General features: G+C 38.7%; 50 protein-coding genes and 1 pseudogene (1 of these 51 running past the window's edge). 13 read left to right on the forward strand and 38 right to left on the reverse strand.

The window, feature by feature from the left end; all coding sequences use genetic code 11:
• Nucleotides 1-55: 55 nt before the first annotated feature.
• The 7 genes from HT720_RS01710 (at nt 56) to xerS (ending at nt 18,138) form a co-directional block, all read left to right on the forward strand.
• Nucleotides 56-1,234 (forward strand): hypothetical protein, encoded by a 1,179-nt coding sequence (locus HT720_RS01710; protein ID WP_057528753.1) that lies wholly within the window; start codon nt 56-58, stop codon nt 1,232-1,234.
• Nucleotides 1,235-1,436: 202 nt separating this feature from the next.
• Nucleotides 1,437-7,082: a ZmpA/ZmpB/ZmpC family metallo-endopeptidase gene (locus HT720_RS01715; protein ID WP_173274520.1), complete on the forward strand. Its 5,646-nt coding sequence runs from the start codon at nt 1,437-1,439 to the stop codon at nt 7,080-7,082.
• A 41-nt stretch (nt 7,083-7,123) separates the two neighbouring features.
• On the forward strand, nt 7,124-12,694 hold the full coding sequence (locus HT720_RS01720; protein ID WP_173274521.1) for an SIALI-17 repeat-containing surface protein: 5,571 nt from the start codon (nt 7,124-7,126) through the stop codon (nt 12,692-12,694).
• 252 nt (nt 12,695-12,946) lie between these two features.
• Nucleotides 12,947-13,798 (forward strand): ribosome biogenesis GTPase YlqF, encoded by an 852-nt coding sequence (gene ylqF / locus HT720_RS01725; protein WP_173274522.1) that lies wholly within the window; start codon nt 12,947-12,949, stop codon nt 13,796-13,798.
• Nucleotides 13,785-14,564 (forward strand): ribonuclease HII, encoded by a 780-nt coding sequence (locus tag HT720_RS01730; protein WP_173274523.1) that lies wholly within the window; start codon nt 13,785-13,787, stop codon nt 14,562-14,564. The genes ylqF and HT720_RS01730 overlap by 14 nt, the downstream gene beginning before the upstream one ends.
• A gap of 15 nt (nt 14,565-14,579) precedes the next feature.
• Nucleotides 14,580-16,130: a ClC family H(+)/Cl(-) exchange transporter gene (locus HT720_RS01735; RefSeq protein ID WP_173274524.1), complete on the forward strand. Its 1,551-nt coding sequence runs from the start codon at nt 14,580-14,582 to the stop codon at nt 16,128-16,130.
• Nucleotides 16,131-17,067: 937 nt separating this feature from the next.
• A complete protein-coding gene (xerS, locus tag HT720_RS01740) occupies nt 17,068-18,138 on the forward strand; it encodes a tyrosine recombinase XerS (RefSeq protein ID WP_173274525.1) in 1,071 nt (356 codons plus the stop codon).
• Between the two features lie 203 nt (nt 18,139-18,341).
• Here the strand turns inward: xerS and pdrM are convergent, their stop codons facing one another.
• From pdrM to dhaK, 12 genes and pseudogenes are all read right to left on the reverse strand, one after another.
• The gene (gene pdrM, locus HT720_RS01745) at nt 18,342-19,694 is read right to left on the reverse strand and encodes a sodium-coupled multidrug efflux MATE transporter PdrM (protein ID WP_049512421.1); all 1,353 of its coding nucleotides are present in this window, start codon (nt 19,692-19,694) and stop codon (nt 18,342-18,344) included.
• A 10-nt stretch (nt 19,695-19,704) separates the two neighbouring features.
• A pseudogene (locus HT720_RS10390) lies at nt 19,705-19,965 on the reverse strand (hypothetical protein).
• Between the two features lie 13 nt (nt 19,966-19,978).
• Nucleotides 19,979-21,247, reverse strand: a complete 1,269-nt coding sequence (locus tag HT720_RS01750) for a dihydroorotase (protein WP_173274526.1) — start codon at nt 21,245-21,247, stop codon at nt 19,979-19,981.
• 12 nt (nt 21,248-21,259) lie between these two features.
• Nucleotides 21,260-21,724, reverse strand: a complete 465-nt coding sequence (locus tag HT720_RS01755) for an 8-oxo-dGTP diphosphatase (RefSeq protein WP_001135786.1) — start codon at nt 21,722-21,724, stop codon at nt 21,260-21,262.
• 9 nt (nt 21,725-21,733) lie between these two features.
• A complete protein-coding gene (locus tag HT720_RS01760; protein WP_173274527.1) occupies nt 21,734-22,387 on the reverse strand; it encodes a uracil-DNA glycosylase in 654 nt (217 codons plus the stop codon).
• Nucleotides 22,388-22,448: 61 nt separating this feature from the next.
• Nucleotides 22,449-23,141 carry a YjjG family noncanonical pyrimidine nucleotidase gene (locus HT720_RS01765; RefSeq protein WP_173274528.1) on the reverse strand — a complete coding sequence of 231 codons (693 nt, stop codon included), beginning with the start codon at nt 23,139-23,141 and terminating at the stop codon, nt 22,449-22,451.
• A 119-nt stretch (nt 23,142-23,260) separates the two neighbouring features.
• A complete protein-coding gene (locus tag HT720_RS01770) occupies nt 23,261-23,473 on the reverse strand; it encodes a hypothetical protein (RefSeq protein ID WP_173274529.1) in 213 nt (70 codons plus the stop codon).
• Between the two features lie 48 nt (nt 23,474-23,521).
• Nucleotides 23,522-23,734 carry a hypothetical protein gene (locus tag HT720_RS10155; RefSeq protein ID WP_033688775.1) on the reverse strand — a complete coding sequence of 71 codons (213 nt, stop codon included), beginning with the start codon at nt 23,732-23,734 and terminating at the stop codon, nt 23,522-23,524.
• 581 nt (nt 23,735-24,315) lie between these two features.
• A complete protein-coding gene (locus HT720_RS01775) occupies nt 24,316-25,047 on the reverse strand; it encodes a hypothetical protein (RefSeq protein WP_173274530.1) in 732 nt (243 codons plus the stop codon).
• A gap of 558 nt (nt 25,048-25,605) precedes the next feature.
• Nucleotides 25,606-25,980 (reverse strand): dihydroxyacetone kinase phosphoryl donor subunit DhaM, encoded by a 375-nt coding sequence (gene dhaM, locus HT720_RS01780; RefSeq protein ID WP_173274531.1) that lies wholly within the window; start codon nt 25,978-25,980, stop codon nt 25,606-25,608.
• Nucleotides 25,980-26,555 carry a dihydroxyacetone kinase subunit DhaL gene (gene dhaL / locus HT720_RS01785; RefSeq protein ID WP_000990807.1) on the reverse strand — a complete coding sequence of 192 codons (576 nt, stop codon included), beginning with the start codon at nt 26,553-26,555 and terminating at the stop codon, nt 25,980-25,982. Before dhaL ends, dhaM begins: the two co-directional genes overlap by 1 nt.
• 21 nt (nt 26,556-26,576) lie before the next feature.
• Complete coding sequence (gene dhaK / locus HT720_RS01790) at nt 26,577-27,566, reverse strand: dihydroxyacetone kinase subunit DhaK (protein WP_173274532.1); 990 nt, start codon at nt 27,564-27,566, stop codon at nt 26,577-26,579.
• 153 nt (nt 27,567-27,719) lie between these two features.
• On the opposite strand from dhaK, the gene dhaS reads away from it, so the two are divergent.
• Together dhaS and dhaQ are read left to right on the forward strand one after the other, a co-directional pair.
• Nucleotides 27,720-28,250, forward strand: a complete 531-nt coding sequence (gene dhaS / locus HT720_RS01795) for a dihydroxyacetone kinase transcriptional activator DhaS (RefSeq protein WP_112443715.1) — start codon at nt 27,720-27,722, stop codon at nt 28,248-28,250.
• Entirely contained in the window at nt 28,247-29,236 is a 990-nt protein-coding gene (gene dhaQ, locus HT720_RS01800) for a DhaKLM operon coactivator DhaQ (protein ID WP_173274533.1), read from the forward strand. The genes dhaS and dhaQ overlap by 4 nt, the downstream gene beginning before the upstream one ends.
• Nucleotides 29,237-29,334: 98 nt before the next feature.
• Here the strand turns inward: dhaQ and HT720_RS01805 are convergent, their stop codons facing one another.
• The 4 genes from HT720_RS01805 to HT720_RS01820 all read right to left on the reverse strand — a co-directional run bounded on the left by HT720_RS01805 (nt 29,335) and on the right by HT720_RS01820 (nt 32,562).
• The gene (locus HT720_RS01805) at nt 29,335-29,874 is read right to left on the reverse strand and encodes a ClbS/DfsB family four-helix bundle protein (protein ID WP_173274534.1); all 540 of its coding nucleotides are present in this window, start codon (nt 29,872-29,874) and stop codon (nt 29,335-29,337) included.
• 57 nt (nt 29,875-29,931) lie between these two features.
• Nucleotides 29,932-30,426, reverse strand: coding sequence for a YkgJ family cysteine cluster protein (locus HT720_RS01810; RefSeq protein WP_000031476.1), 495 nt, complete (start codon nt 30,424-30,426; stop codon nt 29,932-29,934).
• A gap of 133 nt (nt 30,427-30,559) precedes the next feature.
• A complete protein-coding gene (ptsP, locus tag HT720_RS01815) occupies nt 30,560-32,293 on the reverse strand; it encodes a phosphoenolpyruvate--protein phosphotransferase (protein ID WP_000138123.1) in 1,734 nt (577 codons plus the stop codon).
• Nucleotides 32,294-32,298: 5 nt separating this feature from the next.
• Entirely contained in the window at nt 32,299-32,562 is a 264-nt protein-coding gene (locus tag HT720_RS01820) for a phosphocarrier protein HPr (RefSeq protein ID WP_000146947.1), read from the reverse strand.
• Nucleotides 32,563-32,911: 349 nt separating this feature from the next.
• On the opposite strand from HT720_RS01820, the gene nrdH reads away from it, so the two are divergent.
• The 3 genes from nrdH to nrdF all read left to right on the forward strand — a co-directional run bounded on the left by nrdH (nt 32,912) and on the right by nrdF (nt 36,526).
• Nucleotides 32,912-33,130 carry a glutaredoxin-like protein NrdH gene (nrdH, locus tag HT720_RS01825; protein WP_000259242.1) on the forward strand — a complete coding sequence of 73 codons (219 nt, stop codon included), beginning with the start codon at nt 32,912-32,914 and terminating at the stop codon, nt 33,128-33,130.
• 80 nt (nt 33,131-33,210) lie between these two features.
• On the forward strand, nt 33,211-35,370 hold the full coding sequence (nrdE, locus tag HT720_RS01830; protein WP_173274535.1) for a class 1b ribonucleoside-diphosphate reductase subunit alpha: 2,160 nt from the start codon (nt 33,211-33,213) through the stop codon (nt 35,368-35,370).
• 193 nt (nt 35,371-35,563) lie between these two features.
• Nucleotides 35,564-36,526, forward strand: coding sequence for a class 1b ribonucleoside-diphosphate reductase subunit beta (gene nrdF, locus HT720_RS01835; protein WP_164226196.1), 963 nt, complete (start codon nt 35,564-35,566; stop codon nt 36,524-36,526).
• Here the strand turns inward: nrdF and HT720_RS01840 are convergent.
• Nucleotides 36,523-36,669, reverse strand: coding sequence for a hypothetical protein (locus HT720_RS01840; protein ID WP_173274536.1), 147 nt, complete (start codon nt 36,667-36,669; stop codon nt 36,523-36,525). The genes nrdF and HT720_RS01840 overlap by 4 nt on opposite strands.
• A gap of 188 nt (nt 36,670-36,857) precedes the next feature.
• Here HT720_RS01840 and HT720_RS01845 point away from each other — a divergent pair, with 188 nt between their 5' ends.
• A complete protein-coding gene (locus HT720_RS01845) occupies nt 36,858-37,619 on the forward strand; it encodes a DeoR/GlpR family DNA-binding transcription regulator (RefSeq protein ID WP_173274537.1) in 762 nt (253 codons plus the stop codon).
• A 283-nt stretch (nt 37,620-37,902) separates the two neighbouring features.
• On the opposite strand, the gene HT720_RS01850 is transcribed toward HT720_RS01845, so the two are convergent.
• From HT720_RS01850 to xseA, 21 genes are all read right to left on the reverse strand, one after another.
• Nucleotides 37,903-38,160 (reverse strand): DUF3884 family protein, encoded by a 258-nt coding sequence (locus tag HT720_RS01850; protein ID WP_134990181.1) that lies wholly within the window; start codon nt 38,158-38,160, stop codon nt 37,903-37,905.
• A gap of 42 nt (nt 38,161-38,202) precedes the next feature.
• The gene (gene lacG / locus HT720_RS01855; RefSeq protein WP_173274538.1) at nt 38,203-39,609 is read right to left on the reverse strand and encodes a 6-phospho-beta-galactosidase; all 1,407 of its coding nucleotides are present in this window, start codon (nt 39,607-39,609) and stop codon (nt 38,203-38,205) included.
• 215 nt (nt 39,610-39,824) lie between these two features.
• The gene (locus HT720_RS01860; protein ID WP_173274539.1) at nt 39,825-41,516 is read right to left on the reverse strand and encodes a lactose-specific PTS transporter subunit EIIC; all 1,692 of its coding nucleotides are present in this window, start codon (nt 41,514-41,516) and stop codon (nt 39,825-39,827) included.
• Nucleotides 41,516-41,833 (reverse strand): PTS lactose/cellobiose transporter subunit IIA, encoded by a 318-nt coding sequence (locus HT720_RS01865; protein ID WP_173274540.1) that lies wholly within the window; start codon nt 41,831-41,833, stop codon nt 41,516-41,518. The genes HT720_RS01860 and HT720_RS01865 overlap by 1 nt, the downstream gene beginning before the upstream one ends.
• A gap of 35 nt (nt 41,834-41,868) precedes the next feature.
• Nucleotides 41,869-42,705 carry a transcription antiterminator gene (locus HT720_RS01870; RefSeq protein ID WP_173274541.1) on the reverse strand — a complete coding sequence of 279 codons (837 nt, stop codon included), beginning with the start codon at nt 42,703-42,705 and terminating at the stop codon, nt 41,869-41,871.
• A 233-nt stretch (nt 42,706-42,938) separates the two neighbouring features.
• Complete coding sequence (lacD, locus tag HT720_RS01875) at nt 42,939-43,919, reverse strand: tagatose-bisphosphate aldolase (protein WP_001229114.1); 981 nt, start codon at nt 43,917-43,919, stop codon at nt 42,939-42,941.
• Nucleotide 43,920: 1 nt separating this feature from the next.
• Nucleotides 43,921-44,850: a tagatose-6-phosphate kinase gene (locus tag HT720_RS01880; RefSeq protein ID WP_173274542.1), complete on the reverse strand. Its 930-nt coding sequence runs from the start codon at nt 44,848-44,850 to the stop codon at nt 43,921-43,923.
• 10 nt (nt 44,851-44,860) lie between these two features.
• Nucleotides 44,861-45,376, reverse strand: a complete 516-nt coding sequence (gene lacB, locus HT720_RS01885; RefSeq protein ID WP_001216913.1) for a galactose-6-phosphate isomerase subunit LacB — start codon at nt 45,374-45,376, stop codon at nt 44,861-44,863.
• Nucleotides 45,377-45,406: 30 nt separating this feature from the next.
• Nucleotides 45,407-45,832: a galactose-6-phosphate isomerase subunit LacA gene (gene lacA, locus HT720_RS01890; RefSeq protein WP_000029277.1), complete on the reverse strand. Its 426-nt coding sequence runs from the start codon at nt 45,830-45,832 to the stop codon at nt 45,407-45,409.
• Nucleotides 45,833-45,988: 156 nt separating this feature from the next.
• Nucleotides 45,989-46,885 carry an aldose 1-epimerase family protein gene (locus HT720_RS01895; protein ID WP_173252907.1) on the reverse strand — a complete coding sequence of 299 codons (897 nt, stop codon included), beginning with the start codon at nt 46,883-46,885 and terminating at the stop codon, nt 45,989-45,991.
• Nucleotides 46,886-47,089: 204 nt separating this feature from the next.
• A complete protein-coding gene (locus HT720_RS01900) occupies nt 47,090-48,565 on the reverse strand; it encodes a PTS galactitol transporter subunit IIC (protein ID WP_173254428.1) in 1,476 nt (491 codons plus the stop codon).
• A 47-nt stretch (nt 48,566-48,612) separates the two neighbouring features.
• The gene (locus HT720_RS01905) at nt 48,613-48,918 is read right to left on the reverse strand and encodes a PTS sugar transporter subunit IIB (protein WP_000590550.1); all 306 of its coding nucleotides are present in this window, start codon (nt 48,916-48,918) and stop codon (nt 48,613-48,615) included.
• Between the two features lie 38 nt (nt 48,919-48,956).
• Nucleotides 48,957-49,433 (reverse strand): PTS sugar transporter subunit IIA, encoded by a 477-nt coding sequence (locus tag HT720_RS01910; RefSeq protein WP_000521974.1) that lies wholly within the window; start codon nt 49,431-49,433, stop codon nt 48,957-48,959.
• Nucleotides 49,434-49,822: 389 nt separating this feature from the next.
• Entirely contained in the window at nt 49,823-51,646 is a 1,824-nt protein-coding gene (gene lepA / locus HT720_RS01915) for a translation elongation factor 4 (protein WP_173274543.1), read from the reverse strand.
• A 78-nt stretch (nt 51,647-51,724) separates the two neighbouring features.
• Nucleotides 51,725-52,453: a metallophosphoesterase family protein gene (locus HT720_RS01920; RefSeq protein ID WP_024057651.1), complete on the reverse strand. Its 729-nt coding sequence runs from the start codon at nt 52,451-52,453 to the stop codon at nt 51,725-51,727.
• A gap of 1 nt (nt 52,454) precedes the next feature.
• Nucleotides 52,455-54,122 carry a DNA repair protein RecN gene (gene recN / locus HT720_RS01925; RefSeq protein ID WP_173274544.1) on the reverse strand — a complete coding sequence of 556 codons (1,668 nt, stop codon included), beginning with the start codon at nt 54,120-54,122 and terminating at the stop codon, nt 52,455-52,457.
• A 6-nt stretch (nt 54,123-54,128) separates the two neighbouring features.
• Complete coding sequence (locus tag HT720_RS01930; RefSeq protein ID WP_173274545.1) at nt 54,129-54,560, reverse strand: arginine repressor; 432 nt, start codon at nt 54,558-54,560, stop codon at nt 54,129-54,131.
• On the reverse strand, nt 54,553-55,368 hold the full coding sequence (locus HT720_RS01935; RefSeq protein ID WP_173274546.1) for a TlyA family RNA methyltransferase: 816 nt from the start codon (nt 55,366-55,368) through the stop codon (nt 54,553-54,555). The genes HT720_RS01930 and HT720_RS01935 overlap by 8 nt, the downstream gene beginning before the upstream one ends.
• Nucleotides 55,361-56,236: a polyprenyl synthetase family protein gene (locus HT720_RS01940; protein WP_173274547.1), complete on the reverse strand. Its 876-nt coding sequence runs from the start codon at nt 56,234-56,236 to the stop codon at nt 55,361-55,363. Before HT720_RS01940 ends, HT720_RS01935 begins: the two co-directional genes overlap by 8 nt.
• The gene (locus tag HT720_RS01945; protein ID WP_000043226.1) at nt 56,233-56,445 is read right to left on the reverse strand and encodes an exodeoxyribonuclease VII small subunit; all 213 of its coding nucleotides are present in this window, start codon (nt 56,443-56,445) and stop codon (nt 56,233-56,235) included. The genes HT720_RS01940 and HT720_RS01945 overlap by 4 nt, the downstream gene beginning before the upstream one ends.
• Nucleotides 56,423-57,671, reverse strand: partial view of an exodeoxyribonuclease VII large subunit gene (gene xseA, locus HT720_RS01950; protein ID WP_173274548.1) — the 3' portion only. It continues 92 nt past the right edge of the window; only the last 1,249 of its 1,341 coding nucleotides appear in the window; its start codon lies off the right edge, out of view; it ends in the stop codon at nt 56,423-56,425. The genes HT720_RS01945 and xseA overlap by 23 nt, the downstream gene beginning before the upstream one ends.

A 57,671-nucleotide genomic window follows, 5' to 3' on the forward strand; every position in this document is an offset into this window, starting at 1 on the left:
CTAGCTTCCTAGTTTGCTCGCTTTGATTTTCATGGAGTATTAGAAAGGAGACCTCATGACACTTCCAGTTAGAAAATCCCTACATGATGCGGTTTTACAGGCTTCAAAAGCGGATACTTGGGAACAAGCTACCAAGGAATGGAATGAAGTTTCCTTGATTTTTAACGGTATCGGCCGTAGCAATTGTGTCTGTGGAAATGCTATCAAGTACGCCTACGAACTCTTTAACGGCGTCACAGGACAACGTCTCTTTCCGATTGGTAGCGATTGTGTTCGGCATTTTCATCGATTGGCCCTTGACCAGCAATTGGAAGAGGAAGAAAAATTGCTCAGAAAGATTGAAAATCTGACCAGAAAAGCCCAGAAAAAGGAAAAAATCAAGGTCAATAAAAGTGACTTTGACGAGCGACTTCTAAAGTGGCTCTGGGAAAAAGGTATTTTCAAACCCAATCGTGGCAATCAATTTGCACCTGAGAGAGACTACCAGCTTTTCTTAGAAGTCTTTCAAGGAGGAAGTTGGACCAAGGCAGAGCCCAAGAAAAAGGCTCGGATGGAAGAAGTTCTTGAAAAATGTATCAAACCCTTCTTACTTGGAAAACCAGATGACCAACTCTATCTTGTCAAGCTAGGCAAGGAGAAAATTGACTACGAGCAAGAACTCCGTATCCAGGCAGAGAAGGAGCGCAAGAAGAGGGATAAAATCGCCAAGCAATATGCAGACAATCTGGTTCTAGCTATGGGACCAGCAGAGCGTGCTTATCAAGATTACTTTGGCTTTACAGAAACCCTGACCCAAGAAGAACGCAAGTGGGAGAAAATTCTTTTTGGTAAAAATCGGACAGAACGGGCTATCAAGGCCAAACAATACCAAAAAGAGTTGGAAAAAGACCAACGAATTGCAGCCCAAGATCCAATTGAAAGAAAGCAGAAGCAGACCTGGCTCCTCAATGCCTATTTTCGTGATCTACCTGAAGAAAAATCCAGATTTGCTCGGCTCTTATTAGAATATCGAAAAAGTGGTGAAGTACCCTTTTCAACTGAATACTTATCAGACCATCTGCTAGACTTTTTCTATAAAATGAAAGCCTTTGAGTTTGAAATCGCACCAGAACAAGTTCGAGATTTTTTAAAAGAAAGCCTCCAGACAGAACATCTATCCTCAGCACAAGAAAGCTGGATAGAAGGAATTCTCCTCAACTGCATCAAACCATTTTTAGAACGATTAGTGATATGAGTAACACCTACCGTGGAAATTCCATGGTAGGTGTTATTGTATCCCAAAAATAATATAAAACAAAGTATGAAAACGCTCCTCAATTTTAAGACTTTTCGGTAAATAAATAGTATAATTAAGGTATACTGCCTTTTTTATAGATAATACATTAATATAATAAAAGTCTTTATAACATTTATAAATTTTATTTCAAGGAGGAATCATGGAAAAGTATTTTGGTGAAAAACAGCAGCGTTTTTCATTTAGAAAATTATCAGTAGGACTTGTATCTGCTACGATTTCAAGTTTGTTTTTTATGTCTGTATTAGGTAGTTCATCTGTAGAGGCTCAAGAGACTAAAGGTGTTCACTATAAATATGTGACAGAGTCAGAGCTATCATCAGATGAAAAGAAGCAGCTTGTCTATGATATTCCAACATACGTGGAGAATGATGATGAGACTTATTATCTTGTTTATAAGTTAAATTCTCAAAATCAACTGGCGGAATTGCCAAATACTGGAAGCAAGAATGATATGCAAACCTTGGTTGCTGGTGCTAGCTTAGCTGCTCTGGGAATTTTAATTTTTGCTGTTTCTAAGAAAAAAGTTAAGAACAAAACGGTACTACATTTAGTATTGGTTGCAGGGATAGGAAATGGTGTCCTAATTTCAGCCCATGCTTTAGAAAATAATCTTTTACTGAATTACAATACGGACTATGAATTGACCTCTGGAGAAAAATTACCTCTTCCTAAAGATATTTCAGGTTACAGATATGTTGGATATATCAAAGAGGGAAACATAACTTCTGAGTCTAAAGTAAATAATCAAGAAAAATCAGCAGCCACTCCTACAAAACAACAAAAGGTGGATTATAGTGTTACACCGAATTTTGTAGACCATCCCAAAGTACAAGATATTCAGGAAGAAAAAACAGCTTCTTCAACTAAGCCGACAGAAGTTCAAGTAGTTGAAAAACCTCTTTCTACAGAATTAACGAATCCAAGAAAAGAAGAGAAACAATCTTCAGATTCTCAAGCACAATTAGCAGAACATAAGAATCTAGAAACGAAGAAAGAGGAGAAGAATTCTCCAAAAGAAAAGACTGGGGTAAATACATTAAATCCACAGGATGAAGTTTTATCAGGTCAATTGAACAAACCTGAACTCTTATATCGTGATGAAACTATAGAGAAAAAAATAGATTTTCAAGAAGAAGTTCAGGAGAATCCTGATTTAGCTGAAGGAACTGTAAGAGTAAAACAAGAAGGTACATTAGGTAAAAAAGTTGAAGTCATCAGAATATTCTCTGTAAACAAGGAAGAAGTTTCGCGAGAAATTGTTTCAACTTCAACGACTGCGCCTGTTTCAAGAATAGTCGAAAAAGGTACTAAAAAAACTCAAGTTATAACGGAACAACCTGAGACTGGTGTAGAACATAAGGACGTACAGTCTGGAGCTATTGTTGAACCCGCAATTCAGCCTGAACTACCAGCAGCTGTAGTAACCGACAAAGGTGAACCTGCAATCCAGCCAGCGTTACCAGAAGCTGTTGTAGCCGACAAAGGTGAGCCCGAAGTCCAACCAGAGTTGCCAGAAGCTGTTGTAACAGATAAGGGTGAACCAGAACAGGTAGCCACGCTACCAGAATATACAGGTCTACAAGCTGGAGCTATTGTTGAACCTGAAAAAGTTGAACCGGAATATGCTGGAGTACAAGCTGGGGCTATTGTTGAACCTGAGCAAGTAGCCCCCCTGCCAGAATACACAGGAGTCCAGGCTGGAGCGATAGTCGAACCAGAACAAGTAGCACCCCTACCAGAATACACAGGCCCACAAGCTGGAGCTATTGTTGAACCGGAGCAGGTAACCCCACTGCCAGAATACACAGGAGTACAAGCTGGCGCTATTGTTGAACCAGAGAAGGTAGAAGCACTTCCTGAATACAAGGGGAATATTGAGCAACTAAAACCTGAAACTCCCGTTGAGAAGCCGAAAGAAACAGATCCAGAAAAAACAATAGAACTAAGAAGTGTTTCTGATGTGGAGCTCTATAGTTATGAAGGAGATCGGTCAAGACAGCATACAAGATTGGATAAAGTACCAGATAATAAATCTGCTTATTTCATTAAGGTGAAGTCAACTAAATTTAAAGATGTACTGCTCCCAGTTTCAAATATTGAGGACACTACAAAAGACGGTAACGCAGTCTATAAAATTACAGCTAGATTGGAACACTTGAAGCAATCTGTAGACAATCAATACCAAGATAATTTTACTTATTATCTTCCAAAAGTTGTTCAAAACGATAGCCCTATCTACACATCATTTAAAAAATTAGTAACTGATATGAATAGTAGACCAGATGGAACTTTTACACTGGGTGCGACCATGAATGCTCGCGAGTTTGAGTTAAATGAAAATCAAGAAAGTTATATTACAAATAACTTTACAGGGAAATTGATTGGTAGTCATCAGGGTAAACATTATGCTATCTATAATTTGAAAAAGCCGTTATTCAATAGATTAGAACACGCTACTGTTAAGGATCTCACCTTAAAAGATGTCAATATTTCTGGTAAGAATCATGTCGCATCAGTTGCTAAGGAAGCCACAAATTCTTCAACTTTAGATAACGTTCACGCAAATGGAATCATTGCTGGTGAGCTAGGTATCGGAGGACTTGTCCAAAAAGTTGAAAATTCTACCGTAAGTAATAGTAGCTTCACCGGAAGAATAACAAATACTTTTGTTACAACCTCTCAGTATGCAATTGGTGGTCTAGTCGGTCAATTAACTGGTACGAATGCTAGTGTAGGTCATTCTATAGCATCAGTAACTATTTCAAGTAATGCAGAACGTTCTAACCAAACCATTGGCGGAATTGCAGGTATCGTAGAAAATAATGCAACTGTAGCAAATAGTTATGCTGAAGGTGAAATAAATAATGTTAAACCATTCGCTAGAGTTGGTGGAGTTGCAGGTTCCCTATGGACACAAGACGGCGGAGCAGATGATAATACCGGCCACTTGAATAACGTTCTCAGCGATATGAATATTACAAATGGGAATGCGATTTCTGGATACCATTTTGATGGTATGAAGCAGACAAAGGTATACAGTAATAAAGACAATAAGGTAGTTAATGTTCAAGCAGTTGGAGATGAGGTAATGTCAGTTGATTCCACTGTAGAACGTGGTACTGAGATTGAAAAAGAAGCAGTTCAAGCCAAGAAAGACCAGATTACTACAAAGAAAACTATAACCGTGGAAGATTTCACAAATTCTGCTAAACAGGATGTAGATTATACCAAGGCCACTCATTATCAAGCGGCAAGAGAAGTTGCATATAAAAATATAGAAAAATTATTGCCTTTCTATAATAGAGACACCATTGTGAAGTATGGAAATCAATTGTCAGCTGATAATAATCTATTTAAGAAAGAATTGTTATCTGTTGTCGCTATGAAAAATGAGGAAGTGGTTTCAGATATTACTTCAGACAAGCACTCTATCAATCACTTATTACTACATTACAAAGATGGAACATCTGAGAAAGTAAACGTAACCTACCATAGTGACTTTGCAAATCTGGCTGAGTATACTATTGGAACTACAGGTCTAGTATACACACCAAATACTTTCCTAAAAGATTATACATCTATAATAGATAGAGTTAAAAATGACTTAACTGCAGTACAGTATAATCCAACTGCTCTTAAGAATTTGTTAGGAATTTCGGATAATGTTAAATTAACAGAACTCTATCTAGATGAGCAATTCACTAAGACAAAAGATCACTTAACTGAAACTCTTAAAAAATTACTTTCAGTTGATGCAGCTGTTTCTGGAAATAATAGTGCTATTGACAATTACATTGTTGATAAAATCAAGCGCAACAAAGAAGCCTTGATGCTAGGATTAACCTATCTAGAACGCTGGTATGATTTCCAATTTGATAAGGCTAGCGCAAAAGATTTGCTTATGTTCCATATGGATTTCTTTGGTAAGGGAAATACCTCTCCTCTTGATACGATTATTGAACTAGGCAAATCTGGCTACAACAATCTCTTGGCTAAAAATAATGTGGTTACTTACAATGCCTTGTTGACTAATAACTACAGTACAAAAGATTTGTTTAGTGCTTTAGAAGGTTACCGTAAAGCATTTGCACCACATCAAACTAACAATGAATGGTTTAAATCACAGACAAAAGCCTTAATCGTTGAAGAAAAATCTAATATTCCAGAAGTGAGGGCTAATCAGGAAAAAGTTGGCAGCAAGTACTCTATCGGTGTCTATGATCGAATCACTAGCGACAGCTGGAAATACCGTAACATGGTACTGCCTCTACTTACCTTGCCAGAAAGATCCGTATTTGTCATTTCAACCATATCTAGTCTAGGTTTTGGTTCTTATGATCGCTATCGTAATAAAGAACATCAAGCAAATGGTGATCTAAATAACTTTGTTGAAAAGAGTGCTCACGAAACAGCAGAGCGTCAACGAGATCACTATGATTATTGGTATCGTATTCTAGATAAGGAAGGGCGTGAGAAACTTTACCGAAATATCTTGCTTTATGATGCCTATAAATTTGGAACTGATAATACTGAAGGAAAGGCTACAGAAGTAGCAGATTTTGATAATCCAAATCCTGCAATGAAACATTTCTTTGGACCTGTTGGAAATAAGGTTGGACATAATGGACACGGTGCTTATGCTACAGGGGATGCCGTTTATTATATGGGTTATCGTATGTTGGATAAGGATGGAGCTATCACTTATACACATGAAATGACGCATGATTCAGATCAGGACATCTATCTTGGTGGCTATGGTCGAAGAAGTGGCTTGGGACCAGAGTTTTTTGCTAAAGGCTTATTGCAAGCACCAGACCATCCAGAAGATGCGACAATCACCATTAATTCGATCTTGAAACATTTAAAATCGGATAGTAAAGAAGGAGAACGATTACAAATACTCGATCCAACTACGAGATTTAAAGACGCGACAGATCTTCAAAAATATGTACACAACATGTTTGATGTTGTTTATATGTTGGAATATCTTGAAGGAAATTCAATTCTTAAATTGGATACGAATCAAAAACAACAACTTCTTAGAAAAGTTACAAATGAGTATCATCCAGATCCAGATGGAAATAGTGTCTATGCAACAAATGTAGTTAAAGATTTGGCATATGCAGAAGCTGAAAAATTACATTCATTTAATGATTTGATTGAGAATAATATTATTTCGTCTAGGGAATATGCTTCAGGTAAATACGAAAGAAATGGTTACTATACGATCAAACTATTTGCGCCGATTTATGCAGCATTAAGTAATGATAAAGGAACGCCAGGTGACCTGATGGGCCGTCGTATAGCCTATGAACTATTAGCTGCAAAAGGATTTAAAGATGGTATGGTACCATATATCTCAAATCAATTTGAACCCGATGCTAGGGCAAATAATAAAACGATTACCTCATATGGTAAGACCAAAGGATTAGTAACAGATACATTAGTACTTCAGAAATTATTTAATGGTCAATACCACACTTGGAGTGATTTTAAAAAGGCCATGTATAAAGAGCGCCAAGATAAGTTTGGACAATTAAATACAGTGTCATTTAAAGATCCATCAACCCCTTGGTATAATCGAAAAATAAAGACTATTAAATCGATAAACGAGTTAGAAAATTTAATGAGAAAAGCTGTATTGGAAGATTTAGATACACCTCATTGGGATAACTATAATCCAGAAACAGATAGTGCGGTTCATAAGTTGAAAAAAGCAATCTTTAAAGCTTATCTTGACCAAACCGATGATTTTAGAAGTTCAATTTTTGAGAATAAAAAATAGTTTTTACTGTTAGGAAATAAAATTAAAGAAGGTGATTACGCTTGTCATTATTTAAAAAAGAACGATTTTCGATCCGAAAAATCTGTGGGATTGTTGGTTCGGTATTACTCGGAAGTATCTTGGTTGCGCCGTCAATCATTCATGCTTCTACCTATCATTATGTTGAAAAAAGCGCTCTTATAAAGGAAGAACAAAGCAAGATTCAAGCAGGAATTCCTACTGATAATGAGGTAACTTATGCTCTTATTTATCAGCAGGAAACTCTTCCTGCGACAGGTTCATCGACTTCTGTGCTTACAGCTTTAGGTCTATTAGCTGTTGGTAGTTTAGTCCTTTTGGTTCATAAAAATAAAAAAGTTGCTAGTCTGTTCTTAGTTACTACGATTGGACTGATTAGTCTTTCTAGTATGCAAGCTCTCGATCTAAGCAATCCTTTGAAAGCTCCAAGTAATGAAGGAGTAGTTCAAATTGCTGGGTATCGTTATATTGGATACTTACCCCTTAATGATGATGCAATTTCAGAAATTCAACATAAAGCTGAGGGGACAAAAAATGTTCCAGTATCTGAAACTCAGGAAAGTATCCCTAATGAAGCGCCTAAAGCAGAAAAACCTAAAAATCCAGAGTCTGTAAGCACCGTTCCAAACGAGACAACTAAATCAGAGAAGCCAGAGTACACTGCACCGGTAGGCACAGTCCCTGACGAGGCGCCTAAAGCTGAGAAGCCAGAACATACAGCACCAGTTAGTGGTAATCTGGTAGAATCTGAAGTTCATGAGAAACCAGAATATACAGCTCCAATTGGCGGTAATTTAGTTGAACCAGCAGTTCATGAAAAACCAGCATACACTGAACCTGTAGGTACTGTTCCAGATGAAGCGCCTAAGTCTGAGAAGCCAGAGTACACAGCTCCTGTAGGTACAGTTCCAGATAAAGCGCCTAAAACTGAAAAACCAGAATATACCGAACCTGTAGGTGCAACAGGAGTAGACGAAAACGGAAACTTGATTGCACCACCTGTTAACGACATTCCAGAATACACTGAACCAGTAGGTACAACAGGAGTAGATGAAAACGGAAACTTGATTGCACCACCTGTTAACGACATTCCAGAATACACTGAACCAGTAGGTACAACAGGAGTAGACGAAAACGGAAACTTGATTGCACCACCTGTTAACGACATTCCAGAATACACTGAACCAGTATCTACAGTTTCAGAAGTTGCATCAGAAAGAGAAGAGTTGCCTTCTTTACATACCGATATCCGTACCGAGACTATTTCTAAAACGACTATAGAAGAATCTGATCCTAGCAAATTTATAGGCGAGGATTCTGTTAGACAAGTTGGTGAGGATGGCGAACGTCAAATTGTTACTAGCTATGAAGAGTTACATGGCAAAAAAATCAGTGACCCAGTTGAAACAGTAACTATTTTGAAAGAAATGAAGCCTAAAATTCTTGTAAAAGGTACCAAAGAAAAACCTAAAGAAAAAACGGCTCCTGTTTTGACCTTAGATAGAACAAATACAAATGTATTAAACCGATCCGCAACTCTTTCTTATCATTTAGTTAATACAGATGGAGTCACAATCAATAAAATTACTGCGACAATTAAAGATGGAAATGAAATTGTCAAAACAGTAGATTTGACTTCAGAGCAGTTAAATAAGCAGGTAGAAGATTTAAAATTCTACAAGGACTATAAGATAGAGACCACTATGACCTATGACCGTGGCAAGGGAGAAGAAACTGCAATATTAGAAGAGAAACCACTTCGCTTGGATTTGAAAAAAGTTGAAATTAAAAATATCGCATCTACTAATTTAGTGAAGGTAAATGACGATGGTACTGAAACACCTAGTGATTTCATGACTGAAAAACCTTCAGATGAAGATGTGAAGAAAATGTACTTAAAAATTACTAGTCGTGATAATAAAGTAACACGTTTAGCAGTTGATAAGATTGAGGTAATAACTGAAAAAGAAAAAGAACTTTATAAAATTACAGCAACCGCTCAAGATTTAATTCAACATGTTGATCCATCTAAGACTAGAAATGAATACATTCATTACATTGAAAAACCAGTTCCAAAAGTTGATAACGTTTATTATAACTTTAAAGAATTGGTAGATGCTATGAATGCTGATAAAAACGGTACATTTAAAATCGGTGCAGATTTGAACGCAGAAAATGTACCAACGCTTAATAAAGAATATGTACCTGGGACATTTAGAGGTACATTGACCAGTGTAGAAGGTAACCAGTATTCAATTCATAACATGAAACGTCAATTATTCGGTGGTATCGAAGGTGGTTCAGTTAAAAATATTAACTTAGCAAACGTTAATATCAATATGCCTTGGATTAATGATATTTCAGCACTTGCTAATACTGTTAAAAATGCGACAGTTGAGAATATCAAGGTTACTGGTAGCATTCTTGGAAACAATAGTATTGCTGGTATTGTTAATAAGATTGATCGTGGTGGCCTGTTAAGAAATGTAGCATTTATCGGTAAATTGCAGGCTGTTGGTGATCGTGATTGGAATTTAGCTGGTATTGCTGGTGAAATTTGGAAAGGTAACTTAGATAGAGCATATGCTGATGTAACAATCACAGGTAAACGAGCTAGAGCTGCTGGACTTGTTGCGAAATCTGATAATGGTATGGATAATTTCACTGTAGGAAAAGAGGGCTCTGTTCGTCATTCAGTTGCTAAAGGTACAATTGACATTGATAATCCAGTTGATGTTGGTGGGTTTATCAGTTCTAACTGGGTATTAGGGCAAATTGAAGATAACGTATCAATGGTGAAAGTTTCTAAAGGTGAGATCTTCTATGGTTCAAGAAATATAGATGACGAAGGTGGTTACTTCTCAGGTAATAGACTTGAAAATGATTTCGTTGTTCGTGATATGAGTACAGGAGCCTCTTCATATCAACGTTCTAAACGTGTTAAAGAAATTAGTTTAGAAGAAGCTAATAAGAAAATTAAAGGGTACAATATAACAGCTAGTGGATTTGAAATTAGTACTCTTCCTGAAGATACGCTTAACCTTACAACACCAAAATCAGAGGAATACAAATCAACGCAAGATTACAAATCCGAACGTGATTTAGCTTATCGTAATATTGAGAAACTTCAACCATTTTATAACAAAGAGTGGATTGTCAACCAAGGTAACAAACTTGCAGAAGATTCAAACTTAGCTAAGAAAGAAGTCCTTTCTGTTACGGGTATGAAGGATGCTCAATTCGTGACCGATTTATCAGATATTGATAAAATAATGATTCACTATGCAGATGGCACTAAAGAAGAAATGTTTGTAACTGCTAATGCTGATTCCAAAGTGAAACAAGTTCGTGAGTATGCGATTGCTGGACAAAATGTTGTTTATACACCGAATATGGTTGTTAAAAATCGTGATAAATTGATTGCTGATGTTAAATCTCAATTATCAAGTGTGGAATTGATTTCACAAGAAGTAAGAGATTTAATGAGTAGACGTGATAAACCTGCAGAGAATACGGATGAACGTAAGAATGGTTATATTAAAGATCTATACTTAGAAGAAAGCTTTTCCGAAGTGAAGCAAAATCTAGATAAGTTAGTCAAAGCCTTGGTCGAAAATGAAGACCATCAATTAAATGGTGATGAAGCTGCGATAAAATCACTTCTCAAGAAAGTGGAAACCAATAAAGCTAAAATCATGATGGCTCTGACTTATCTCAATCGTTACTATGATATCAAATACGGTGACATGAGTATAAAAAACATCTTGATGTTCAAACCTGATTTTTATGGTAAAACACCAAGTGTTATTGACAGACTCATCAACATCGGTTCAAGTGAAAAGAACTTGAAAGGGGATCAGACTCAGGATGCTTACCGTGAAATCATCGCAGGTAATACTGGTAAAGGTAATTTGCGTAACTTCTTAGAATACAACATGCGTTTGTTCACTGAGGATAAAGATATTAACGATTGGTTTATCCATTCTGCTAAAAATGTTTATGTTTCAGAACCTAAGACAACAAATACAGAGTTGAAAGATAAACGTCATCGTGTGTTCGATGGTTTAGATAACGGTGTTCATGGACGTATGATTTTGCCTTTATTAACGCTTAAGAATGCTCATATGTTCTTAATTTCAACATACAATACGATGGCTTATAGTTCATTTGAGAAATATGGTAAACATACAGAAGAAACTAGAAATGAATTCAAAAAAGAAATTGATAAGGTTGCACATGCACAACAAACTTACCTTGACTTCTGGTCACGTTTATCATTATCTAATGTTCGTGATAGATTACTTAAGAGTCAAAATATGGTTCCAACACCTGTATGGGATAACCAAAACTATAGCGGTATAAAAGGCATAAATCGTATGGGTTATGATAAGAATAATAAACCAATTGCACCTATTCGTGAATTATATGGACCAACTTGGAAATTCCATGATACCAACTGGTATATGGGAGCTATGGCGTCAATATTCCCTAATCCTAACCCTAATGACCAAGTTTATTTCATGGTAACTGATATGATTAGTCAGTTTGGCATTTCAGCATTTACTCACGAAACAACACACGTAAACGATAGAATGCTTTACTTCGGTGGTCATAAGCATCGTCAAGGTACAGACGTCGAAGCCTATGCGCAAGGTATGTTGCAAACACCTGATAAATCAACAACTAATGGTGAATATGGTGCTTTAGGTTTGAACATGGCTTATCATCGTGAAAATGATGGTGACCAATGGTACAATTATAATCCTGACAAGTTACAAACTCGTGAAGACATCGATCGATATATGAAAAACTATAATGAAGCACTGATGATGCTAGATCATGTAGAAGCAGACGCCGTACTTCCACGATTAAATGGTAACAATAGCAAGTGGTTTAAGAAAATTGACAGAGTCGATAGACATGTTGATGGTTTAAATAAATTAACCGCTCCACACCAATGGGATAAAGTTCGTGACCTAAATGATGGAGAGAAAGCTAAATCATTAGCAAGTATCGATGATTTGGTTGATAATAACTTTATGACCAAACATAATAATCCAGGTAATGGTATATTCCGACCAGAGGACTTTAGGCCTAATTCAGCATATGTTAATGTTCAAATGATGGCTGGTATTTATGGTGGTAATACAAGTAAAGGTGCCCCAGGTTCATTATCATTCAAACATAATGCCTTCCGTATGTGGGGTTATTATGGATATGACAAAGGTTTCACTAGTTATGTATCTAGCAAATATCAAGGTGAAGCTGATAAACAAAACCAGGGTAGATTAGGTGATGATTTCATTATTAAGAAAGTTTCTGGAGACAAGTTCAAGACACTTGAAGAGTGGAAGAGACATTGGTATCACGATGTTAAAGCTAAAGCAGAACAAGGATTTACTGCTATTGAAATTGACGGTAAACAAATTACCAACTATACACAATTGAAGGATATCTTTGTTAAAGCAGTTGAAGAAGATTTGAAGAAACCAGATGACTTCTCTCACACTGTTGCTCTTAAATCTAAGGTCTTCAAAGCCCTTCTTAAAAACACAGACGGTTTCTTTAACCAACTGTTTAAAGAAGACATTTAAATGTTTAAAATATAAAGAGGGCAGTTTTTTGCTCCCTCTGAAAAGTCATCATTTGATGGCTTTTTTCTATATAGGGTACTTGAAAGGCTATCATCGGACAAAATAAAGAAGGCATGATATAATATAAAGTAGATTTCTATATCATAAAACAAAAAACTATTTGAACATCATTCATTTGAGAACTCTCTATGTTCAAACGATAGTAAAATAAAATAGGGTATCTAAACCCTTGCTACGAAAGGAAAAAATTCAATGGCTACTATTCAATGGTTTCCTGGTCACATGTCTAAAGCACGTCGACAGGTTCAGGAAAATTTAAAATTTGTTGATTTTGTAACGATTTTGGTGGATGCACGTTTACCTTTATCTAGTCAAAATCCTATGTTGACCAAAATTGTTGGTGACAAACCAAAACTCTTGATTTTAAACAAGGCAGACTTGGCTGACCCAGCAATGACCAAAGAATGGCGTCAGTATTTTGAATCACAAGGAATCCAGACGCTAGCTATCAACTCCAAAGAGCAAGTGACTGTAAAAGTTGTAACAGATGCGGCAAAAAAACTCATGGCTGATAAGATTACTCGTCAGAAAGAACGTGGTATCAAGATTGAAACCTTGCGTACCATGATTATCGGGATTCCAAATGCTGGTAAATCAACTCTTATGAACCGTTTAGCTGGTAAGAAGATTGCCATTGTCGGCAACAAACCAGGTGTTACCAAGGGGCAACAATGGCTCAAAACCAATAAAGATCTGGAAATCTTGGATACACCAGGGATTCTATGGCCTAAGTTTGAGGATGAAACTGTTGCACTGAAACTAGCCTTGACTGGAGCTATCAAAGACCAGTTGCTTCCTATGGATGAGGTAACTATTTTTGGTCTTAATTATTTCAAAGAACATTATCCAGAAAAGCTGGCTGAACGCTTCAAACAAATGAAAATTGAAGAAGAAGCGCCTGTTATTATTATGGACATGACCCGTGCCCTCGGTTTCCGTGATGACTATGACCGTTTTTACAGTCTCTTCGTGAAGGAAGTCCGCGACGGCAAACTCGGTAACTATACCTTAGATACATTGGAAGACCTCGATGGCGACGATTAAAGAAGTCAAAGAACTCCTTGCTACGGTCAAGGACTTAGATAACCCTATTTTTTTAGAGCTTGAACAGGATAATCGCTCTGGAGTTCAAAAGGAAATCAGCAAGCGTAAAAAAGCTATTCAGGCAGAATTGGATGAGGATCTTCGTTTGGAATCCATGCTCTCCTACGAAAAAGAACTTTATAAGCAAGGTTTGACCTTAATTGCTGGTGTTGATGAAGTTGGCCGTGGTCCTCTTGCTGGTCCTGTAGTCGTTGCAGCCGTTATTTTACCTAAAAATTGTAAGATTAAAGGTCTCAACGATAGCAAGAAAATTCCTAAAAAGAAACATCTGGAAATTTTCCAAGCCGTTCAAAACCAAGCCTTGTCAATCGGCATTGGTATCATGGATAATCAGGTCATCGATCAAGTCAATATCTATGAAGCAACCAAATTGGCCATGCAGGAAGCAATCTCCCAGCTCAGTCCTCAACCTGAACACCTCCTGATAGATGCCATGAAACTGGAGTTGCCCATTTCACAAACTGCCATCATCAAAGGTGATGCTAATTCCCTCTCGATCGCAGCAGCTTCCATAGTAGCCAAGGTGACACGTGATGAATTGATGAAGGACTACGATCAGCAGTTTCCCGGCTATGATTTCGCTACTAATGCAGGATATGGAACAGCTAAACACCTAGAAGGACTTGACAAACTAGGAGTTACCCCAATTCACCGAACCAGCTTTGAACCCGTTAAATCACTGGTTTTAGGTAAAAAAGAAAGTTAATTGAAAGGAAATACCATGGAGGAACAGTCTGAAATAGTCCGTTCTAAGAAAGAATTCGCCTTTGCATCCAGCACTATACTATCCCAAGTTGGTCGAGGAATCATTGTCGGCCTCACCGTTGGAATTATCGTCGGATCCTTTCGTTTCTTAATTGAAAAAGGCTTCCACCTGATACAAGGACTTTATCAAGATCAAGGACACCTATTTATTAATTTATTTATTATCGCCCTGTTTTATCTAATCATCTGCTGGCTCAGTGCCAAACTGACACGCTCTGAAAAAGATATTAAAGGCTCAGGAATTCCTCAAGTCGAAGCCGAACTGAAAGGCCTCATGACCCTTAACTGGTGGGGCGTTCTCTGGAAAAAATATATTCTAGGAATTCTAGCTATTGCCAGCGGACTCATGCTGGGGCGTGAAGGGCCAAGTATCCAACTGGGAGCAGTTGGTGGTAAAGGAATTGCCAAGTGGCTCAAATCCAGTCCAGTAGAGGAACGTTCCTTAATTGCCAGTGGAGCTGCAGCAGGTTTAGCCGCTGCCTTTAATGCTCCGATTGCAGGACTTCTCTTTGTGGTAGAAGAAGTTTATCACCATTTTTCACGCTTTTTCTGGGTATCTACTCTCGCAGCTAGTCTCGTAGCAAACTTTGTTTCTCTGCTCATATTTGGCCTAACACCCGTACTGGATATGCCTGATAATATCCCTCTCATGACCCTAGATCAGTATTGGATATATCTCGTCATGGGAATTTTCCTTGGACTTTCAGGTTTTCTCTATGAGAAAGCTGTATTAAACGTCGGAAGAGTTTACGACTTGATTGGTCAAAAAATCCATTTGGATAGAGCTTATTATCCAATTCTGGCCTTCATTCTCATCATACCAGTCGGAATCTTCTTACCCCAAATCCTTGGTGGTGGAAATCAGCTGGTTCTTTCCTTAACTGAGCAAGATTTTAGTTTTCAAGTTCTGTTAGCTTACTTTTTGATCCGTTTTATCTGGAGCATGATTAGTTATGGAAGTGGTCTTCCAGGAGGGATTTTCCTACCTATTTTGGCTCTCGGTTCCTTGCTTGGTGCCCTAGTTGGTGTTATCTGTGTCAATCTTGGACTTGTCAGTCAAGAGCAATTCCCTATATTTGTCATTCTAGGAATGAGTGGCTATTTTGGAGCCATATCAAAAGCTCCCTTAACCGCCATGATCCTCGTAACTGAGATGGTAGGAGATATTCGCAACCTCATGCCACTTGGTTTAGTAACCTTGGTCTCCTACATCATTATGGACCTACTCAAAGGTGCACCAGTCTATGAAGCCATGCTGGAAAAAATGCTTCCAGAAGAAGTATCCAGCGAAGGAGAAGTTACACTTATCGAAATACCAGTTTCTGATAAAATTGCTGGGAAACAAGTTCATGAACTCAACTTACCACACAACGTCCTCATCACTACCCAAGTGCATAATGGTAAGAGCCAAACAGTTAACGGCTCAACTAGAATGTTTCTCGGAGATATGATTCACCTGGTTATTCCAAAAAGTGAAATTGGAAAAGTCAAAGATTTGTTGTTGTAGTGATTTTTACATAATTTATGTTATGTAAAAAATAAACTTCTTAATTTAATATAATAGAAAACCGATTCTCAGTAATGAGATCGGTTATTCTTTACTAACAAGATGTTTAACATCAAGTAATCGAACTTTGTTGAAAATAAGGCTATAATTAAGTTAGAAATGATAAAGCATAAAGCTAGAAAGGAGTTTACTGTATCAAATCTGTACAGTAAGATTAAAATCATGAAAAAGAAAACGATAGCAATTATACAATGCATTTTGTATCTCATAGCTCCTTATATAGCTCTCTTCAGTTATGTAGTATGAACAGAAGTTTAGTGGGTGAGATTTTTATTATTTTCCTTATTCTGTTGACTATTTCATTCTGGTTTAGTATTTGGAAACTAGAAAAAGCACTAGCTAATGATTCACAATAGAAACTGCAAAGATTTAGATCCGTAAAACTAAAAGTTTATGTACAATTGAATTAACTAAACTTAAACCATTGATAAAACTGAATTAGAAGCATAAAGTACATTTTACAATCAATGTACTTTATTTTTTATGTAAATTGTCTTAGTTACTTCCTAAAAAATATTTTATTTTAAAAAATAAATTTTGGATTATATACAATTGAAAAATTTTTAGTTTTCACTTTAATAAGGTATATTTTAGGCAATTTTGGACGAAAAAGTTTTTTATACTCAATAAAAATCAAAAAGCAAACTAGGAAGCTAGCCGCAGGCTGTACTTTGTACTTGAGTACAGTAAGGCGACGCTGACGTGGTTTGAATTTAATTTTCGAAGAGTATTAGTTATTTAGCTGACTTAGATCTGTTTTACACAGGTCTAAGTTTTTTAAAAAGCTCTATAACATCTTTCCGAAAAACTATAATTTTCTTGAAAAATAAATAAGTCTATGCTATACTACTAGTAGACTTATTTATGGAGAAAATACATGAAACGTGAGATTTTACTGGAACGAATCGACAAACTAAAACAAATCATGCCCTGGTATGTTCTGGAATACTACCAATCTAAGCTTGCTGTCCCCTATAGTTTCACAACCCTGTACGAATACCTCAAGGAATACGATCGATTTTTCAGCTGGGTTTTGGAGTCTGGTATTTCAAACGATGATAAAATGTCCGATATTCCTTTATCAGTTTTGGAAAATATGTCTAAGAAAGACATGGAATCCTTTATCCTTTATCTACGTGAACGTCCCTTGCTGAATGCTAATACAACCAAACAAGGTGTTTCTCAGACAACCATCAATCGGACTTTGTCAGCACTTTCTAGTCTTTATAAGTATTTGACTGAGGAAGTTGAAAACGATCATGGAGAACCTTATTTCTATCGTAATGTAATGAAAAAAGTTTCAACCAAGAAAATGAAAGAAACCCTTGCTGCCAGAGCTGAAAACATCAAGCAAAAACTCTTTTTAGGTGATGAAACAGAAGGTTTTCTAACTTATATTGACCAAGAGTATCCACAACAACTTTCAAATCGCGCTCTCTCATCATTCAACAAAAATAAAGAACGTGATTTGGCCATTATCGCCCTTCTCTTGGCGTCTGGTGTTCGCTTATCTGAAGCTGTTAATCTGGATCTAAGAGATCTCAATCTCAAGATGATGGTTATTGATGTCACTCGAAAAGGTGGCAAACGTGACTCGGTCAATGTCGCTGCTTTTGCTAAGCCTTATTTAGAGAATTATCTAGCCATTCGAAATCAACGCTATAAAACGGAAAAGACAGACACAGCCCTCTTTTTGACACTCTATAGAGGTGTTCCCAATCGTATTGACGCTTCCAGCGTTGAGAAAATGGTTGCTAAGTACTCTGAGGACTTCAAAGTCCGTGTAACTCCCCACAAACTGCGCCATACCCTAGCAACTAGGCTCTATGATGCTACTAAATCGCAAGTTTTGGTCAGCCATCAGCTAGGACATGCCAGTACACAAGTCACAGACCTCTATACTCATATCGTCAATGATGAACAAAAAAATGCCTTGGATAGTTTATGATTTTACGTAATATAACTTATGTAAAATATATGTCAAGAAAAGAAGTTGCTTATTTTTAGCAACTTCTTTTTCTTTATATCTGATACCAGTAAAGTAGCGTGGATTATCAATTGTTTCTATATTTTTGAAGTTCTCGTCTACCTACTACTAATTAAAATAATGTAGACAAGGAAGAATATTTTTGCTTGTATGAATTCTAAAAATCAAGCTTTTCTGGATTCAAATCTCTTCATAATCACAGTTAGACGCCAACGGTAGAGAGCCCCGCTCACGATTAGACTAATAATCAAACCAATCCAGTAAGAATAAGCTCCAAAATCTGTTAGAGAGTCGAATACCATAGCTACTGGGAGTGTCACCCCCCAATAACCAACCAAACCAAGGTAAAAAGGAATAACGGTATCCTTATACCCCCGTAAAATTCCTTGAAGCGGTGCCGCAAAGGTATCTGCTAACTGGAAGAAAAGACTGTAAGTCAAAAAACGTGCTGTCAAATCGATAAATTCTGGGTCGTTACCATAAAGACTAGCCACATTTCCTCGAAAAATGTAAAGGAAAGATAAGGTGAAGGCCGCAAAAATAAGGGCAGTCCATCTTCCTAGACCAATATAGGTTTTCGCATCATCAAATCGCTTGGCTCCCACTTCATAGGAAACGACAATAGCCATAGCCGATGAGATACTCATAGGAAAGGCGTACATAAGACTTGAAAAGTTCATGGCTGATTGGTGACTAGCGATAATCAAGGACGAGAACTTAGCCATAATCAAGCCAACCACGGAAAAGATAGCCACTTCCGCGAAAACAGTTCCCCCAATAGGAAGACCTAAACGAACTCCTTCCTTGATTTTATCCATATTAAGTGGAATTCGTCTTTCAAGGTGTAGGGCTTTGAGCTTCTCCTGTTTAAATAAAACCAGAACAGAAATTCCCAGCAAGACCCAATAAGCCAAGGAAGTACCTAAACCAGCACCAGCCCCTCCCAGCTCTGGAACTCCAAAGGCACCGTAAATCAAGAGATAGTTAAATCCGCTATTGAGAGGAAGTAACAAAAGCATGAGGTACATAGACAGTTTGGTCAAGCCCAGCGAATCCAGCAAGGAACGAATGACACTAAAGAGTAACAAGGGGATAATTCCAATAGATAAAAACCAAAGATAGCGAACCGCTACTGCTGCCACTGGTACTTCTAGTCCGATATGATTTAAAACGGGTGGTGCCAGGAAAACTACCATCCCCAGCAAGAGAACAGATAGACCCAAGGCCAGATAGATGAATTGGTAAAAATCAGACGCAACTTCTTCCTTTTTGCCTCGACCAAGATGGTGACCAATGATAGGCACCAAGGCCGACACAATTCCTGTTAGGAATGTAAAGAAAGGATTCCAGATACTAGTTGCCATAGACACACCAGCTAAGTCCATAGTATTGTATTGACCTGTCATTGCAGTGTCAACAAAAGAGGCAGAATAATTGGCAAATTGGTAGATCAGGATTGGGAAGAAAATTTTTAAAAATAATACTAACTTCTCTCGTAAACACTTTGTCTTATACATACTTCTCTTTCTATTCTGATTTATCTAAACCAAAGAGTTTCAGACCATAGTTTTTCAAACTTAGCGGAGGGTTATTAGATTTTGAAGTAGTATGCCAACACGCACATGTACGACAATAATAGCTTCTAACTAAACCTCCATTATCATATTGAACCGCATGGTCAGCTTTTTCTTTAGTTTCATATTGAATTTTAGAACGATTAGATGCGGGACACTAAATTCCGCTATTAGATTTTGCTTGTCTCTCCCTACGTTTTCGAAAATAATTCATATGCCAACTCCTATCAAGCTTGATAGACGATTTGTCCCTTACAGATAGTATATTTAACCTGCCCTTTTAAGGTTTCACCGATGAATGGTGAATTAGCTGCTTTGGAAGCAAAATGGGAGTCCACAAGGCGGTCAGCCTTAGCATCAAAAATAGTGATGTCCGCTGGACCATTCTCAGCCAAGTAACCTGCTTCAAAATTGTAAAGCTTGGCTGGGTTGTATGTCATCTTTTCGAGTAATTCCATCAAGCTTAACTCACCAGCTTCAACCAAAAAGGTCAAGCCGAGAGACAGGGATGTTTCTAAACCAGTCATACCAGATGGCGCTTTGGTAATATCCTCAACGTTTTTCTCATCTACATGATGAGGCGCGTGGTCTGTCGCGATGACTGTGATGACGCCAGATTTGAGACCTTCGATAACGGCACGACGGTCTGATTCCAAACGAAGCGGTGGATTCATCTTAGCATTACTACCTTGTGTCAAAAGAAGTGCTTCTGTCTTAGAGAAATGCTGTGGCGCTACTTCTGCTGTGACTTGCGCACCCAATCCTTGAGCAAACTCAACTACTTTAACACTTTCTTCCTTAGACAAATGCTGGATGTGAACATGGGCCTTGGTTGCATAGGCAATCATGACATCACGCGCCATCATAGCATACTCAGCAACCCCAGTCGCACCACAGATATGGAAATGTTCTTTAGCGATATTTTCGTTAAAGCCAAGAACACCGTTCAAATCTGGATCTTCCTCATGAAGACTAATAAAGGTATTAAGCTTTTTAGCTTCCTCCATGGCTTCCTTGACAACTTTACTGCTTTCAAGTGGAATGCCATCATCTGAAAATCCAACTGCTCCAGCTTCCAAGAGTGACTTAAAGTCAGTCAAGTCTTGGCCATTAAAGTTCTTGGTGATAGTGGCAACCGTCTTGACATTGATCTTTTCTTTAGCAGCTGACTGGAGAACTTCTTGCAAAGTCTCTACATCTGAAATGGTTGGACTAGTATTGGCCATCATGACAACCGTTGTAAAACCACCTGCAGCGGCCGCTAGGGCACCAGTATGAATATCCTCCTTATGGGTTTGACCAGGTTCACGGAAATGCACATGAATATCGACCAAGCCAGGAGCAACTACAAGATCTGTAGCATCAATCATCTCTGCTCCTTCTTCTTTAATCTCAGGTGCAATTTTGATAATTTTCCCATCTTGGGCTAAGACATCACACACTTGATCCAAACCAGACTTGGGATCCATTACACGACCATTTTTGATTAGTAGCATCTGCTTTCTCCTTTATTCATAGAAATCGACTTGGGTATCCAACAATTTATCCCCATCATAAACAAACTTGGCTGAAAAGAAGGGTTTATCCTCTAAAAGCCACTCAACAAAGGTATGGTCACCTTCCCAAGTCGGCTTACTCAAAACCTCATCATAGGGAACCCATTCTAGCGTTCCCTCATTGCAGTCAATCAAGTCACCCTCGAACTCCGTCACTTTAAAAACATAGGTGTACCAGTCTAAATCTGGTGTAAATTCAGGAAAAGTGATAACACCTTTTAGAACTGGCTTAGCTTTGAGCCCTGTTTCTTCGAGGATTTCACGCGCCGCGCATTCCTGAGGTGTCTCTCCTCGCTCTAGCTTACCACCCACTCCAATCCATTTCCCTTTATGAACATCATTGGGTTTCTTATTACGATGGAGCATGAGTAGTTCTTTCCCGTTATCAATGTAGCAAATCGTCGCTAACTGAGGCATATTCTCTCCTTATCTAAGCCAATCGATTGGCTCTTGTCCTGTCTCTTTTAAGAATGCATTGGCCTTGGAAAAAGGCTTGGAACCCCAAAATCCTCTGTAAACAGATAAAGGACTGGGATGGGCTGATTCGATGATCAAGTGGTGAGGATTGGTAACCAAGGCCTTCTTCTTGCGTGCATAGGCTCCCCAGAGGATGAAAACAACAGGTCTATCCAGATGATTGACCACCTGAATCACAGCATCAGTAAAAGGCTCCCAGATTTGACCAGCATGACCATTGGCCTGTCCAGCAGGAACCGTCAAACAAGCATTAAGAAGTAAGACTCCTTGTTCAGCCCAAGCTGTCAAATCATGAGATTTCTTGACCCCGATATCATCTGACAATTCCTTCAAGATATTTTGCAAGGATGGCGGAGCTGGGATAGAGTCCGGTACAGAAAAACTCAAGCCCTGCGCTTGACCTGGCCCGTGATAGGGATCTTGCCCCAGAATCACCACCTTAACTTCTTCAAGCGGTGTTGTTAAGAGAGCCTGAAAAACCTTTTCCTTGGGCGGATAAACAGTACCCTGAGCATAGACCTGCTCCATAAACTGATTGATTTTCCCAAAATAACCTTCAGGTAATTGCTCCTTAATCAAAGCATGCCAAGACGAGTGTTCCATAGCCGACTCCTTCGTTTTTACTGCCTCTATTATAGCAAAAAGTGGCTATCTAAACCACTTTTTACAGTTTATCTAAACAATCCAGCAAGTCTTGGAAGGAATAGACTTCGTAGGTTGGCTGGGCTTGTGTGTGATTTTCGAGGTGATGAGAGTTGTACCAGATAGTATCAATCCCCGCATTATTGCCACCTTGAATGTCGGCGGTTAGGGAATCTCCAATCATCAGAGTCTTTTCTTTACTAAATCCAGCAATTTGCTGGCCAATCTTTTCATAAAAAAGAGCATCTGGCTTTTGTGTTTGTAGCTGTTCAGAGATAAAAACTTGATTGAAATAAGGTGCCAGGCCAGACTGAGCCAAACGCCCTGTCTGAATGGCAGTTATTCCATTTGTCGCAGCATACAAGTCATAATCTCGCTCGATGAGACTGTCCAAAAGTTCATGAGCGCCTGAAATCGTTTGTCCCTGTTGGGCGAGGTAAAATTGGTAACGCTGGGCTAGAAAACTACCATCTTTTTCCTGTCCAAAATGAGCAAATAAACGAGAAAAGCGCGTGTTAACCAGCTCTTGTTTACTAATTTTCTTTTGCTCCAAGTCCTTCCAGAGAGCCTTGTTCATAGGAACATAATAGTCTTTATAAGCCTGAATATCTGCAACCCCTTCTTCTTTTAGGAGTTGTGTCAAAGCCACATCCTCAGCAACATCAAAATCAAGAAGAGTGTGGTCAAAGTCGAAAAGTAGAAATTTGTAGGACAATTTGAGGTTTTCCTTTCTAAGATAAACAACTTTCACTTCAGCCAGTTGTTTAATGTAAAAACTTAAAAGTAGTATAGTACCACAAAGAATAATAGTTCTAATGGATTAACTAATCCATACTAATCTAGTGAATTATAGAAAAGTCTTCTATAAATTCGAGCAATAGTTAAAATAAATACGGAGACTACCCCTATAATAGTTAAGGCTAATTTTCCTACCCCTGTTTCAGCATTTATTATGTAAGTGTGAAATAAAGGTGCTAGACCTAGCAAAACATATAAGATGTAGAAAGCTAATTTTATCTCTCCGATACCAGCAATAAAATGTTTCATTTTAAATATCCCAATTTTACCTTTTATCTTTATAATCCACTAACAAATCTATTGACTTCTCATTTTTTTGAATAATCTTGACAGCAAATTTACTCCACTTAATGCTACTAAGACTTCAATGGGTAAAAAATAGTAATCCCATATCAAATGAGAAATCAGCAATGTTAGAAATAGTATACAGTCAATATAACTATTCTGAAAATACTCTGTAATTACATAATACAGAAACACCACAACCATCAAAATTAAAACAACCATCATAATACTATCATCCTGTTCTTAATTTATTGTCACTTTTTCCATCCCATTCATCAATAGCATTAAAAAATCCAATCAATAAATGATTACCTACTCACTAACGCTATTTCCAAAATTTAATTTTTTTGGGGATTTAGTAACACAATTCCAATTAGCAATACACCTAATATAAATAAAAGTATTTCCCAAAATTTATTCTCAGTTTTAATAAAAGGTATAAGATACATACTAACCAATATGGAACTTACTCCTAAAAGAGCAAAGACCACTCTGACTCTATCACTTAGTTTAAACATATTTAATTCCCCATAAAATAAGCAGTGGCTACGTTTACTGTAAGATTCCCCCGTCTTTATGTAGAGATAATCCCCTATCAATACACCTCATCTCTTCTTACTCAATAGCAGCATAATTATTTGGTGATACGAGTTTCATAAGATTTCTCCTCTTTAACGTTGCATGGTTAGGATAGTTCTCTAATCAGTAATCGTTGACTGCGTTTAAAGCACTTTGTTACCTAGATAAAATACCCTTTCTCTACCTGATTTGATTTTAAAGAGAACTAAGATTTAACCATATCTATCTCACTTCTTATTTTTAAATAACTCATACTCTTTTTCTCTGATAAAGGGAAGTGAGAAATTAGAAAAAATTAGTAGAATTGAAAATAGGTATCCATCTTTTTGCATTGCTAAAACATAGCCTAAAAATAAATAGACAATCAAATCTAGTACAAAAAGAGAAAATATCCTCCTTTTCATTACCTTACTTTTCTTAAAGATTCTGTTTAATAGAATCTTTATCGTAGTATCTACACAAATTTTTATCAAAAAGATAAGAGTCAATACACGATTAGCAACTGTACCATGAAGAATAAATGGAAATATAGTTAATATAAAACTAGAAATCTCTAAATATTTTATCCAAGGAGATTGAGACATCTTACTTTTAAAATGACTGATTTTCCTATACTCGCTAGCTAATCTAGTATCAAAATCTTTACCAATTATATTAAAGATTAAGAACTCCAGGATAAAAATACTGATTAATACGATATAAGTAGAAACCTTTCCTGGGAAAAATTTATTGATTAAAATTGGAAAACTCATTAACAGAATCGAGTTTATAGCCAAACAAATGGATACTATTTTATTCTTCACAGAGTATATAGGTAACGATACTATTGAGTAGATAAATGCTAAAAAAATAAGCAAGAAATAATCAGTACTGCTAATTAACGGCGCCCTTAATGATAAAAATAGATAGGCACCCCACACGATGATATGCGCTTTACGAATTGACTCTAAACTACTCATATACCTACTCCTAAATCTATTTTTAGTTCACATTCTCTTTCCAACAAGTCATAAGCATTTCATGATATTTCTTTCTTCTACATTAGATAAAGTCGAAATACATTGTTAACAAATGAAAATATAATGATAAGGCTTTCTTTTACTTTAGACTACCATAAAACAAGGAATCTTTCAACAAAATTCATTGGCAAACTACTATTCTAGAATATTGACAGCTTAAATCTTTCAGAATAGAACAACCCTAACTATCGAATACTCTAACTTCATAAATATCCATGTAATTCTAGACCTAGAATTCCTATAAACTAAATGTTTTGGCACTCTTCTAAGCCATTGATTGCCTTAAATGTTAATTTTTGAAGGATTCTAAAGCTAGAATAGTTCCATCACAATCAGTTTTGAATGATTCGCAATTTAGAAACACTATAGCTTTACTCCTGTTAAAATAAAAAGGAACTGCATAAAGCAATCCCTTTCTGATTTTGAAATTATTTACTTAACATTTTATAGTTGAGATAATCAATAGCTCACCTATAATAAGAGTTATAGTAAAATTCCTTATTTATTGATTTCAAGATCCGACAACTGTGTTTGAATAACTGACAGTTCTGCACCAGCCTGAAGAAGAGCAGCTGCAGTATAGGCACCTTCTACAATTGGAACCCTATTGATGACGATACTTTTATCACTGAAATCAGCCACCATTTCTAAGTTCATTTTAGCAGAACCTAGGTCAAAAAAAGCTAATAAAGTCTCTGCTGGATTTTCGGAAACAACCCTATCTACTTGATCAAAACTTGTTCCAATTCCTCCATCTTCGGTTCCTCCTACATAAGTAATCGGAACATCTTTAGCTACTTCACTAATCAGTTCAACGACACCTTGTGCAATGTGTTTGGAATGTGAAACGATAACAAGACCAATACTTCCCATTAAACCACCCCAGTTTCTAAAAGAGCAGTAAAGAGTAATCCTGATGAGAATGACCCAGGATCAATATGTCCAAGAGAACGTTCTCCTACATAAGATGCCCTTCCTTTAGTTGCAAGTAAATCTTTGGTAGCATTCACTACCTTATCAATAACCTCTTGAGTCAATTGGCCAGCAGACAAGGCAGCAATAACAGGAGTCCAAACATCAACCATTGTCTTTTCTCCAACTTCTGCTTTCCCACGTTTGACAATCATATCCAAACCACTTTGTAAGATTTCCTCTATTTTCGAATTAGAATCAGCCTTGGCCATGCCCATAAAAGCAGAGCCATACAAGGGACCAGAAGCACCACCTACCTTACTCAGTAGTTGCATTGAGACAAGTTTAAACACATCACTGCTGGTCTCAAATTGCTTTCCTTCTAAGTTTTCCATAACTGCAGCCATGCCACGCGCCATATTTCCACCGTGGTCTCCATCTCCTATAGGGGTGTCTAGCTCACTAAGGTAATCTTTCTGTTCTTGAATCTTTTCATTAAAAAGCTTCATCCATTCAAGAGCTTGTTCAGCATTCATGCGACATTTCCTCCTTGAGTTTTACCAAGCTGGGGTAGTAACAGGTGCATTTAGAGCATCCAACCATTCATCATCTGCCAATCGAATCAATGTTAATGACAAGCCGGCCATATCAATTGATGTCATATAGTTTCCAATTTTCTTAAACGCCAACTCAACACCTTTTTCATGGAGTAATTTAGCCACATCATTTGCAAATACGTATTGTTCCATAAGAGGAGTGCTTCCTAAACCATTGATAAGAACTCCATAGCGTTCACCAGCTTTAAGTTGGAAACCTTCAGATAGTTTTTCAACCAATTCAGAGGCCAATTGTGCTGAAGGTTGCATTTTCTCTTTCTTATATCCCGGCTCACCATGAATACCAACTCCGTATTCAAACTCATCATCTTCTAGAACAAATCCTGGTTTCCCAACTTCTGGAACAGTAGCGCCAGATAGAGCTAATCCAATTGTTTTAATTTCTAAGACAAGTTTGTCGGCCAAGTCCTTCATTTCAGATAATGATTTACCAGAACGAGCTGCAGCCCCCAAAATTTTATGGACTAATATAGTACCTGCAACACCTCGACGCCCTTGGGTATAGAGACTATTTTCAACAGCAATATCATCATCGACTACAACGCTTGCTACATCAATACCTTCCATTTCAGCAAGTTCTTGTGCAATTTCAAAGTTCATAATGTCACCAGAATAGTTCTTGATGACCATGAAAACTCCAGCACCTTCATCAGCCGCCTTAATGGCTTCTAAAATTTGGTCTGGAGTAGGTGAAGTAAAGACTGCTCCACAAATGGCAGCAGACAACATTCCTTCTCCTACAAATCCAGCATGACTTGGTTCATGTCCTGAACCTCCACCAGAAATGAGTCCAACTTTTCCTGTCTTTTCTGCCTTTCTAACGATGACATCAAAACCATCTAAGCGTTCTACCAAGTCATCATGCATGAATGACAATCCCTGCAACATTTCATCAACAACTTGTGTCGGTTCATTTATAATTTTTTTCATGAGAAACTCCTTTCGGTATTTACCTTTGTTTTCGCTTTCATTATATATTTTTTATCGCTGGATGATAAGGGACAGATTCTATTATTTGTCCCCTTTTAAACCCGTTTAAAACATTTTTTTGGTAAAATGAAGTAAGTAAAAGAAAGGTTTCCTATGGCATCATCACTTATTACAAAAAAACGGATTGCCAAGGCATTTAGAGACCTATTAGCTACTAGAGAATTTGATAAAATCTCTATTGTAGATATCATGGAATCAGCTGGCATTCGTAGACAGACCTTTTATAATCACTTTCTTGACAAATATGAACTGCTAGACTGGATATTTGAAAATGACTTAACCGAGTATATCACCAATAACTTGGACTTCATTTCAGGCCAAAAACTATTACAAGAATTATTTTTTTATTTCGAACAAGAGCGTGACTTTTATATTCAACTTTTTGATATTCAAGGGCAAAATAACTTCTATGACCACTTTATCAGCTACTGTCGCTTGCTTGTATCAAAAATTTTAAGAGAATACGGTCAGATTGATAGCGATTCATCTGCTTATACTTGTTTTTTGTTAGACTACCATTCACATGCTCTAGCAGAAATCGTGAAGGCTTACGTCAATAAAAAAAGTCCAGTTCCACAACCAGACTTTCTAATCATGACAATTATTGGAAAGAGACCACAATGACATTTATTTCAAATCATAAACAGAAAATTATTTCAAGTTACATTTCAGCAACTATCAGCAGTCATCCTGAATTAGAAAAACACCCTACCTTACCATTAGTCTATCAAAAAAATCGCAATCCTCATCAGGTTCCAATATTGTCGGGTGGGGGTTCCGGTCACGAACCTGCGCATATTGGATATGTGGGAGAAGGAATGCTTACTGCTGCTATCTATGGCCAATTATTTACTCCTCCTACAAGAACTGAAATCTTAGAGTCCATTCGTTTTTTAAACAATGGTCACGGTGTCTTCATCATTGTAAAAAATTTCGAAGCAGACATCAAAGAATTTAGCTCAGCCATTAACACTGCTAGACAAGAAGGAATTAAGGTCGGCTATAGTCTAGCACACGACGATATTTCTATTGAACCTCACAATAGATTTCAAATTAGAGGAAGAGGGCTTGCAGGGACAATCTTACTTCATAAAGTTCTAGGATATGCAGCTCAAAATGGTGCCGACATAGAGCAACTAACTGATTTAGGTCATGAACTTGCTCCCGAAATCGCAACAATTGGCTTTGCAACGAAATCTGCTAGTCTCCCCCAAGCCACCCTTCCACTATTTAACTTGGAAGAAGGAAATATTTCTTATGGTATTGGGATACATGGCGAAGAAGGCTATCGTATAGTCCCATTCCAATCATCGGAAATCCTTGCAAATGAAATTATAAGTAAATTAAGATTGCACTATCATTGGAAAAAGGGTGATCAATTTATATTGCTTGTAAATAATCTAGGCACTACTACCAACCTAGAAATGGGCATATTTATCAATGATCTCCTTCAACTCTTAGAAATTGAAGGAATCACTATTACCTTTATAAAATCAGGAACATTTATGACCAGTCTAGATATGGCAGGTATATCCGTAACTCTTTGCCCCGTAAAAAATAAACAGTGGTTAGAAGCGCTCAATGCTCCAACGACAGCTTTTGCATGGTAATTTGCTTGTATAACTCAAAAGGGCTACATCACTTGATAGCCCTTTTAATCTTATCTCATATTTAAAAAAATTCATTCTTTCTATTTCAAACAGTCCATCTATCCCTTACAATTCTTCCGATGAGCTTTGAGTTTTTTCAGAGCCCAATCATAGTGACTGGAAGTGCTACTGACAAAGTAGGAACCTAGACTTGTCCCTCCCGTCCACTGATAGATACCTTTGGCAAAGAGTTCGTCATTGCTAAAAACTTCTATCAACTCTAAAACTTCTTTATGTGATTGTTCCAAGAGTCTAGTCGCTTCTTCTAAGGACGTTTTCTGGTGCTTCTTCCAAAAAGCGACATTCATTTCTCGATAAGTTTTCCAATTATAAGGTTCAGGGAGAAAAGGTCTTTCGTTACCTTTTTGATTAGAATAAACCCAAGTCAAAAGCAACTGATGCCATTCATAAAGATGGATCAAGACATCCCGTAGATTTTTATCCCTTTTCCAGTGAGCTTCTTTTTTCTTTGGGTCTCTTGAAAAATCAAATGGAGTCTGTAGCTCATCTTCACTTAGTTGGGAGATGAAACGATTGAGCTTTTCATAGTTTTCCTTAGAGGCCAGCATTAGATCCTCTTTTGTTTTCGGTCTAGGCACAGGAGTACTCCCTTCATATTACTAGTTATTATTAGAGATTTTTTATCCTTTAAATCTCTACAACTTATCCTTTAATTTCTCAACAAAGAGATAGGCTGCTGGACAGGTCAAGGTATTCTTAATCGTCAAATGGTTGATTTGATGGATCTTTTTGCGGTCAGTATGAGGGAATTCACGACAGGCCTTTGGACGAACGTCATAGATAGAACAAAGGTTATCTCCTCCTAAAAATGGGCAGGGCATGGATTTGAAAACCTTATCTCCATCTTCATCTACCTGCAGAAACTCCGCTTCAAAAGCTGGTAATTTCATCTTAAAATACTTGGCAATTCGTGTAATATCCGCTTCTTTAAAGTCGGGTCCCAAAGTCTTACAACAGTTAGCACAGGCAGTACAATCAATCTCAGCAAAAACTTCTTGGTGAATCTGCTGGGCAATCTTGTCTAGGTTTTTAGGAGGTTTTTTCTTTAGATTGGCTAAAACTTTGCGATGTTCCTTCTGCTTTTGCAAAGCTAATTGGTGGTAATACTCAATATCAATTTCTTTAGACATGGTTTCTCTCTTATTCTAATTACTTTCCCCTATTATACCATGCCTCTGAACCATTGAAAAGTGGACTTTATAGGACTATACTTTTCCAAAATGTAGCAAAAAACCTTGCAACTAGGTTACAAGGTTAATCACATTAATCGAAGTTAACGTATTCTTTTTGAAGTTCAAGGACTTCTTCCATTGTTGAACACTCTGTAAGGGCACGGTTAGCGTACTCTTCCATCTTAGCAGTGTCCAATTTCTTCATCAAGCTACGTGTACGAAGTACAGATGTTGCTGACATAGAGAATTCATCCAAGCCCATTCCGACAAGAAGTGGAACAGCTTTTTGGTCACCAGCCATCTCACCACACATACCAGCCCATTTACCTTCAGCGTGAGCTGCCTTGATAACGTTGTTGATCAAGCGAAGGATTGATGGGTTATATGGTTGGTAAAGGTATGAAACTTGCTCGTTCATACGGTCTGCTGCCATTGAGTATTGGATCAAGTCGTTTGTACCAATTGACATGAAGTCTACTTCTTTAGCAAATTGGTCTGCAAGCATGGCTGCTGCAGGGATTTCAATCATGATACCAACTTGGATATCATCCGCAACTGCAACACCTTCAGCAAGAAGGTTTGCTTTTTCTTCTTCATAAACTGCTTTAGCCGCACGGAATTCTTTCAAAAGGGCAACCATTGGGAACATGATACGTAACTGACCATGAACAGAAGCACGAAGAAGGGCACGGATTTGTGTACGGAACATTGCATCTCCAGTTTCAGAAATAGAGATACGAAGGGCACGGAATCCAAGGAATGGGTTCATTTCATGTGGCATATCGAAGTAAGGAAGTTCCTTATCCCCACCGATATCCATCGTGCGAACAACCACTGGTTTACCATTCATTCCTTCAAGAACAGCTTTGTATGCTTCATACTGCTCGTCTTCTGTTGGGAAGTCTTGAGAATCCATGTACAAGAACTCTGTACGGTAAAGTCCAACAGCTTCAGCACCGTTGTTGTTAACACCTTCAACGTCTTTTGGAGTACCGATATTAGCGGCCAACTCGAAGTGTTTACCGTCAGCAGTCACTGTTTGAGCATCTTTCAAAAGTGCCCATTCAGCTTTTTGTTTAGCATAAGCTTCACCAGCTGCTTTAAATTCTGCCGCTTGTTCATCTGTTGGGTTGATAATCACTTCACCAGTAATTCCGTTAACGGCAAGGATATCACCGTCTTTCACTACTTCAGTGATATTATTTGTTCCCAATACAGCTGCAATTTCAAGTGTACGTGCCATGATAGCTGAGTGGCTTGTACGTCCACCGATGTTTGTTACAAAAGCTTTTACAAAGTTTTTGTCCAATTGAGCTGTATCAGATGGTGTCAAGTCATGCGCAATCACAATTACTTCTTCATTGATAGAAGCTGGGTTTGGCAATTTCTTACCAAGAAGGTTTGCCAATACACGTTTTGTCACGTCGCGGATATCCGCTGCACGTTCTTGCATGTATGGGTTGTCTTCCATACCTTCAAAGATCGTGATGAACATGTCAGTCACTTCTTTAAGACCTGCTTCTGCGTTGACTTTCTTAGCACGAATTGTTTCTTTAATCTGACCAATCAATTCTGGGTCAGAAAGAACCATCAAATGAGCGTCAAAAACTTGAGCCGCTTCTTCACCAAGCGTACCTACAGCTTTCTCGCGGATAAGAGAAAGCTCGTTTTGAGAAGCTTCAAGAGCAACATCCAAACGAGCCTCTTCTGCGTTTGTATCTTCGACTGAAATAGTCTCGAATGACAAATCCGGTTGAACGAGTAGATATGCTTTTGCAACTGCAACACCGTCAGATGCTGCGATTCCTTTAAGCATTTCTGTCATTTCCCTTATGCCAATCCTTCTTTTTCCATTGTTTCTGAGATTGCAGCGATAGCGTCATCTGCATCTGCACCTTCAGCTGAGATAGTTACGTCAGCACCTTGGCCAACACCAAGACTCATAACACCCATAATTGATTTAAGGTTAACTGATTTACCTTTGTACTCAAGAGTGATATCTGAAGCAAATTTGCTAGCAGTTTGTACCAACAATGTTGCTGGACGTGCGTGAATACCTGTTTCTGCCACTACGTGGAAATCTTTAGAAGCCATAGTTTGACTCTCCTTTTGTTCTTTCTTTTTTGAGTTATATGTGATAACCCTTACAATTTGGTATTATATCATCTTCTAGGATTTTTTTCAAGCATTTTCTGGATTTTCCTTCAATTTCCTTTCAGATAACTTGCTGAAAATCTTCTATCCTAGATAACAAAACACAGGATATAGTTTCTTTAAAAACGATTTATAGGATAATCATTGCTGTTTTATAAAACAAACACTACATATTGTGTTTTGTGAGCTTGGCTAGAAAAACAGACCACTATATTTAGTTTAAATCATTGACAAAATTTTATTTTCTGATATACTAAGGTAGTATTAAATTTTAAAGAGGAGTTACACAATGGTAACCGTTTATTCTAAAAACAATTGTGTCCAATGTAAAATGACCAAGCGTTTCTTGGACAGTAATAACGTTGAATATAAAGAAATCAATCTTGATGAGCAGCCTGAGTACATCGATCAAGTCAAAGAACTCGGTTTTAGCGCAGCTCCTATTATTCAAACACCAACTGAAGTCTTTTCAGGTTTCCAACCAGGAAAACTGAAACAATTAGCATAATCTTAGTACATCATCCAGAAGAAACTGCTTCTAGGGCTAACTTAGAAGCCTTTCTTTTGTAATTAGATAAGGGAAATTTTATGGGATTAAAACATCTTGAGGACGTGACTTACTTCCGTCTTAATAACGAAATCAACCGTCCTGTCAATGGACAAATCATGCTTCATAAAGATAAGGAAGCCTTGGATGCTTTCTTTAAAGAAAATGTAGTTCCAAACACTATGGTTTTTGATTCAATCAAAGACAAAATCAATTACCTCATTGAACACAACTACATCGAAACAGCCTTTATTAAGAAATACCGTCCAGAGTTCTTGGAAGAATTGGCTCAATTTATCAAAGACCAAAACTTCCAATTCAAGTCATTCATGGCAGCTTATAAATTTTACAATCAATATGCCTTAAAGACTAATGACGGTGAATACTATCTTGAAAATATGGAAGACCGTGTCTTCTTCAACGCTCTTTATTTCGCTGATGGGAATGAAGCTGTTGCAATCGATATTGCCAATGAAATCATCCACCAACGCTACCAACCTGCTACTCCTTCCTTCTTGAATGCTGGACGTGCTCGCCGTGGGGAGTTGGTATCTTGTTTCCTAATCCAAGTGACGGATGATATGAACTCTATCGGACGTTCTATCAACTCAGCTCTTCAACTTTCACGTATTGGTGGTGGTGTGGGAATTACCCTCAGCAACCTTCGTGAAGCTGGTGCACCTATCAAAGGCTATGAAGGAGCTGCTTCAGGTGTCGTTCCTGTTATGAAGCTTTTTGAAGACAGCTTCTCTTACTCCAACCAATTGGGGCAACGTCAAGGTGCCGGTGTTGTCTACCTCAACGTCTTTCACCCAGATATCATCGCTTTCCTTTCAACTAAGAAAGAAAACGCTGATGAAAAAGTACGTGTCAAGACTCTATCACTTGGTGTTGTAGTACCTGATAAATTCTACGAATTGGCTCGTAAAAATGAAGAAATGTACCTCTTTAGCCCTTACTCTGTAGAAAAAGAATACGGTGTGCCATTCAATTACATCGACATTACTGAAAAATACGATGAATTGGTCGCAAATCCAAATATCCGTAAGACAAAAATCAAGGCGCGTGATTTGGAAACTGAAATCTCTAAATTGCAACAAGAGTCTGGCTACCCTTATGTAGTCAACATCGACACGGCTAACCGTGCAAATCCTGTTGATGGAAAGATTATCATGAGTAACTTGTGTTCTGAGATTCTTCAAGTCCAAGAACCAAGCTTGATCAACGATGCTCAAGAATTCCTTCAAATGGGAACGGATGTTTCATGTAACCTTGGTTCAACCAACGTGGTTAACATGATGACTTCACCTGACTTTGGTCGTTCTATCCGTGCTATGGTTCGTGCCCTTACTTTCGTTACAGATAGTTCACACATCGTAGCTGTTCCTACCATCGATCATGGAAATAGCCAAGCCCACACCTTTGGTCTCGGCGCCATGGGACTTCACAGCTACCTTGCCCAACAACTGATTGAATATGGATCGCCTGAGTCTGTTGAATTTACAAGCATCTACTTCATGCTTATGAACTACTGGACCTTGGTAGAATCAAACAATATCGCGCGTGAACGTGGCATCACCTTCCACAACTTTGAAAAATCAGACTATGCTAAGGGAAGCTACTTTAACAAGTATATTACAGGCGAGTTTGTTCCAAAATCAGACCGTGTTAAAGAACTCTTCAAAGATGTCTTTATCCCAAGTGCTACTGACTGGGCTGAACTGCGCGACAAGGTTCAAGCAGATGGTCTTTACCACCAAAACCGCCTTGCTGTAGCGCCAAATGGTTCTATCAGTTACATCAATGACGTTTCTGCTTCTATTCACCCGATTACACAACGTATCGAAGAACGTCAAGAAAAGAAAATCGGTAAAATATACTACCCTGCTGCTGGCTTGTCAACAGAAACCATTCCTTACTACACTTCTGCTTACGACATGGATATGCGTAAAGTGATTGATGTTTACGCTGCTGCGACTGAGCACGTGGACCAAGGACTTTCACTCACACTCTTTATGCGTAGTGACATTCCAAAAGGTCTTTACGAATGGAAGAAAGAAAACAAACAAACGACACGTGACTTGTCTATCCTTCGTAACTATGCCTTTAACAAGGGTATCAAGTCTATCTACTACGTCCGTACTTTCACAGACGATGGTGGAGAAGTCGGTGCTAACCAATGTGAAAGCTGTGTGATTTAATCTTTGCTTGAGGAAACTACATTTTCTCAGATAAGTGATTCATTCACCCTGCTAAACTAAACTAGAATAAGCATCTATACTATGAAATAACAAAAAGTCGGGCTTCCGACTTTTTGTGCGATACTCCTCTAGGATTATGATAAAATAAAGATAATTGTGAGTTCGCAATACTAAACACAGAAAGAGATTTCAAATGGAAACTTACTACAAAGCCATTAACTGGAATGCCATCGAAGATGTCATCGACAAATCAACTTGGGAAAAGCTGACAGAGCAATTCTGGCTCGATACACGTATTCCCTTGTCAAACGACTTGGATGACTGGAGAAAGCTACCAAATGTAGAAAAAGACTTGGTAGGAAAAGTCTTTGGTGGTTTAACCCTTCTCGACACTATGCAATCTGAAACTGGGGTTGAAGCCCTTCGCGCAGATATCCGTACACCACATGAGGAAGCTGTTTTCAATAACATCCAATTTATGGAATCTGTTCACGCTAAATCTTACTCTTCAATCTTTTCTACCTTGAATACTAAGGCTGAGATCGAAGAAATTTTCGAATGGACCAATACCAACCCTTACCTACAAAAGAAGGCTGAGATTGTCAACGAAATTTACCTAAACGGTAGCCCACTTGAAAAGAAAGTGGCTAGCGTCTTCCTTGAAACCTTCCTCTTCTACTCTGGTTTCTTCACACCGCTCTACTACCTTGGTAACAACAAACTTGCCAACGTTGCGGAAATCATCAAATTGATTATTCGTGATGAATCTGTTCACGGAACCTACATTGGTTACAAATTCCAACTTGGTTTCAATGAATTACCTGAAGAAGAGCAAGAAAAGCTAAAAGAATGGATGTACGACTTACTCTATACTCTTTATGAAAATGAAGAAGGCTACACAGAGAGCCTCTATGACGGTGTTGGTTGGACGGAAGAAGTCAAAACCTTCCTTCGCTACAATGCTAACAAGGCTCTCATGAACCTGGGACAAGATCCACTCTTCCCAGATTCAGCAGATGATGTGAACCCAATCGTTATGAACGGTATTTCAACAGGAACTTCCAACCACGACTTCTTCTCTCAAGTCGGAAATGGTTATCTTCTTGGTGAAGTTGAAGCCATGCAAGACGATGACTACAACTACGGTTTGGACTAATACTCTTCGAAAATCTCTTCAAACCACGTCAGCGTCGCCTTGCCGTAGATATGCTCACTGACTTCGTCAGTCTTATCTACAACCTCAAAACAGTGTTTTGAGCAACCTACGGCTAGCTTCCTAGTTTGCTCTTTGATTTTCATTGAGTATAATTCTCCACCACTCTCAATCATAAAAAGTAAACTTGAAACAACAAAATAATAATCTAATAAAATATCGAAAGTTTTGAAAATAAACCTCGATATTTTTGTTTTTGTTTTATTTTGTTGTTTTTGTATTTGAATGATGAGCTAGTTTATGGTAAGATAGTAGTAGGAAACGAGGTGATAATATGCTCAAACAAGAAAAATTAACCAAAATTTTAGAGATAGTAAATAGTAAAGGCACCATAACAGTTAAACAGATTATGGACGAAATAGCCGTTTCAGATATGACTGCAAGGCGCTATTTACAGGAATTAGCTGATAAAGACTTGCTGATTCGTGTGCATGGTGGAGCTGAAAAACTTCGAACCAACTCCCTTTTGACTAATGAGCGATCAAATATTGAAAAACAAGCCCTCCAAACGGCAGAAAAACAAGAAATAGCCCGTTTTGCAGGCAGTCTAGTAGAAGAAAGAGAAACTATTTTCATTGGACCAGGAACAACATTAGAATTTTTTGCGCGCGAATTGCCTATTGACAATATCCGCGTCGTGACCAACAGTCTACCTGTTTTTCTGATTTTAAGCGAACGAAAATTAACAGATTTGATTTTGATAGGTGGAAATTATCGCGATATTACAGGTGCTTTTGTTGGCACATTGACCCTACAAAATCTCTCTAATCTCCAATTTTCCAAAGCTTTCGTTAGCTGTAATGGTATTCAAAACGGAGCTCTAGCTACTTTTAGCGAGGAAGAGGGAGAGGCTCAACGCATCGCTTTAAATAATTCTAATAAAAAATATTTGCTCGCAGATCATAGTAAGTTCAATAAGTTTGATTTTTATACTTTTTATAATGTATCAAATCTTGATACTATTGTTTCAGATTCTAAACTAAGTGATTCAATCCTTTTTGAGCTATCTAAACACATTAAAGTCATCAAGCCTTAATAAACTGAAAGATTCTGGGTAAGAACTCAATTTCAGAAGTAAATCTTCCCACAATAAAACGCATAGTATCAAGTTTTTCAACACCTGATATTATGCGTTTTTCTACGTTAAAGACTTTTTGCCCAATTGCTTTATCTGCAACCTCAAAGCTATGCATTGAGAAACCTGCGACTCTCTTCCTAGTTTAAAGTTGCTCTTTGATTTTTATTGAGTATAAGCAAGGTGATTAGATAAGAGTTTTGCAGAGTACTAGATATAAGATTTAACTTTTTTGAGCAATTGGTTACGATTGTTGAAACGGCATAAAATCTGAATCAAAGGAGATATTATCTCGTTCTTCATGATTGATAAAATTTAAAAAGATATTTTTAAATTCTTCCAGCTCATAGTCTGAATGGCAAATCCATTCTTTACCGGTCGAGACATACCATTTTCCAAGACTTTTTAATTCTTCATTCGTCAAACACGGTATTTGAGAGCATTTTTCGAAATTGATAATATAAACTTTTTCATAAATAGATTGGATAAAATTTTTGAACATCTTTTTACCTCACTATAATTCTATATCTAATGACTAATTCTACTAGTCTATAATCTGACTTTCTGCTACTTTCTTGTACCAGTGAGCTGATTTCTTAGGATAACGTTCTTGAGTTTCAAAGTCTACATAGAAGAGACCGTAACGTTTCTCATAACCGTTTGACCATGAGAAGACGTCCATCAATGACCAAATGAAGTAACCTTTTACATTAGCACCATCTGCAATCGCATCAGTCAAGACTTCCAAGTGTTGCTTCACGTAATCAATACGTCCATCATCGTAAACAGTGTTATCAACGAACTCATCTTTATAGCCGAGACCATTTTCAGTTATGTAAATCTTCTTGTAGTTGGGATAATCTTTCTTCACGCGCATGATTTGGTCATACAAACCTTGAGGGTAGATAATCCAATCCCAGTCTGTACGTGGTACATAATCAGGAGCTACACGACGACCAACACCTTTGATTTGGTATTTAGAGCTTCCTTTTTCACCTTTACCATTATGGATAATTTCTGTTTCGCCATCAAAGGCTTCCATCCAGTCACTCATATAGTAGTTAATTCCAAGGAAGTCATTCAAGTCTTTCGCAGCTTCTAATGCTGTAAAATCTTCTTCACGAAGATCTAAGCTACCACCATTTGCAGCCAAGATAGCCTCTACCCCTGCCAGGGTCTTTTCAGAGTAGTGACCCAGATAAGTTGCATCCAAGATAAATTTGTTATGGATAATGTCCTCCAACTCTGCCGCAATAACATCTGCAGGATTTTCAGGATCAAGTGGGTACTTGGTTGGGAGAGCGTGCACGACACCAATTTCCCCTTTATAGCCTTTCTCTTTATACAATTTTACCGCACGTGCATGAGATACCATCATATTGTGGTGCGATTGGAAAACTTTGGCAAGGTCGTACTGAATACCTGGAGGGAATTTCCCAACCAAGTATTGACCATCACCGATTGGCCCAATTTCATTAAAGGTTGTCCAGTAGTTTACTTCTGGAAATTCTTCAAAACAGAAGGCAGCATAGTCTACAAAGTGTTCGATATTTTCACGGTTTAAGAAGTCTCCATTTGAGTGGAGAGCTTCTGGCGTGTCAAAGTGATGCAGAGTTACAAAGGGCTCAACGTGACGTTTGTGACACTCCGCAAATAAATTATGATAAAACTCGACACCTTTCTGATTTACTTGACCGTAACCAGTCGGGAAAATACGTGACCAAGCAATAGAAATTCGAATGCCATTGACACCATACTCTTCTGCTAGCTTGAGGTCAACTGGATATCGATTGTAAAAATCACTGGCTGGTTCGGCAGTGTACCAGTAGTTATCTTCAAGATATTTATCCCAAGCAACTGGTCCTTTTCCATCAGTATGTGTAGCACCTTCTGCTTGATAAGCAGCTGTAGCGCCACCGAAAATAAAGTCTTTTGGAAGTGTTTTTGTCATTTTTTTCACCTATTTCTTGATTTAAAATAAAGTAAAAGTGAGAGGAGAGGAGTCAGTGAGCCATCCTTCTCCATCTCACTTCTTGTATCGAGTCACCAAATTGTGACATGAGGAGGTAAAAACGATATCTTTTTACCGACGAATTAACAAGGCGATTAGGAAATTCGCCATAGCGATTTCCGTAACGAGAGGAGACTATTTCACAGTCCCTATCGTTAATCGAATTGAGCTTGTACAAATGCTAGAGCACCTTTTCCATCACGAGTTAATTTGATGTATTGAGCGCCCTCTGTTTTCGCAAGTTTAATACCGAGTTTATCAGTTTCTGCTTTCATATCTTCAAAGTTTGAAGCAACTTGAGGAGCAAGGATAACTAAATCAAACTCTGGCAACATTTCACGGTGAGCACCATATCCACCTGCTGCTGCTTTCACAGGAACATTGTATTCTGCTGCTGCCTTGTTCAAAGCATTTGCAAGAAGTCCACTTGTACCTCCACCTGCACAGAGAACGAGGACATTTGTTTCTTCAGTGATTGTATTTTGTGCTGCTTCTACACCAGCTTTTTCAAGAATAGCATCTGCTTTTGCAGTGTTGAAGTTCGCAGCAACTTTTTCTTTCAATTCATCATTAGATTTACCTGAACGTTCTTCTTCAAGAATTTGTTCATCATAGACCTTAAGGAATGGATAGTAAATGACTACGTCAACCACGATTAGAAGAGCAGCAAGAATGAATGATAGAACTTGGAAGTTAGTTCCAAGAACTAAACCTAGTGGAGCTGGAGTTGTCCATGGTAGATTGGCAGTAAATGAATTCATTCCAAGAGTTTCAATGAAGAATTTAAAGATCCAAACGTTTGCGATAGGAGCAAAAATAAATGGAATGAAGAAAATCGGGTTCAATACAAGTGGTGCACCAAACAAGATTGGTTCATTTACACCAAAGAAGGTAGGAACTACTGAAGCACGTCCGATTGCACGGTTACGTTTTGATTTTGTTAACCACATGAACATGAATGGAACAACCAGTGTCGCACCAGTACCACCCATGGTAACGATAAACATTTGTGTACCAGAAGTGAGAATCTTGTCAGCGTGCATACCTTGTTGGAGAAGGTTTAAGTTGACTTCGGCATTTGCATAGGTAATAGCTGCGATAGCTGGTTCAACGATAGATGGACCATGGATACCAACAAACCAGAAGAAGGCAAAGGCACCAAAGATAATTGTAATTCCAAGGTAACCATCAGCTGCAGAGAATAATGGAGCAAAGAATTTACCGATTGATTCTGCCACACTAGAACCAACAAAATGACGAGCTAGTAAATCAAGAGCATAAAGTGAAACAATCGAGAGAGTGAATGGAATCACATCTTTAAAGACTTGTGAGATATTTGGTGGAACTTCGTCAGGCATACGAATAGTGACGTTGTTCTTAACACAAACCTTATAGATGGCTACAGTAACAAAGGCAGCAAGGAAGGCTGAAAGCAAACCTTTTGTCCCCAAGAATCCAGTAGCTAGACCATTTTCGATAGGATCAGCTGCCAGCATCAACAAACCAACAATTGCTGCCAACAATGTTGACATATAGTTGATTTGATTGGTTTTCTCCATGCTACGGTTTACTGAGTCGGTCAATGACTTAGCTGTTGTACCAGCTACCAAGAGAGCCAAGATACCCATTGAATAGCTGTAAGGTTTCATCAGAAAGGCTACAACTTCATCAGACCATTTAAAACCCCATGAGTTTGGCACAAAGGCAATCAAGATAAAGATACTTGAGAAGAGAATAACAGGCATACCTGCAATGAAACCATCACGAATAGCACGAAGATAGATATTACGAGATAATTTCTCGAAGAAAGGCTTTCCTTTCTCGATAAATGCAATTAGTTTGTTCATTATTTAACTCCTCTCTTATAAAGTTCGATTAAGTGGTGCATCAAATCTTTTAACAAGATAGTTGTCATCAAGTGGTCTTGGCCATGCATCATGGTCACACTATATGCTAACTCCTCACCAGCTGCTTCCTTAGTCAATAGACTTGTTTGCGCGTGGTGAGCCTCTGCAATGCAAGAACCAGCTTCCTCTACCAGAGCGTCCGCTTTTTCAAAATCACCAGCTTCAGCAGCTTTCAAGGCTTCCAATAGTTTTGAACGAGCATCGCCAGCATAGGCTACGATTTCAAAACCTAACAATGTTACTTCTTCTCTATTCATGATAGAATTCTCCTTATATAGTTTTAATTAAATTTTTATGATAATAAACGTTGGATATGTAGAACTAGATAAACACGTTCACTTTTATACAAATCAAGACCTGTATGTTGCGTAATCACATCATAAATCTTAGAACCAATCTCGAAGGCTTTTGGGTAGGATTGTTTGATATGGTCTTCCATATCCAGAAGCGATTGGTTATCATCTCTAGATCTGTCTAAATAATCCAAGAAATAATTCAAATGTATCATAAAGCGATCATAGAAATGGTTATTCTCTTTGGTTCGTTGAATTGCATAACCCTTTAGCACTTCTTCAACATTCCTGAGAATTTCTTTCCTCTTATCAATCGACTCCACAAGTTCCACTTCATTTTCACCTTCGGCATTAATGAAATGATAAGCAATCCGAATAATTTCGTCCTCAGGAAAATTATCTGTCAGTTTTTGACGATAAATTCCAAATGCTTCATTTGCGATTTGAAAAGCGACAGGATACTTAGCAGAAATATCTGGCAGATTACTATCCTTGTACCTTCCTTGTGCTAGAGCTTGATAAGAACAGTAAATATGATCTGTCAAGGTTACATAGAGATACTCTTGAATCGGATAGTGATATTTCTTTGATAGCTTATCAATGATTTCATAAGTCACTGTGATAAAATCAAGCGGAACATCTTTGAGAAGAGCCATAAAGTTTTCTCTGGACTCTTCGGTCTTCATCCGAAAGATTTTCTCAACCTGATTTTCAGCAATCAAATCTCCCTTCTTCTTTCCAAATGCAATCCCCTTACCAATTACAATCACCTCTTCTCCCTTATCATTTCTGACAAGCGAGACATTGTGATTCATTGGATTTAGAATTCGATACATGTCAACCTCCTTTTATATCTTAAAGGTATATGAGTACAAAAAATGACCACAAATGAACTAGAAAATCAGTCGATTCCTAATTCATCCGTGATCATGCCTAATATTACTTAGTAACACTCACCTTGTATTAACTTGTGATTTAAGTATAGCACAAGTAAGTTATTTTGTAAACCTTTACATACAACTTTTTTTAAAAATTTTTAGATTCATGTTCCTAATCTAGGAGGACTTGCTTACACGCGTTCTTTCCATGAAGTCGCTGTTGTTTGAAGAACTTTGTTGAGTTCGTCAATGTTTTCAAAACCAGTTGTGCGAAGCCATTCACGAGCTGCTGCTTCACCATCTTTGATGTATGCTTCAACTGATCCAGCCCATGTAGCACGGCCACAAAGAACTCCGTTAAAGTTTGCACCTGATTCATGAGCAAATACAAGAGTATCTTGGAAAAGTTTAGCTGATACACCAGCACTCAAGTAGATGTATGGCAAGTTTGTTGCTTCATCTTGAGCTTTGAAGAAGGCTGCTGCTTCTTCACGTGTATAAACCACTTCACCTTCAGCGAAGCCTTCAACATATTTAATGTTAACAGGAACTTCTACTTTCAAGACATCAATGTTAAAGCGTGGGTCTGAGAAGACTTTCATAGCACCAATAACTTTGTGTGGTTTTACTTTAGCGTATTCTACAGAACCTGCGTCCGCAATTTTTTCATCGTAAGCAAGGATTTCAAGGAAGAATGGGATATCTTCAGCCACACACTCAGAACCGATGCGTTCGATATAAGCTTGTTTTTCTTGGTTGAGTTCGTCTGAGCTATCTACATCATAGTAAAGCAAGAATTTAACTGCATCTGCACCTTCTTCTTTAATACGTTTTGCAGACCAAACATCCAAGCAGTCTGGCAAACGTTTTGTGCTTGTTGTGTCATAACCTGTTTTTTCATAAGCAAGGAGAAGACCAGCTTTTTCATCAAGAGCTTTAGTTGCTGGAAGTCCATACTCAGGGTCAAGAAGCATTGATGAAGCGTATTTAGTCAATTCATCTGCAACCAATACTTTAAGTTCTTCCATTTGAGCTACAGTTGGTTCTTCTGTTTGGTGTTGAGCCATGAGGCGTTTCAAAGCACCACGTTGGTCAAATGCAAGAGCTGAGATGATACCATTTTCATCAGAAAGTTTTTCTAAGCGTGCACGTTTTTGTTCTGTTAAAGCCATTTTATACCTCTTTTACTATTAATTGATCATATAGAGCTTGATAGTTGGCCATGTTGACATGACCAGTCATTTTTTCTTGAGCATTGAGCATACCAAGGACATTTGCCTTGATGAGTAATTCTGCATCCGATTCTTTGTGAAGAAGTCCTGAAGAAATTCCTGCCACAGTAGAGTCTCCAGATCCAACAGGATTTACTACCTGAATTCTAGGAATATCTACCTTGTAGAAAGTGTTACCATGTTTGGCAAAAGCACCGTTAGCACCAAGTGAAACGATAATCCATTCAATACCTGCAAACAAAGGTTCTTGAAGGACTTCTTTTAATTCATCCAAATCCTCAGAAACTTCTCTTCCTAGAAGCTGAGACAGTTCCTCATTATTTGGTTTGATGACTGTTGGTTTATGTGGTGATTCAAGAACCGCCTGAAGTGCTGCACCAGAGCAGTCCAAGACAACAGGCTTACCAGCTTGATTAGCAAGTTCAACCAAGCTCGCATAGTAATCAACTGGAAGGCCAGCTGGCAGACTACCTGAGATAGCTACTACTTCAACTGACTCCAAGAGTTTTTTGAAATGTTCCAAAAACTCTTGACCTTCTTGTTCAAGAACTTCAGGTCCTTTTTCAAGAACTTCTGTTTGGTTGTCTCCGTGAAGAATAGCGATACAGTTACGAGTTTCTCCCTGAATAGAAAAGAAATCTTTCTTTACTTGATCATCGATATGTTCAACCAAAAACTCACCAAGTTTACCACCAACTAAACCAGTAGCAAGAACAGAATCCCCAAATTCTGAAAGTACTCGGGTAACATTGAGTCCCTTACCACCAGCCGTTTTGGTTACATCCACCACACGATTGACAGTATCAATCTTCAACTCATCCAAAGGATAGGAAATATCAATGGATGGGTTCATTGTGACTGTTAAAATCATAGGTCACCTCTTAGTCGTGGTATTCTCCGCGATCCCATTTTTCAAGGAATTCAGTGAAGAAGTTTGCGTCTGTTTGTTGAGCATTGTGACTTTCAACGTGTTCAATTTTCGCAATCAATTTCTTGTTTTCTTCAGATGGTTTGTATTCAGCATGGATGAAAGCTTCGATGATATCACACATAAGCAATTCACCAGTAATCTTACCACCAAAACCGATAACGTTGGCGTTCAATTGTTCTTTAGCATAAAGGGCTGTTGTCATATCACGAACCAAGGCAGAACGGACACCTGGAACTTTATTTACAGCGTTGTTGATACCAACACCAGTACCACAGATACATACTCCAAGATCAGCTTGACCGCTAGTTACAGCTTCCCCTACTTTTTTACCAAAGATTGGGTAGTGAGTACGTGTATGGTCATATGTACCAAAGTCAATGACTTCATATCCTTTTGATTTCAAAAATTCTGAAACCGCCATTTTTTCATCTGTTACGATGTGGTCACATCCAATTGCAATTCTCATTTTTAACTTACCTTTCTTACTGTAATCTAATTAGCACATTTTGTTCAACATGTCGACACGAATTTGGTGACGTCCACCATCGTATTTACCGTTAACAAATCCTTTAGCGATGTTTTTAGCCAATTCATCACCGACAAGTTGTGCACCCATAGTGATCATACGTGAGTTGTTGTGGCCACGAGTCATATAAGCTGAACGTTCGTCAGATACTTCTGCAGCAACCATTCCTTTGATCTTAGTTGCAACCATAAATGGACCAGCTCCATAAGCATCAATCACAATACCAAGATTTTGTTCTTCTTTGTTAACTTCTGCAGCAACAGCGAGAGTCACATCAACAAAGTCTTGACCTTCAGCTGTAACATCCACAACGTGGAAATTTTCTTTTTCTAAGAAGTCTTTCACAACTTCTTTCAATCTCAAACCTGCAGCATCTGCACCGATAACAATAGACATATTGTATACTCCTTTTTATTTTTTCTATGCTGGATTCCAGCAGTGTATTGGCTGTATTTAAAAAACAGTCAATTAGTCCTCACAAACATAATATACTACTATTGTTTGAAAAAGTCAACAGTTTATGTTTGTTTTTGTTATTTATTTTTTACTTTTTTATAAAACTTCTATCTCAAACCCTATTTCTTCAACCTGATTGGCTTCTAAGAGACGAACATTCTTCTTATCTTCTAAATGATCTCCTTCTTCAAGGGATGTTGACAAGCCAGACCATGGTTCAAAGGCAATGAAAGGTCCCTTGTTCAAAGTTGACCAGATGATGAGGTTTGGAAACTCTGCAAAGTGCACTTTCAATCCCTTATCATGTTTACGAGAACGAAGGACAATTGTTCGAGATTGCAATTCATCCAAAGTCACTGCATCTGTGCTGAAAAGATCATAACTAAGATCTATTTCTTTTTGTCCCTCTAGCCATGGACTTCTATCTTGGAAATCCAACATACCTGTTTCTGGGAAAGGGCGTGGAACAGAGCAAGTCTCTTCTTTCTCAAACTCTAAATAGTAATCTTCATAGACCTCATCATCCAGTAGAGGACAATTAAAGCCTGGATGTCCACCAATAAAGTAAGGCATGACCTTGCTAGTTTCTTTATTAAATATTTTGTATTGAGTTCGTACTGTCTTGCCAGTAAGGATATAAGTGATTTCTAGGCGGAAATGATAAGGGTAGTTCTGATAGCTATTTTCATCGTCTTCAATTGCAAAAGTTACACTCTTGTCTGTCTGTTCAACTAATTCAAATTCTTTCTTGCGGACCAGACCATGACGAGGAATCTTTCCTTTACTTTCTTGTCCATTATCATCTATATAAAGTGCTGTATCCTCTCTCAATGAACCACAAATGGGAAAGAGAACAGGAGCTTGTCCACTCCAATATGTAGCATCTCCTTGCCACAAATACTCAAGACCTTCAGCATCTTTTATAGAAGAAAGAGCCCCACCAAAACTGTTAAATTGAACTCTTAATTGTTCTGATTTTAATTCAATTACCATTATTTTCTCCGATTTCTTGATAGTTTATAAAAAACTAGGCTGTCACTCCTAAACGGTATGACAACCTAGTTTCAACAATTTACACTCTGCGAAAATCCAATTCAAACTTCGTCAGCGTCGCCTTGCCGTACTTTAGTACAGCCTGCGGCTAGCTTCCTAGTTTGCTCTTTGATTTTCATTGAGCTTACATTTTATAGGAGCTCATTATTTTGCTTTTGCTGCGTACTCTTCGTTACGTTTAATCATTTGTTTTCTGTACCATGCAAAGATACCGATATAGAATACAAGGAAGACTACTGCACCAAGGATTGCTTTGATATCACCAGTTGTAGTGTTACCAATTGTCCAACCAAGAAGTTTTTCGATTGGTCCTTCAAGAGTTGAGTGAGTGATCAATTGAGTTTCGCTCACACCTGCTGGGAAGGCACCTACACCTTTAGCAAGTTCTGTTGCAAATGGTGCGATAAGTGTACCTGAAAGAAGGAAGAGTGGCAACAAGAGTGTTCCGAAGATAATCATACGGAGCAATTTACCACGTGTTACAACCAAGAGAGCTGGAGTAACACCCATAGCAATGATACCTGCAAGTGGCAAGATACCATTTCCGACTTTTGAAAGAAGTACTGCTTCAACCAACATGATTGGTGCAAGTACGTTAGCACAAGCCCAAATTTCAGCACGACCAGCAATGAATGGCCAGTCAAGACCGATGTTGAATTTACGTCCTTGAAGACGTTTAGTAGCAACGTTTGTAATACCTTGTGAAAGTGGTTCTACGGCAGCGATGAACCATGAACCGATAAGTGAGAAGAGTTCCAAAGATACACCGGCAGTCAAACCAAGAGACAACCATCCTCTGATAACAAGACGCCATTTATCTGCATCTTCAACTCCTGCAATTGGATGTGGAGTTCCCATAATACCGATAACAATACCAAGAATGAAACCGATAAAGAATTTAGATCCCCAGAAACCGATTTTCTTGTTCAATTTAGCAGCATCAAAGTCATATTTATCAAGACCTGGGAAGAATTTTTCAAAAATCTTATCCAAAACCATGATAACTGGGTTCATCATGTAGTTCATGTGAGTTGATGTCATTGGTGATGAACTTGGAGCGTTAAGAAGGTCATCAAATGTAGGTTTCATCAAGTCAGAGTTGATAATTTTCAACACACCAACAAGGACGATAGCTGCTGTAGCAATAAAGAGTGAAACCCCTTGACTCACACCGTTGTTGTCTGCATACCATTTAATCAAAAGACCTGTGATAGACAAGTGCCAGATATCAAAGATATCAACGTCAAGTGTATCTGTTTTCTTCATAGCTAGCATCACTATGTTGACAATCAACATGATGAGCAAGAAGTATAGCGTCCAAGCAGAACCCCAAGTGATTGTTGCAAGTGGTGCCCAACCAACGTCAGTGATACTCAATTGGATACCAGTGTTTTCAACGAATTTTGCAAGCGATGCTGAGAAAGCAGTGTTGAGCATACCGATGATAGCACCGATACCAGTAAGAGCGATGGCAAGTTTGATACCACCTTCAAGCGCTTTGGAGAATTTCACTCCAAAAAGTAGAGCCAATACTGTCAAAATGATCAACATGATGACAGGACCACCCATATCTAAGACGGGCGTGAAAACCTTTTTGATTAGGTCAAAGATTGCATCCATAACAGTTCCTCCCTTTTTTATGTTATATGAATGTTAACAAATTAAAATTAGCTTAACCCGTGTTCTTTAATAGCTGCTTCAATATTATCATATACTGGAGCACTCATAGCTGGGATACGGAATAAGATTGGTCCAGCTTCGATAACTGGAATACCTGGGTCAAAACCAAGGTCTGTCGCAGCAATTGGTGTGAAGATGTCATAACCTTTGATAAGGTCTTCGTTAACGTCTTTGACCATGACTGCATCACAGTGCACATCGTAACCACGGTTTGAAAGTTCTTCTTCAAGAGCACTTTTAATTTGGTGGCTTGAGTTAACACCTGCACCGCAGGCAGCAAGAATTTTAATCATATGGATCTCCTCCGATTTAATATTTTTAATAGACAAGATTAAGCGATTGCTTCAGCGATATAAGCATAGAGGGCTTCTGGTTCAGAAATTTTTGATAGGTCTTCAAGATGACCATTTCCTGTGAAGAAGTCCATCAACTGAGCAAGAATATTCGTTTGACTTGAACTTGAGTTATTAATGATAAAGAAGAGCAAGGATACTTCTACTTCCTTATCTGGCGCAATCATGTTGTGGAAGGTCACCGGTTTCTCTAATCGAACGACCACAACTTTTTCAGCTAGATTATGAACAATATCTGTGTGAGGAATAGCCACATTCGGCAAATCTTTACCCAAAAATTCCATATCTAAGCCAGTTGGAAATGACTTTTCACGCGTGATCAAGGCTTCACGATAGGTCGGAGTTACGATTTCTCGTTCTTCCAATAAAGTTGCAACCTGATCAAAGAGATGTTCTTGATTATCCGCTTCTAAGCAAAACACAAGGTTTTTGTCAAAGAAATGATCTAATCCCATAAGGTTTTCCCTTCTTTCCATTAACTTTACGACCTAAGTATAACACTATATGAAATCGTTGTCAATAGTTTTCTGTTGATTTTTGTCTCTTTTTTTATATTTTTGTTGTTCTTATAGTTTGTTGTATAAAAACAAACATATAAACAAACACTTCAAACGTTTTTCCTGTTCTAATACTCAATGAAAATNNGAAGTCAGCTCAAAACATGGTTTTGAGGTTGTAGATAAGACTGACGAAGTCAGTGATCATATCTACGGCAAGGCGACGCTGACGTGATTTGAAGAGATTTTCGAAGAGTATAAAAACTAAAAAAGCAGACCATCTAAGCCTGCTTTACGATTGATTCTTATATAAATTTCCTATGAAGAAGGAAATGCAATTAAACAACTTACTCTTCATCCATACTCAAGACGCTGAGGAAGGCTTCTTGAGGAACTTCTACTGATCCGATAGCTTTCATGCGCTTCTTACCTGCTTTTTGTTTTTCAAGGAGTTTGCGTTTACGAGAAACGTCACCACCATAACATTTAGCAAGTACGTTTTTACGAAGGGCCTTGATATCCGTACGAGCGACAATCTTGTGTCCAATTGCTGCTTGGATTGGTACTTCAAATTGTTGACGGGGGATGATTTTCTTGAGCTTATCAACGATGAGTTTCCCACGTTCGTAGGCAAAGTCCTTGTGAACGATAAAGCTGAGGGCATCCACCTTGTCTCCGTTGAGAAGGATATCCATTTTGACCAGCTTAGATGGGCGATATTCTGACAATTCGTAGTCAAAACTTGCATAACCACGTGTCGAAGACTTAAGTTTATCAAAGAAGTCAAAGACAATTTCAGCCAGTGGAATTTGATAGATAACATTGACACGGTTATCATCAATATAGTCCATAGTCACAAAGTCCCCACGCTTACGCTGAGCTAGCTCCATCACTGCTCCAACAAACTCTTGCGGTACCATGATTTGCGCCTTGACATAAGGCTCTTCAATGGTCGCAATCTTGGTTGGGTCTGGGAACTCAGATGGGTTAGACACATCCATTGACTCACCGTCGGTCAAATTAACCTTATAGATAACAGACGGAGCTGTCATGATGAGGTCGATATTGAACTCACGTTCCAAACGTTCTTGGATAACATCCATATGGAGAAGTCCAAGGAAACCACAACGGAAACCAAATCCAAGTGCCTGCGATGTTTCTGGTTCAAACTGAAGACTAGCATCATTCAGTTGCAATTTTTCAAGCGCTTCACGCAGGTCATTGTACTTGTTTGACTCAATTGGGTAGAGACCCGCAAAGACCATAGGATTCATCTGCTTGTAGCCATGTAATGGCTCTGCCGCAGGATTGGTTGCCAAAGTAACTGTATCACCCACACGAGTATCCTGAACCGTCTTAATAGAAGCTGCAATATAACCAACGTCACCAGTCGCAAGGAAATCACGACCAACTGCTTTCGGAGTAAAAATACCGACTTCCGTAACATCAAAGGTCTTGCCATTGCTCATGAGCTGAATCTTATCCCCAGGTTTGACCACTCCATCCATGACACGCACTTGAAGAATAACTCCACGGTAAGCATCGTAAACAGAGTCGAAAATCAAGGCCTTAAGAGGCGCCGTCACATCACCCGTTGGTGCTGGTACTTTTTCTACAATTTGCTCGAGGATTTCTTCGATACCAATACCAGACTTAGCAGAAGCCAATACTGCTTCACTGGCATCCAAACCAATGACATCTTCAATCTCCGTACGTACGCGCTCAGGATCTGCAGCTGGTAGGTCAATCTTGTTAATGACTGGCATGATTTCCAAATCATTGTCCAAGGCTAGATAAACATTGGCAAGGGTTTGAGCTTCAATTCCTTGGGCAGCATCGACCACCAAAATAGCACCCTCACAGGCAGCTAGTGAACGGGAAACTTCATAGGTAAAGTCAACGTGTCCTGGTGTATCAATCAAGTGAAAAATATAAGTTTCCCCATCTTTTGCAGTGTAATTCAGCTCAATGGCATTGAGTTTAATGGTAATCCCACGTTCTCGCTCTAAATCCATACTATCCAAAAGTTGGGCCTGCATTTCACGACTTGAAACTGTCTCTGTTTTTTCCAAAATGCGGTCTGCTAGAGTCGACTTCCCGTGGTCAATATGGGCGATAATAGAGAAGTTACGGATCTTCTCCTGTCGTTTTTTCAATTCTTCTAAGTTCATGATTCTCTTCCTTTCAGGGTATCTATTTATTATAAATTGTTTTTGACATTTTGACAAGACCATACCCTGCTAGGAGTACTAATCTTCAGCGACAAAGCCGTCATTTTCGATAAAGTGGTGTTCTGTCATTCCTTGGTCTGTAAAGACAATCCCGTGAAGGACACCACCATAAACAGCTCCTCCATCCATTCCAATCTTGCCATCTTCGGTAGTCCAAAGCTCAGCAGTACCACGCTCTTGCTTTAACAAACCATAGACCGGTGTATGGCCAAAGACAATGATTTTTCCAGTATGATTTTCTGCTTCGTGGAATGGTTTTCTAAGCCAGACTTTTTTATAATCTGTGGTTTCATGCCAGTCATCCAAGGTTAAATCAATACCTGCGTGAACAAAGATATACTTGTCTGTCTCTACCACAAATGGCATTTGACGAATAAATTCGACCAAATCTGCTGCTTCGGTAGCAACACGCTTGGCATCTTCTACTCCATCAACTGGTGCATCTAAGGGACGACCTAGGATAGAGTTAATAGTTGTATCTCCACCATTGCGACGATAGTGGTCATAACTTTCTTCTGGGTCATCAAGCCAAGTCAAAAACATATACTCGTGGTTTCCTGACAAACAGATTGCCCCTTGATTATCGACCAAGTCCTTAACCATTTCAAGAACACGGCGACTATCTTCACCACGGTCAATCAAATCCCCTAGAAAGAGCAACTGAGTCTGACCATCCCATGTTTTAAGAAGGTCTTCCAGCATCCCAGCTTTTCCGTGAACATCTCCAATTACATAATAGTCTGTCATCTTATTTCTCCCTGTTTCTCAACAATTCTCTAGCTTGCGTCAGGGCTGCTTCGGTCACATCATCACCTGCCAACATCTTGGCAACTTCCTCCACTCGCTCTTCAACCGTCAAGAGACGAACAGTCGAAACTGTTGAATGGTCATTGCTAATCTTTTCAATAAAGAATTGATAATCCGCAATCGCAATCACTTGTGGCAAATGGGAAATAGCCAGAACCTGACCATGCTGGCCAATCTTGTGAATCTTCTGCGCAATAGCCTGGGCAACACGTCCTGAAACTCCCGTATCCACTTCATCAAAGACAATACTGGTCTTGCCTTCTTTACGTGAAAAGGCGGACTTAATGGCTAGCATGAGACGAGATAATTCCCCACCAGACGCAACCTTGACCAAGGGTTTAAAGTCTTCGCCAGGGTTGGTTGAAATGTAAAATTCAACCATTTCATTGCCCTCACGACTGAATTTCCCCTTGCTAAAACGAACCTGAAACTGGGCTTTTTCCATATAAAGATCTTGCAGTTCTTGTTTAATCTCAGCCTCGAGCTGCTGAGCCAAGTCATGACGAGCAGAAGCAAGTTGACCAGCCAAATCAACAAGATTGACTTCCAATTTCTTAAGCTCTGCTTCCATGTCCTCAGACGAAAGGTTATTGCCTGTCAAGAGATTGTATTCTTCCGTAATTTTGGCAAAATAAAGCAAGACATCGTCAACAGTCCCACCGTACTTACGCGTAATGGTATGAAGGAGGTCCAAGCGATTCTCAACCTGCATGAGGCGATTGCCATCAAAATCAAGGTCCTCAATAATAGCTTCCAGACGTTTGCTAATGTCTTCTAAAACATAGTAGGTCTCAGACAGAGAGCTTGAAATTTCACGGTATTCAGGGTCATACTCTTCGACACTTTCCATGTCATTCATGGCTGAACGAACATTGGCCAGACTTGAAAAATCTTCATTGTCCAACATGCTGTAGGCATTGGTCAGTGTATCCGCAATATTTTTATGGTTGAGCAGTTTATCACGCTCTTGATTGAGAGCCAGGTCTTCCCCTGCTTGCAAGTTTGCTGCCTCAATCTCTGCCATTTGAAATTCCAACATTTCGATACGTGCCTTGTGTTCCTGTTGGTTTTTCTTGACTTCCAGAACCTGCTTGCGCATTTTACGGTAGGCATCAAAACTCGTTTGATAGGTTTCTTTCAAGTCCCAAAAGGCTACATCGCCAAATTCATCCAACATCTGGATATGCAGTTGGGGACGCATTAACTCTTCTTGGTCATGTTGACCATGAATATCCACAAGATGTTGTCCAATAGCACGCAAAACAGACAGATTAACCATCTGGCCATTGACACGACTAATACTCCGACCATTTTGCAAGATTTCCCGACGAATGATAATTTCATCACCCAATTCTAAACCTTGCTCATCAAAAATTTCCTGTAAAAGGCGACTATTCTCAACTGAGAAAAGCCCCTCAATCTCTGCCTTTGGCGCACCATGACGAATAACATCTGTCATCGCACGAGCTCCCAACATCATATTCATGGCATCAATGATAATTGACTTCCCTGCACCCGTTTCACCAGTCAGGACAGTCATCCCCTTTTCAAAATGGAGGGAAATAGCCTCAATAATGGCAAAGTTTTTTATCGAAATTTCAAGTAACATATAGACCTACCAATTTTTTACTTGTTCAAAGATTTCCTCAGCTAGACTTTCACTTCTGGCAATGACTAAAATCGAGCTATCATCAGCCAAACAGCTAAAAATCTTGTCAGCAAAAGTCTCAATTAACTGAGCTTTTACAAAAGCTGTATTTCCTGGAATAACTTGGAGATTAATCATCTTATCCATCAATTCAGCTGACTCAATATTGTCTTCAGCCAGTTGCAAACTTTTCACGATTGATTTTGGCAATTCGTAGACATAGGTGTTATCTCTCAAAGGAATTTTGACAATGCCTAGCTCTTTGATATCCCGTGATACCGTTGCCTGAGTAGCAGTGATTCCTGCTTCTTTCAAATATTCTACAATTTCTTCTTGCGTGCCGATTTGATAATCTGTCACAAATCGTCTAATTTTTTCAAGTCTCTCTTTTTTATTCATTTTTAAATTGACTATGCGCCCTCTCTACTACTTCTTCAATTTCAGCAAGAACCTGATTGCTTGCTGACTCTTCTTTTTTCAAATACGCTAAAAACTCAATATTTCCATGTCCACCTTGGATGGGAGAAAAGTCCAAACCAAGGACTGAAAAGCCTTCCTCTACTGCCATGGTTGTGACAGATTCAAGGACATGTTGATGGACCTTGGCATCACGAATGATTCCGTTTTTCCCAATCTGCTCACGTCCTGCCTCAAACTGAGGCTTAACCAGAGCCACAACCTGACCCTGATTAGCCAAGACACGGTGCAAGGCCGGAAGGATCAGACTGAGGGAAATGAAACTCACATCAATACTGGCAAAGCTCGGTTCCTTTTCGAAATCAGTCTTTTCAGCATAGCGAAAATTGAACTGCTCCATGCTGACAACTCGCGGGTCCTGGCGTAATTTCCAAGCCAACTGATTGGTGCCGACATCAACTGCAAAGACTAACTCAGCACCATTCTGCAACATGACATCGGTAAAGCCTCCAGTAGAAGCACCGATATCAATCGTGGTCGCTCCATCAACTGACAAATCAAAGACCTGCAAGGCCTTCTCCAGTTTCAAGCCACCACGGCTGACATACTTGAGTTTTTCACCCTTGAGTTTTAGCTCAGTGTCGTCTGGAATTTTCTCTCCTGGTTTGTCAAATCGTTCTCCGTTCAGGGCTGCAACGACTAGTCCAGCCATGACGCCGCGTTTGGCTTGTTCTCGCGTTTCAAACAAGCCCTGTTTATAAGCTAGTACATCCACTCTTTCCTTAGCCATTGATTCTCAAACTTTCTACTACACTTACAATCGATTCTATCTCAAAAGGAACCTGCTGAGCAATTTCGTCTAATTTGGTATTAGCTTGATCCAGGGTTTGGTTACAAAAGGCAATGGCCTCTTCCAAGCCCAACAAGGCTGGATAGGTTGACTTTTCTGCCTGCAAATCCTTTTGAGGTGTCTTGCCGATCTCCTCAAAACTGGCGGTCACATCCAGTACATCGTCTCTAACTTGAAAAGCAAGCCCAATCAATTCACCTATAGTTTTAAATTTTGCCTGCATCTCAGGTGCCAATTCAGCTATAATAGCAGCTGCTTGGAGGGGATAAGCTAGTAATTTTCCAGTCTTATTGGCATGAATGGTCTGAAGTTCTTCCAAAGACAAATGCTGGTGTTCACCCTCCATGTCCAGAACTTGCCCAGCCACCATACCCAGACTACCTGAAGCAAGGGATAAGTTGGCAATCAAGTCCACCTTGATCTGACTTGGCAAATCTGCCTGCGCAATCAAGGCATAGGGATCCAGGAATAAAGCATCTCCAGCCAAAATGGCCATAGCTTCACCGAATTTCTTATGGTTGGTCAAACGCCCTCGACGATAATCATCATCATCCATAGCTGGAAGATCGTCATGAATCAAGCTCCCTGTATGAATCATTTCCAAGGCAGCAGCCACCTGTGCATGTGCTGGTTTAATAGCCACCTGCAAGGCTTCCAGAACTTCTAACAGAAGAAAAGGCCGAATACGCTTGCCACCAGCATGAATGGAATAGAGAACAGACTCTCGCAAACTAGAGGCAAACTGCTGGTCTCCATAAAAATCTTCCAAGGCTGACTCGACAAGAGCTAATTTTTCTTGCTTCTTCATTCAAAATCACTTTCTGTTCCGTCTTCTTGCATGACCTTGACCAAGGTCTTTTCAGCCTTGTCCAGCGTCGCTTGGAGCTCTTTTGACAAGACCATACCCTTTTGAAAGGCAGCAATTGCATCTTCTAAAGCAATTTCACCATTTTCCAAACTTTGGACAATGGTCTCCAGTTCTGCTAGATTTTCCTCAAATTTCTTTTGTTTTGACATCTTTAACCTCTAATTCTACTCGACCATCTCGCATCAAAAGCGTCACTTGGTCTTTTTTCTTCAAATTTTCAACTGAATCGACTACTGACTCTTCTTTCTTGACAATAGCATAACCACGCGCCACGATTCGACTGGTATCCAACATCAGCAAAGCTTCTGAAAGACGCTTGACCTCAGCAACCTTGGCATCATAAACCAAAGCCATTTGGCTACGGAGAAGCTTATCCAGCTGACCAAGACGGTCTTGATAACGTTGGATTTTGGTAACAGGTGATAATTGTACCAGTTGATGCGTCCTTGCTTGGACCAATTGCTTGTTATCAGAAATCCGTGTTCGCAAACTTTGTTTTAAGCGCAGTTGCAATTGATCCAAGCGTTGCAAATAGCCATCATACAAACGCTCTGGCTGTCTAAAGATAACAGACTGACTGCATTTTTTCAAAGCTTCTTGTTTCTTCGATAGGACATTTCGGACTGCTGTTGCCATCCGTTTTTCCTGATTTTGCAAATGAGCTAATATATCCAACTTGGTCACAGGTGTTGCCAGTTCAGCCGCTGCTGTTGGTGTGGCAGCGCGACGATCTGCCACAAAATCCGCTAAGGTCACATCCGTCTCATGTCCCACACTAGAAATGATTGGCAAACGAGATTCAAAGATAGCTCGTACCACCATTTCTTCGTTAAAGGCCCAGAGATCCTCGATGGAACCACCACCACGACCAATAATCAGCAAATCCAAATCGTCTCGTTGATTAGCACGCGCAATATTTCTAGCAATTTCCTCCGCAGAACCCTCACCTTGAACCTTGGTCGGATAAAGAAGGATGTCAACACCTGGAAAGCGCCTGCTGACGGTCGTGATAATATCTCGAATAACGGCTCCACTGCGACTGGTCACTACACCAATTCTCTTAAAAAATTGAGGCAGAGGTTGCTTGAAGCGTTCTTGAAACAGGCCTTCTTCTGTCAATTTTTTCTTGAGTTGTTCAAACTGAATCGCAAGCGCCCCAACCCCATCAGGCTCTGCCTTTTCAATGATAATGGAGTAGCTACCACTTGGTTCGTAAACCTGTACACGCCCAATTACATTGATCTTCATCCCTTCTTCCAGTGCGAAACCTAATTTCTGATAAACCCCAGACCAAATAGTCGCTTGAATAACTGCATGGTCGTCTTTTAGGGAGAAATATTGGTGAGTAGGTCGTTTACGAAAGTTGGAAACTTGA

The organism is Streptococcus sp. 68 (genome assembly GCF_013277415.1).
In the GTDB taxonomy this organism is placed as follows: domain Bacteria; phylum Bacillota; class Bacilli; order Lactobacillales; family Streptococcaceae; genus Streptococcus.

Bases quoted from the DNA above. Each gene is read 5' to 3' on its own strand.
- HT720_RS01860 (WP_173274539.1), bottom strand. From the start codon at position 41,516: ATGAACAAACTAATTGCATTTATCGAGAAAGGAAAGCCTTTCTTCGAG.
- HT720_RS01775 (WP_173274530.1), bottom strand. From the start codon at position 25,047: ATGAGTAGTTTAGAGTCAATTCGTAAAGCGCATATCATCGTGTGGGGT.
- HT720_RS01730 (WP_173274523.1), top strand. From the start codon at position 13,785: ATGGCGACGATTAAAGAAGTCAAAGAACTCCTTGCTACGGTCAAGGAC.
- dhaL (WP_000990807.1), bottom strand. From the start codon at position 26,555: ATGAATGCTGAACAAGCTCTTGAATGGATGAAGCTTTTTAATGAAAAG.
- HT720_RS01755 (WP_001135786.1), bottom strand. From the start codon at position 21,724: ATGCCTCAGTTAGCGACGATTTGCTACATTGATAACGGGAAAGAACTA.
- HT720_RS01760 (WP_173274527.1), bottom strand. From the start codon at position 22,387: ATGGAACACTCGTCTTGGCATGCTTTGATTAAGGAGCAATTACCTGAA.
- HT720_RS01930 (WP_173274545.1), bottom strand. From the start codon at position 54,560: ATGAATAAAAAAGAGAGACTTGAAAAAATTAGACGATTTGTGACAGAT.
- HT720_RS01895 (WP_173252907.1), bottom strand. From the start codon at position 46,885: ATGGTAATTGAATTAAAATCAGAACAATTAAGAGTTCAATTTAACAGT.
- nrdE (WP_173274535.1), top strand. From the start codon at position 33,211: ATGGGATTAAAACATCTTGAGGACGTGACTTACTTCCGTCTTAATAAC.
- nrdH (WP_000259242.1), top strand. From the start codon at position 32,912: ATGGTAACCGTTTATTCTAAAAACAATTGTGTCCAATGTAAAATGACC.
- pdrM (WP_049512421.1), bottom strand. From the start codon at position 19,694: ATGTATAAGACAAAGTGTTTACGAGAGAAGTTAGTATTATTTTTAAAA.
- lepA (WP_173274543.1), bottom strand. From the start codon at position 51,646: ATGAACTTAGAAGAATTGAAAAAACGACAGGAGAAGATCCGTAACTTC.
- HT720_RS01750 (WP_173274526.1), bottom strand. From the start codon at position 21,247: ATGCTACTAATCAAAAATGGTCGTGTAATGGATCCCAAGTCTGGTTTG.
- HT720_RS01935 (WP_173274546.1), bottom strand. From the start codon at position 55,368: ATGGCTAAGGAAAGAGTGGATGTACTAGCTTATAAACAGGGCTTGTTT.
- nrdF (WP_164226196.1), top strand. From the start codon at position 35,564: ATGGAAACTTACTACAAAGCCATTAACTGGAATGCCATCGAAGATGTC.
- HT720_RS01945 (WP_000043226.1), bottom strand. From the start codon at position 56,445: ATGTCAAAACAAAAGAAATTTGAGGAAAATCTAGCAGAACTGGAGACC.
- HT720_RS10155 (WP_033688775.1), bottom strand. From the start codon at position 23,734: ATGATGGTTGTTTTAATTTTGATGGTTGTGGTGTTTCTGTATTATGTA.
- HT720_RS01810 (WP_000031476.1), bottom strand. From the start codon at position 30,426: ATGTCTAAAGAAATTGATATTGAGTATTACCACCAATTAGCTTTGCAA.
- dhaS (WP_112443715.1), top strand. From the start codon at position 27,720: ATGGCATCATCACTTATTACAAAAAAACGGATTGCCAAGGCATTTAGA.
- dhaK (WP_173274532.1), bottom strand. From the start codon at position 27,566: ATGAAAAAAATTATAAATGAACCGACACAAGTTGTTGATGAAATGTTG.
- HT720_RS01870 (WP_173274541.1), bottom strand. From the start codon at position 42,705: ATGTATCGAATTCTAAATCCAATGAATCACAATGTCTCGCTTGTCAGA.
- HT720_RS01845 (WP_173274537.1), top strand. From the start codon at position 36,858: ATGCTCAAACAAGAAAAATTAACCAAAATTTTAGAGATAGTAAATAGT.
- HT720_RS01735 (WP_173274524.1), top strand. From the start codon at position 14,580: ATGGAGGAACAGTCTGAAATAGTCCGTTCTAAGAAAGAATTCGCCTTT.
- lacA (WP_000029277.1), bottom strand. From the start codon at position 45,832: ATGTCTATTGTTATCGGTGCAGATGCTGCAGGTTTGAGATTGAAAGAA.
- lacD (WP_001229114.1), bottom strand. From the start codon at position 43,919: ATGGCTTTAACAGAACAAAAACGTGCACGCTTAGAAAAACTTTCTGAT.
- HT720_RS01770 (WP_173274529.1), bottom strand. From the start codon at position 23,473: ATGAAACATTTTATTGCTGGTATCGGAGAGATAAAATTAGCTTTCTAC.
- lacB (WP_001216913.1), bottom strand. From the start codon at position 45,376: ATGAGAATTGCAATTGGATGTGACCACATCGTAACAGATGAAAAAATG.
- recN (WP_173274544.1), bottom strand. From the start codon at position 54,122: ATGTTACTTGAAATTTCGATAAAAAACTTTGCCATTATTGAGGCTATT.
- HT720_RS01710 (WP_057528753.1), top strand. From the start codon at position 56: ATGACACTTCCAGTTAGAAAATCCCTACATGATGCGGTTTTACAGGCT.
- HT720_RS01900 (WP_173254428.1), bottom strand. From the start codon at position 48,565: ATGGATGCAATCTTTGACCTAATCAAAAAGGTTTTCACGCCCGTCTTA.
- dhaQ (WP_173274533.1), top strand. From the start codon at position 28,247: ATGACATTTATTTCAAATCATAAACAGAAAATTATTTCAAGTTACATT.
- dhaM (WP_173274531.1), bottom strand. From the start codon at position 25,980: ATGGGAAGTATTGGTCTTGTTATCGTTTCACATTCCAAACACATTGCA.
- HT720_RS01905 (WP_000590550.1), bottom strand. From the start codon at position 48,918: ATGATTAAAATTCTTGCTGCCTGCGGTGCAGGTGTTAACTCAAGCCAC.
- HT720_RS01910 (WP_000521974.1), bottom strand. From the start codon at position 49,433: ATGGGATTAGATCATTTCTTTGACAAAAACCTTGTGTTTTGCTTAGAA.
- HT720_RS01940 (WP_173274547.1), bottom strand. From the start codon at position 56,236: ATGAAGAAGCAAGAAAAATTAGCTCTTGTCGAGTCAGCCTTGGAAGAT.
- lacG (WP_173274538.1), bottom strand. From the start codon at position 39,609: ATGACAAAAACACTTCCAAAAGACTTTATTTTCGGTGGCGCTACAGCT.
- HT720_RS01850 (WP_134990181.1), bottom strand. From the start codon at position 38,160: ATGTTCAAAAATTTTATCCAATCTATTTATGAAAAAGTTTATATTATC.
- HT720_RS01865 (WP_173274540.1), bottom strand. From the start codon at position 41,833: ATGAATAGAGAAGAAGTAACATTGTTAGGTTTTGAAATCGTAGCCTAT.
- HT720_RS01880 (WP_173274542.1), bottom strand. From the start codon at position 44,850: ATGATTTTAACAGTCACAATGAACCCATCCATTGATATTTCCTATCCT.
- ylqF (WP_173274522.1), top strand. From the start codon at position 12,947: ATGGCTACTATTCAATGGTTTCCTGGTCACATGTCTAAAGCACGTCGA.
- xerS (WP_173274525.1), top strand. From the start codon at position 17,068: ATGAAACGTGAGATTTTACTGGAACGAATCGACAAACTAAAACAAATC.
- HT720_RS01920 (WP_024057651.1), bottom strand. From the start codon at position 52,453: ATGACAGACTATTATGTAATTGGAGATGTTCACGGAAAAGCTGGGATG.
- HT720_RS01820 (WP_000146947.1), bottom strand. From the start codon at position 32,562: ATGGCTTCTAAAGATTTCCACGTAGTGGCAGAAACAGGTATTCACGCA.
- HT720_RS01715 (WP_173274520.1), top strand. From the start codon at position 1,437: ATGGAAAAGTATTTTGGTGAAAAACAGCAGCGTTTTTCATTTAGAAAA.
- ptsP (WP_000138123.1), bottom strand. From the start codon at position 32,293: ATGACAGAAATGCTTAAAGGAATCGCAGCATCTGACGGTGTTGCAGTT.
- HT720_RS01840 (WP_173274536.1), bottom strand. From the start codon at position 36,669: ATGAAAATCAAAGAGCAAACTAGGAAGCTAGCCGTAGGTTGCTCAAAA.